The sequence below is a fragment of the Blautia sp. HCP28S3_G10 genome (assembly GCF_052065235.1).
Taxonomy (GTDB): Bacteria; Bacillota; Clostridia; order Lachnospirales; family Lachnospiraceae; genus Blautia_A.
In genome coordinates this window covers 1-57671 of the sequence record NZ_JBQHUL010000006.1, presented here as the reverse complement: position 1 = coordinate 57671, position 57671 = coordinate 1, and the positions used below count along the sequence as shown (strand labels likewise).

At 41.0% G+C, this 57671-nt stretch carries 56 protein-coding genes (1 of these 56 running past the window's edge); 50 read left to right on the top strand and 6 right to left on the bottom strand.

Annotated elements, in window-relative coordinates:
* From ACTNB8_RS04495 to ACTNB8_RS04470, 6 genes are all read left to right on the top strand, one after another.
* Nucleotides 1-858, top strand: partial view of a Gfo/Idh/MocA family protein gene (locus ACTNB8_RS04495; RefSeq protein WP_441052657.1) — the 3' portion only. The gene continues 192 nt to the left of window position 1, outside the view; 858 of the gene's 1050 nt are visible here — the last part of the coding sequence; its start codon lies off the left edge, out of view; its stop codon occupies nucleotides 856-858.
* Nucleotides 855-1769, top strand: coding sequence for a sugar phosphate isomerase/epimerase family protein (locus tag ACTNB8_RS04490; protein WP_441052655.1), 915 nt, complete (start codon nucleotides 855-857; stop codon nucleotides 1767-1769). The genes ACTNB8_RS04495 and ACTNB8_RS04490 overlap by 4 nt, the downstream gene beginning before the upstream one ends.
* An 82-nt stretch (nucleotides 1770-1851) precedes the next feature.
* Complete coding sequence (locus tag ACTNB8_RS04485; RefSeq protein ID WP_441052653.1) at nucleotides 1852-2910, top strand: substrate-binding domain-containing protein; 1059 nt, start codon at nucleotides 1852-1854, stop codon at nucleotides 2908-2910.
* Between the two features lie 128 nt (nucleotides 2911-3038).
* Nucleotides 3039-4547: a sugar ABC transporter ATP-binding protein gene (locus tag ACTNB8_RS04480; RefSeq protein ID WP_441052652.1), complete on the top strand. Its 1509-nt coding sequence runs from the start codon at nucleotides 3039-3041 to the stop codon at nucleotides 4545-4547.
* Nucleotides 4540-5565 carry an ABC transporter permease gene (locus ACTNB8_RS04475; RefSeq protein ID WP_441052650.1) on the top strand — a complete coding sequence of 342 codons (1026 nt, stop codon included), beginning with the start codon at nucleotides 4540-4542 and terminating at the stop codon, nucleotides 5563-5565. Before ACTNB8_RS04480 ends, ACTNB8_RS04475 begins: the two co-directional genes overlap by 8 nt.
* A gap of 66 nt (nucleotides 5566-5631) precedes the next feature.
* Nucleotides 5632-6621 carry a LacI family DNA-binding transcriptional regulator gene (locus ACTNB8_RS04470; protein ID WP_441052648.1) on the top strand — a complete coding sequence of 330 codons (990 nt, stop codon included), beginning with the start codon at nucleotides 5632-5634 and terminating at the stop codon, nucleotides 6619-6621.
* A 74-nt stretch (nucleotides 6622-6695) separates the two neighbouring features.
* Here the strand turns inward: ACTNB8_RS04470 and ACTNB8_RS04465 are convergent, their stop codons facing one another.
* Complete coding sequence (locus ACTNB8_RS04465) at nucleotides 6696-8663, bottom strand: oleate hydratase (protein WP_441052646.1); 1968 nt, start codon at nucleotides 8661-8663, stop codon at nucleotides 6696-6698.
* 266 nt (nucleotides 8664-8929) lie between these two features.
* Here ACTNB8_RS04465 and ACTNB8_RS04460 point away from each other — a divergent pair, with 266 nt between their 5' ends.
* The 7 genes from ACTNB8_RS04460 (at nucleotide 8930) to ACTNB8_RS04430 (ending at nucleotide 15589) form a co-directional block, all read left to right on the top strand.
* Nucleotides 8930-9862, top strand: coding sequence for a DMT family transporter (locus ACTNB8_RS04460; protein WP_441052645.1), 933 nt, complete (start codon nucleotides 8930-8932; stop codon nucleotides 9860-9862).
* Between the two features lie 235 nt (nucleotides 9863-10097).
* Nucleotides 10098-10526 carry a 50S ribosomal protein L13 gene (gene rplM, locus ACTNB8_RS04455; protein WP_441052643.1) on the top strand — a complete coding sequence of 143 codons (429 nt, stop codon included), beginning with the start codon at nucleotides 10098-10100 and terminating at the stop codon, nucleotides 10524-10526.
* A 15-nt stretch (nucleotides 10527-10541) separates the two neighbouring features.
* Nucleotides 10542-10934 (top strand): 30S ribosomal protein S9, encoded by a 393-nt coding sequence (gene rpsI, locus ACTNB8_RS04450; protein ID WP_441052642.1) that lies wholly within the window; start codon nucleotides 10542-10544, stop codon nucleotides 10932-10934.
* Nucleotides 10935-11233: 299 nt separating this feature from the next.
* Nucleotides 11234-12226, top strand: coding sequence for an N-acetylmuramoyl-L-alanine amidase (locus tag ACTNB8_RS04445; RefSeq protein ID WP_441052640.1), 993 nt, complete (start codon nucleotides 11234-11236; stop codon nucleotides 12224-12226).
* A 103-nt stretch (nucleotides 12227-12329) separates the two neighbouring features.
* On the top strand, nucleotides 12330-13454 hold the full coding sequence (locus ACTNB8_RS04440; RefSeq protein WP_441052638.1) for an aldo/keto reductase: 1125 nt from the start codon (nucleotides 12330-12332) through the stop codon (nucleotides 13452-13454).
* A gap of 17 nt (nucleotides 13455-13471) precedes the next feature.
* Entirely contained in the window at nucleotides 13472-15028 is a 1557-nt protein-coding gene (locus tag ACTNB8_RS04435) for an ABC-F family ATP-binding cassette domain-containing protein (RefSeq protein ID WP_441052636.1), read from the top strand.
* 114 nt (nucleotides 15029-15142) lie between these two features.
* Nucleotides 15143-15589 carry a transporter gene (locus ACTNB8_RS04430; protein WP_441052634.1) on the top strand — a complete coding sequence of 149 codons (447 nt, stop codon included), beginning with the start codon at nucleotides 15143-15145 and terminating at the stop codon, nucleotides 15587-15589.
* On the opposite strand, the gene ACTNB8_RS04425 is transcribed toward ACTNB8_RS04430, so the two are convergent.
* Nucleotides 15586-16047: a CYTH domain-containing protein gene (locus ACTNB8_RS04425; RefSeq protein ID WP_441052632.1), complete on the bottom strand. Its 462-nt coding sequence runs from the start codon at nucleotides 16045-16047 to the stop codon at nucleotides 15586-15588. The two genes, ACTNB8_RS04430 and ACTNB8_RS04425, sit on opposite strands and share 4 nt — an antisense overlap.
* Before the next feature lie 113 nt (nucleotides 16048-16160).
* Here ACTNB8_RS04425 and ACTNB8_RS04420 point away from each other — a divergent pair, with 113 nt between their 5' ends.
* The 13 genes from ACTNB8_RS04420 to ACTNB8_RS04360 all read left to right on the top strand — a co-directional run bounded on the left by ACTNB8_RS04420 (nucleotide 16161) and on the right by ACTNB8_RS04360 (nucleotide 29702).
* Nucleotides 16161-16718 (top strand): DJ-1 family glyoxalase III, encoded by a 558-nt coding sequence (locus ACTNB8_RS04420; protein WP_441052630.1) that lies wholly within the window; start codon nucleotides 16161-16163, stop codon nucleotides 16716-16718.
* 214 nt (nucleotides 16719-16932) lie between these two features.
* On the top strand, nucleotides 16933-18219 hold the full coding sequence (gene tig, locus ACTNB8_RS04415; protein WP_441052628.1) for a trigger factor: 1287 nt from the start codon (nucleotides 16933-16935) through the stop codon (nucleotides 18217-18219).
* Nucleotides 18220-18264: 45 nt separating this feature from the next.
* Nucleotides 18265-18846, top strand: a complete 582-nt coding sequence (clpP, locus tag ACTNB8_RS04410; RefSeq protein ID WP_296157661.1) for an ATP-dependent Clp endopeptidase proteolytic subunit ClpP — start codon at nucleotides 18265-18267, stop codon at nucleotides 18844-18846.
* A 73-nt stretch (nucleotides 18847-18919) separates the two neighbouring features.
* A complete protein-coding gene (gene clpX, locus ACTNB8_RS04405; RefSeq protein WP_441052626.1) occupies nucleotides 18920-20233 on the top strand; it encodes an ATP-dependent Clp protease ATP-binding subunit ClpX in 1314 nt (437 codons plus the stop codon).
* An 18-nt stretch (nucleotides 20234-20251) separates the two neighbouring features.
* A complete protein-coding gene (gene lon, locus ACTNB8_RS04400; protein WP_441052624.1) occupies nucleotides 20252-22567 on the top strand; it encodes an endopeptidase La in 2316 nt (771 codons plus the stop codon).
* A 10-nt stretch (nucleotides 22568-22577) separates the two neighbouring features.
* On the top strand, nucleotides 22578-23183 hold the full coding sequence (gene yihA, locus ACTNB8_RS04395; protein WP_441052622.1) for a ribosome biogenesis GTP-binding protein YihA/YsxC: 606 nt from the start codon (nucleotides 22578-22580) through the stop codon (nucleotides 23181-23183).
* A gap of 175 nt (nucleotides 23184-23358) precedes the next feature.
* Nucleotides 23359-24204, top strand: coding sequence for an energy-coupling factor transporter ATPase (locus tag ACTNB8_RS04390; RefSeq protein ID WP_441052620.1), 846 nt, complete (start codon nucleotides 23359-23361; stop codon nucleotides 24202-24204).
* A complete protein-coding gene (locus ACTNB8_RS04385) occupies nucleotides 24195-25079 on the top strand; it encodes an energy-coupling factor transporter ATPase (RefSeq protein WP_441052619.1) in 885 nt (294 codons plus the stop codon). Before ACTNB8_RS04390 ends, ACTNB8_RS04385 begins: the two co-directional genes overlap by 10 nt.
* Nucleotides 25076-25879 carry an energy-coupling factor transporter transmembrane component T family protein gene (locus ACTNB8_RS04380; protein WP_441052617.1) on the top strand — a complete coding sequence of 268 codons (804 nt, stop codon included), beginning with the start codon at nucleotides 25076-25078 and terminating at the stop codon, nucleotides 25877-25879. Before ACTNB8_RS04385 ends, ACTNB8_RS04380 begins: the two co-directional genes overlap by 4 nt.
* The gene (truA, locus tag ACTNB8_RS04375; RefSeq protein ID WP_441052615.1) at nucleotides 25876-26613 is read left to right on the top strand and encodes a tRNA pseudouridine(38-40) synthase TruA; all 738 of its coding nucleotides are present in this window, start codon (nucleotides 25876-25878) and stop codon (nucleotides 26611-26613) included. The genes ACTNB8_RS04380 and truA overlap by 4 nt, the downstream gene beginning before the upstream one ends.
* A gap of 146 nt (nucleotides 26614-26759) precedes the next feature.
* Nucleotides 26760-28394, top strand: coding sequence for a hydroxylamine reductase (gene hcp / locus ACTNB8_RS04370; RefSeq protein ID WP_441052613.1), 1635 nt, complete (start codon nucleotides 26760-26762; stop codon nucleotides 28392-28394).
* A 100-nt stretch (nucleotides 28395-28494) separates the two neighbouring features.
* A complete protein-coding gene (locus ACTNB8_RS04365; RefSeq protein ID WP_441052611.1) occupies nucleotides 28495-29259 on the top strand; it encodes a threonine/serine exporter family protein in 765 nt (254 codons plus the stop codon).
* Entirely contained in the window at nucleotides 29256-29702 is a 447-nt protein-coding gene (locus ACTNB8_RS04360) for a threonine/serine exporter family protein (RefSeq protein ID WP_441052609.1), read from the top strand. The genes ACTNB8_RS04365 and ACTNB8_RS04360 overlap by 4 nt, the downstream gene beginning before the upstream one ends.
* Nucleotides 29703-29725: 23 nt before the next feature.
* On the opposite strand, the gene ACTNB8_RS04355 is transcribed toward ACTNB8_RS04360, so the two are convergent.
* Nucleotides 29726-30502 carry an NYN domain-containing protein gene (locus ACTNB8_RS04355; RefSeq protein ID WP_296157676.1) on the bottom strand — a complete coding sequence of 259 codons (777 nt, stop codon included), beginning with the start codon at nucleotides 30500-30502 and terminating at the stop codon, nucleotides 29726-29728.
* A gap of 164 nt (nucleotides 30503-30666) precedes the next feature.
* On the opposite strand from ACTNB8_RS04355, the gene ACTNB8_RS04350 reads away from it, so the two are divergent.
* Both ACTNB8_RS04350 and ACTNB8_RS04345 read left to right on the top strand, forming a co-directional pair.
* Nucleotides 30667-31836, top strand: a complete 1170-nt coding sequence (locus tag ACTNB8_RS04350) for a cation diffusion facilitator family transporter (protein WP_441052607.1) — start codon at nucleotides 30667-30669, stop codon at nucleotides 31834-31836.
* Between the two features lie 670 nt (nucleotides 31837-32506).
* Nucleotides 32507-33499: a Fic family protein gene (locus ACTNB8_RS04345; RefSeq protein ID WP_441052605.1), complete on the top strand. Its 993-nt coding sequence runs from the start codon at nucleotides 32507-32509 to the stop codon at nucleotides 33497-33499.
* 781 nt (nucleotides 33500-34280) lie between these two features.
* Here the strand turns inward: ACTNB8_RS04345 and ACTNB8_RS04340 are convergent.
* Nucleotides 34281-35597, bottom strand: coding sequence for an MATE family efflux transporter (locus ACTNB8_RS04340; protein WP_441052603.1), 1317 nt, complete (start codon nucleotides 35595-35597; stop codon nucleotides 34281-34283).
* Nucleotides 35598-35752: 155 nt separating this feature from the next.
* On the opposite strand from ACTNB8_RS04340, the gene ACTNB8_RS04335 reads away from it, so the two are divergent.
* The 9 genes from ACTNB8_RS04335 (at nucleotide 35753) to ACTNB8_RS04295 (ending at nucleotide 42054) form a co-directional block, all read left to right on the top strand.
* Nucleotides 35753-36211, top strand: a complete 459-nt coding sequence (locus ACTNB8_RS04335) for an Lrp/AsnC family transcriptional regulator (protein ID WP_441052601.1) — start codon at nucleotides 35753-35755, stop codon at nucleotides 36209-36211.
* 216 nt (nucleotides 36212-36427) lie between these two features.
* Nucleotides 36428-37024, top strand: a complete 597-nt coding sequence (locus tag ACTNB8_RS04330) for a 50S ribosomal protein L25 (RefSeq protein ID WP_441052599.1) — start codon at nucleotides 36428-36430, stop codon at nucleotides 37022-37024.
* Between the two features lie 301 nt (nucleotides 37025-37325).
* On the top strand, nucleotides 37326-37850 hold the full coding sequence (locus ACTNB8_RS04325; RefSeq protein ID WP_441052597.1) for an RNA polymerase sigma factor: 525 nt from the start codon (nucleotides 37326-37328) through the stop codon (nucleotides 37848-37850).
* Entirely contained in the window at nucleotides 37847-39148 is a 1302-nt protein-coding gene (locus ACTNB8_RS04320; RefSeq protein ID WP_441052595.1) for an anti-sigma factor C-terminal domain-containing protein, read from the top strand. Before ACTNB8_RS04325 ends, ACTNB8_RS04320 begins: the two co-directional genes overlap by 4 nt.
* 64 nt (nucleotides 39149-39212) lie before the next feature.
* Complete coding sequence (locus ACTNB8_RS04315; RefSeq protein ID WP_441052593.1) at nucleotides 39213-39494, top strand: hypothetical protein; 282 nt, start codon at nucleotides 39213-39215, stop codon at nucleotides 39492-39494.
* Nucleotides 39495-39557: 63 nt separating this feature from the next.
* Complete coding sequence (locus tag ACTNB8_RS04310) at nucleotides 39558-40103, top strand: TIGR00730 family Rossman fold protein (RefSeq protein ID WP_441052592.1); 546 nt, start codon at nucleotides 39558-39560, stop codon at nucleotides 40101-40103.
* A 21-nt stretch (nucleotides 40104-40124) separates the two neighbouring features.
* Nucleotides 40125-40601 carry a PTS sugar transporter subunit IIA gene (locus tag ACTNB8_RS04305; RefSeq protein ID WP_441052590.1) on the top strand — a complete coding sequence of 159 codons (477 nt, stop codon included), beginning with the start codon at nucleotides 40125-40127 and terminating at the stop codon, nucleotides 40599-40601.
* Nucleotides 40602-40622: 21 nt separating this feature from the next.
* Nucleotides 40623-41417, top strand: coding sequence for a Cof-type HAD-IIB family hydrolase (locus ACTNB8_RS04300; RefSeq protein ID WP_441052589.1), 795 nt, complete (start codon nucleotides 40623-40625; stop codon nucleotides 41415-41417).
* A 13-nt stretch (nucleotides 41418-41430) separates the two neighbouring features.
* Nucleotides 41431-42054, top strand: a complete 624-nt coding sequence (locus ACTNB8_RS04295) for a peptidase C39 (protein WP_441052587.1) — start codon at nucleotides 41431-41433, stop codon at nucleotides 42052-42054.
* A gap of 118 nt (nucleotides 42055-42172) precedes the next feature.
* On the opposite strand, the gene ACTNB8_RS04290 is transcribed toward ACTNB8_RS04295, so the two are convergent.
* Both ACTNB8_RS04290 and ACTNB8_RS04285 read right to left on the bottom strand, forming a co-directional pair.
* Complete coding sequence (locus ACTNB8_RS04290) at nucleotides 42173-43306, bottom strand: pyridoxal-phosphate-dependent aminotransferase family protein (RefSeq protein ID WP_441052585.1); 1134 nt, start codon at nucleotides 43304-43306, stop codon at nucleotides 42173-42175.
* A gap of 19 nt (nucleotides 43307-43325) precedes the next feature.
* Nucleotides 43326-43886 (bottom strand): ECF transporter S component, encoded by a 561-nt coding sequence (locus ACTNB8_RS04285; protein ID WP_296157700.1) that lies wholly within the window; start codon nucleotides 43884-43886, stop codon nucleotides 43326-43328.
* Between the two features lie 376 nt (nucleotides 43887-44262).
* Here ACTNB8_RS04285 and rsmH point away from each other — a divergent pair, with 376 nt between their 5' ends.
* From rsmH to ACTNB8_RS04220, 13 genes are all read left to right on the top strand, one after another.
* Nucleotides 44263-45327, top strand: a complete 1065-nt coding sequence (gene rsmH, locus ACTNB8_RS04280; protein ID WP_441052583.1) for a 16S rRNA (cytosine(1402)-N(4))-methyltransferase RsmH — start codon at nucleotides 44263-44265, stop codon at nucleotides 45325-45327.
* A gap of 84 nt (nucleotides 45328-45411) precedes the next feature.
* Nucleotides 45412-47817, top strand: coding sequence for a response regulator (locus ACTNB8_RS04275; RefSeq protein ID WP_441052581.1), 2406 nt, complete (start codon nucleotides 45412-45414; stop codon nucleotides 47815-47817).
* Nucleotides 47818-47832: 15 nt separating this feature from the next.
* Nucleotides 47833-49851 (top strand): ATP-binding protein, encoded by a 2019-nt coding sequence (locus tag ACTNB8_RS04270; protein ID WP_441052580.1) that lies wholly within the window; start codon nucleotides 47833-47835, stop codon nucleotides 49849-49851.
* A gap of 65 nt (nucleotides 49852-49916) precedes the next feature.
* Nucleotides 49917-50186 (top strand): RDAC family protein, encoded by a 270-nt coding sequence (locus ACTNB8_RS04265; protein ID WP_441052579.1) that lies wholly within the window; start codon nucleotides 49917-49919, stop codon nucleotides 50184-50186.
* Nucleotides 50173-50739 carry a class IV adenylate cyclase gene (gene cyaB, locus ACTNB8_RS04260; protein ID WP_441052578.1) on the top strand — a complete coding sequence of 189 codons (567 nt, stop codon included), beginning with the start codon at nucleotides 50173-50175 and terminating at the stop codon, nucleotides 50737-50739. Before ACTNB8_RS04265 ends, cyaB begins: the two co-directional genes overlap by 14 nt.
* Nucleotides 50740-50822: 83 nt before the next feature.
* The gene (locus tag ACTNB8_RS04255) at nucleotides 50823-51458 is read left to right on the top strand and encodes a YczE/YyaS/YitT family protein (protein WP_441052576.1); all 636 of its coding nucleotides are present in this window, start codon (nucleotides 50823-50825) and stop codon (nucleotides 51456-51458) included.
* 7 nt (nucleotides 51459-51465) lie between these two features.
* Nucleotides 51466-51726: an ATP-binding cassette domain-containing protein gene (locus ACTNB8_RS04250; protein WP_441052731.1), complete on the top strand. Its 261-nt coding sequence runs from the start codon at nucleotides 51466-51468 to the stop codon at nucleotides 51724-51726.
* Between the two features lie 161 nt (nucleotides 51727-51887).
* The gene (locus ACTNB8_RS04245; RefSeq protein WP_441052574.1) at nucleotides 51888-52253 is read left to right on the top strand and encodes a hypothetical protein; all 366 of its coding nucleotides are present in this window, start codon (nucleotides 51888-51890) and stop codon (nucleotides 52251-52253) included.
* Nucleotides 52250-52885 (top strand): hypothetical protein, encoded by a 636-nt coding sequence (locus ACTNB8_RS04240; protein ID WP_441052573.1) that lies wholly within the window; start codon nucleotides 52250-52252, stop codon nucleotides 52883-52885. Before ACTNB8_RS04245 ends, ACTNB8_RS04240 begins: the two co-directional genes overlap by 4 nt.
* A gap of 146 nt (nucleotides 52886-53031) precedes the next feature.
* Nucleotides 53032-53331, top strand: coding sequence for a LacI family DNA-binding transcriptional regulator (locus tag ACTNB8_RS04235; RefSeq protein WP_441052571.1), 300 nt, complete (start codon nucleotides 53032-53034; stop codon nucleotides 53329-53331).
* A 234-nt stretch (nucleotides 53332-53565) separates the two neighbouring features.
* The gene (locus tag ACTNB8_RS04230; RefSeq protein WP_441052569.1) at nucleotides 53566-55236 is read left to right on the top strand and encodes a glycoside hydrolase family 13 protein; all 1671 of its coding nucleotides are present in this window, start codon (nucleotides 53566-53568) and stop codon (nucleotides 55234-55236) included.
* 14 nt (nucleotides 55237-55250) lie between these two features.
* Entirely contained in the window at nucleotides 55251-57242 is a 1992-nt protein-coding gene (locus ACTNB8_RS04225; RefSeq protein WP_441052567.1) for a glycoside hydrolase family 31 protein, read from the top strand.
* Nucleotides 57243-57426: 184 nt separating this feature from the next.
* Nucleotides 57427-57603, top strand: coding sequence for a hypothetical protein (locus ACTNB8_RS04220; RefSeq protein ID WP_441052565.1), 177 nt, complete (start codon nucleotides 57427-57429; stop codon nucleotides 57601-57603).
* Nucleotides 57604-57671 lie beyond the last annotated feature (68 nt).

Here is a 57671-nt window from a genome sequence, read left to right as displayed (position 1 = left end):
GATGCAGTCAGTGTATGTGCAGCCAACCATGTTCATGCGGAAATTACAGTTGCAGCATTAAAAGCAGGAAAACATGTGCTCTGTGAAAAACCGATGGCAACTTCTCTTAAGGACTGTCAGCTTATGGTGGATACAGCAGAAAAAATGGGAAAAATTCTGATGATAGGTCAGAACCAGAGATTTGCGAAGGCTCATATGGAAGCACGCAAACTGATAGAACGAGGCGACATAGGTAAAGTCCTCACATTCAAAACAACATTCGGACATGGCGGTCCAGAGACATGGAGTGTGGATGCCGGTCCTCAGAACTGGTTCTTTGATAAGAAGAGAGCTGCAATGGGTGCAATGGCAGACCTTGGAGTACATAAAACTGACCTGATCCAGTATCTCCTGGAAGATACGGTAGAAGCAACAACAGCAACAGTTACAACACTGGATAAGAGAGACAGTAACGGTGATCTGATCGGAGTTGATGATAATGCGATCTGCATCTACAAGATGAAAAGTGGTGTGATCGGAACCATGACAGCAAGCTGGACATATTATGGAGAAGAAGATAATTCCACGATCATATATGGTACAGAAGGTATACTGAAAATATATGATGATCCGAAATACTGCCTGGAACTGATTCGCAGAGATGGAGGAAAAGTCTTCTACGACATTGACCAGATTCAGACAAATGATAACCAGACAAAATCAGGGATCATTGATGGATTTGTAGAGGCAGTAAAAAACGGAACAGAACCTGCTGTTCCGGGAAAGAGTGTCTTAAGTGCAATGAAAGCCATCTTTGGAAGCCTGAAATCAAGTGAACTGGGAAGAACCGTTCGTGTAGATGAGGAGGAATTGGAGTGAAGATTGGTTTAGTCAGTGCAATCCTGGAAGATTGTAACTTTAAGGAAATGATCGATACCATATCAGAAATCGGTTATGAATGTGTGGAAGTAGCCTGCTGGCCGAAAGCAAAAGCAGAGCGCAGATATGCAGGAGTCAGCCACATTGATGTAAATGACCTGGACGATCAGAAAGCAGAAGAGATACTTTCTTACTGCAAAGAAAAAAATGTTGAGATTTCAGCACTTGCGTTTTATCCGAATACAATGGATGGAAATCTGGAAAAAAGAGCCGCAAACATTGAACATCTTTACAAAGTGATTGATGCAAGCCACAAACTGGGAATCAACCTTGTTACTTCTTTTATTGGAAGAGATCAGACAAAAACAGTTGAAGAAAACCTTGAACTTGTAAAAGAAATCTGGATTCCAATTGTAAAATACGCTGAAGAAAAAGGTGTACGTATTGCAATAGAGAACTGCCCGATGCTTTTTGACGGAGATCAGTGGCCGGGCGGACAGAACCTGATGACAACTCCGGTGATCTGGAGAAAGGTTTTCGACATCCTTGACAGCGATTATATTGGAATCAATTATGATCCTTCTCATTTCGTATGGCAGATGATCGATTATATCCAGCCGATTTACGAATTTAAGGACAAGATTTTCCATGTACATTATAAGGATATCAAACTGTTAAAAGAAAAACTGAAAGAATATGGAACAATGGCATATCCACTTCAGTATATGAAACCGAAGCTTCCAGGACTTGGAGATGTGGACTGGGGCAAATACGTATCTGCTCTGACAGATATTGATTATGATGGCTATACATGTATTGAGATTGAGGACAAGAATTTTGAGGGCTCAAAAGAAAAGGTTCTTGACAGCCTGAAACTTTCACTCAGATACATGAGACAGTTTGTGATCTGAGATATCACATAGAAAGAAAATAATGCGGATAAGAAAGCCGCTTATTAAAAATCAATCAAATTCCAAAAGGAGGAAATGAATTATGAGAAAAGCTTTAGTGTGCACACTGATCGCAGCTATGACAGTAGGAAGTATGGTTACACCTGTATTTGCAGACGGTGACGGAGATGCAACACATATTTATGTACTGACAGCACCGGAAGATCATGGCTGGACAGGTTCTGTTGCAACATTTGCAAAAGAAAAAATCGAAGAAGTAAACGGTGATGGAACATACAGTGCTGAACTGATCACATCTGCAGATGCAGCAGAACAGATCGTAAATATCGAAGATATCATCGCAGCAGGCGAAGACAATATCGCAGTTGTTATCCAGCCTATCGATGATACTGTACAGTCTGCTATCCAGCAGTTGGTTGATGCTGAGATCCCATACGTTGCATTTGACCGTATTATCGATGGTGTTGCTGACAGCGCAGTATCCAATGTAAAAGGTGACAATGAAGGTATCGGAGCAGCATGTGCAGCTTACTATACAGAGCAGGGTATGAAACCTGGTGATGCAGTTTATGTATACGAAGGAGATACTTCTTCTGTAACAACTCTCCGTGATGAAGGATTCACAAAGTACCTTACCGGAGAACTGGAATATGACGGAAAAACAATCGCAGACGATGCAAAATGGTCTGAAGATGATCTGAAATCTATCACATATTCAGGTGCCATGAACTGGAGCCGTTCCGATACAAAGACTTCTTTTGAATCTCTTCTCGGCGATGCTTCCAATGCAGATATCAAATGGTTCTATGCAGAAGATGATGAACTTGCAATGGGTATCCTTGAAGCTCTTCAGGGCGGTGGAATCGATGATGCAACAAAAGAAAAATTCCTTGGAAATACACCTTATCTGACAGGTTGTGGCGGTCTTGATGAACTTTATGCAGTACTTCGTGGTGAATCTTTCACAGATATTGCAGATCAGTTTGGTGGTATTGTATCTGTAACATACAGCCCGGCAATGATCCAGACAGCAATCCAGGATATGGTTGATTATCTGGATGGAAAAGATGTTGAACAGGATCACGTTATCGCATGTGAGATCGTTAACAAGGACAATGTAAAAGATTATCCTTCTTTCTAAAAACAAAAATGTAAAATAAAACCAGTGCAGAAGGGGACTTTTATAGTTCCCTTCTCTCTGATAGAAGTGAAGTTGCTTTTCAGGTGACATAACAGAAAGCCCGGTAACTCGGGCGGGGAGGCGAAATTATGAGTTTATTGCAGATGAAAAACATCTGTAAGTCCTTCAGTGGAGTTCCGGTACTGAAAAATGTACAGCTTACAGTAGAAAAAGGGGAAGTGCATGCTCTTCTCGGTGAAAACGGAGCAGGTAAATCAACACTTATGAATGTGTTGACAGGTGTGCTTCCGTGCGACAAAGGTGAAATAGAATTTGAAGGTAAAAAGCTGAAAAATATCACGATAAAACAGTCTGAAAGTCTTGGAATTGCATTTGTACATCAGGAACTGAATCTTTTTAATGATCTGAAGGTGTATGAAAATATTTTCCTTCAGAAAGAATATACAACGAAATTCGGCAGACTGGATAAGAAAAAAATGATTCGGGAAGCTGAAAAACTGTTTCATGAACTAGGTGTGGATATTGATGCAACACAGCAGGTTTCAAAATTAAAAACCAGTCAGAAACAGCTGCTTGAAATCTCAAAAGCTTTGTTTTTCAAGGCAAAACTTCTGATTCTGGATGAGCCGACAACATCTCTGAATAATGAGGAAGTTGCTCATCTTTTTGAAATCGTTAATAATCTGAAGAAAAAAGGAACATCTTTTATCTTCATTTCTCATAAAATGCCGGAGATTTTCCGGTTATCAGACAGGTATACGGTATTCCGTAACGGAGAATTTATAGGAACCGGCAGGATTGAAAATACGACTCCTGAGAACGTGACCAGAATGATGGTCGGCGAGAAATATTCCGATCAGGACGTTTATGAAGAAAGAAAACCGGGAGATACGATTCTTGAACTGAAAGATTTCAGCGGTGAGGGATTCCATAATATCAATCTCAATGTGAAGAAGGGAAGTATTGTAGGGCTGACCGGACTTCAGGGAGCAGGAAGCAGCGAACTGATGCAGTGTATGTTCGGTGTGACGAGAGCCTATGGCGGTGAGATGCGTGTGATGGGAAATGTTATGCACGATCACAGCATACATACTGCAATGAAAGACAAGATCGCGATGCTCGCTTCCAACAGAAAAGAAAACTCTGTTATTCCTGATATGAACATTCTTGAAAATATGTATCTTTCTGAACATACGCTTTCTGCATGGAAACCTTCCATATCGCGAAAAAAAGAAGAAGAGCGGTATGAAAAGTATAAAAAAATGCTGAATATCAAAGCAAATTCATGTAATGACCTGATCACCTCCTTAAGTGGTGGAAACCAGCAGAAAGTTTTTCTTGCAAGATGGCTGAATACAGATGCGGAAATTCTGCTTCTGGACAATCCCACCCAGGGTATTGATGTAGGTGCAAAAGCAGAAATTTACAAACTGATCCTGGAACTTGCGAAACAGGGCAAAACAATCCTGATCAACACACTGGAGATACCGGAGATTCAGAAAGTAGCAGATTACTGTGCGGTATTTTATAACGGGGAGATCATAAAGATTCTGAAACATCAGGAAATCGATGAAATGACAGTTATGATGTATTCAACAAATGCGGCACAGGCAGAGGAGGGAACAGAGAATGAATAAAAAAAGTACAACGATTCCTGGACGTATTACAGGTTTCCTTGGTGAAAACAGTTATATAGTTGTTTTTGTTGCAATCTTTATCGTATATGCGCTGACAACAAACGGTCTTACATGGAGTGGAATGATGAATGTATTCCGTCATTCAGCTGTCATTGGAATTATTGGCCTTGGAATGGGACTGATCTGTATTACAGGCGAGATTGACCTGTCGGTAGGTTCCATGCTTGCACTGGACGGTGGATTTTCCGTTATCATTTTTAACATGACAAACAGTATTCTTCTGACTTTCTTGTTTGCAGTACTGTTTGGCGCATTCTGCGGACTGCTCAACGGAGTAATGGTCGGCTGGATCCAGATGCCTGCATTTATCGTTACACTGGCAACCATGCTTATCTATCGTTCTTTTGCACAGTATTTCTGCCAGCATGTGGACAAGCAGCTCATTGGCGGAGGAAGTTCTGTGTATAAGATGGCAAACAGTCAGTCCTCCTATCAGACACTTTATAATTTTGGAAACGGAAAAGTTTCCACTATTCCGATCGTTGGTCTGATCCTTATTATCATGACGCTTATTTTTGTGTATATCACAACAAGCACAAAATATGGCAAAAAAGTATATGCAGTGGGCAGTAATATGAAAGGAGCCCAGATGGCAGGTATCAATACTGCTGTTGTAAAAATCTCAGTTTTTGTTATCGCGGGTGCACTTGTCGGAATCGGTGCTTTTCTGTGGATCGCCATGAATGCATCTGCTGACCCGGCAACTACAGGTAACAGTTATGAAATGTATGCGATCGCCGCAGCGGTTCTGGGCGGTATCAGCATGTCAGGCGGAAAAGGAAAATGCCTTGGAATTCTGTTTGGTGCAATGTCCTATACAATCATTGATAAAATTATTGTGTCCCTTAAAATGGATTCACTTATCAATAACGCGATCAAAGGAATTATTCTCCTGGTAGTTATCATGGTGCAGATTATCGGACCGCAGATAAAACAAAAATTTCATAAAGGTGAATAATTATCTCTGTTAAACAGGAAGAAAATACTTTATAATATTAATAAAAACCTGAAAAAGAGAAAACCTATGAAGAAGATAACAGTTTCATTAATTGCCGAAAAAGCAGATGTGTCACCGGCAACAGTATCAAGAGTGCTGAATCACAGAAATCTGGTCAAGGAACCGACGATACGCAGGGTAGAAGAAGCCATGCGGTCGCTGGGATATCAGATCGAAAATACAGTTACAGTTTCAAAAGAAACGCAGCCACTGATTGTTCTGAACATACCAGGCATTGAAAATGTATTTTATCAGGAGATTATCAGAGGAGCCAGAGTGTCTGCAAAGGCGCATGGCTGCCATCTGCTGATTCATGAATCACATCTGAATAAAGGAACCATGGTCGATTTCTGCAATCTTCTGAGACGTGTGGAAGCAGCTGGGGTAATCCTTCTGAACCGGGTTTCGGAAGAATCCCTGAATCAGATAAGAGCTGTTGCGCCCCTTGTGCAGTGCTGCGAATATAACGAAAATGCTGACTATCCGTATGTGAGTATTGACGATGAAAGGGCGGCGGAAACTGCAACAGAATATCTGCTTTCCAATGGGGGAAGCAGGATTGCTCTGATCAACGGGCCCGGAAATTTTAAATACGCCAGAAGACGTCAGGAGGGATTTCTACATGCGCTTGAAAAAGCAGAGATACGCATACCGAAGCAGTGGATTGTCCAGCTTCCTGAAGTAAGCTATGAAATGGCCTATGCTGCTGTATGCAGGCTTTTAAATTCTGATACAAGACCTAATGCTTTTTTTGCCATATCAGATGTTTTTGCAGCGGCAGTGATTCGTGCAGCGAAGAGATTTCATCTTCATGTTCCGAAGGATATTCTCGTGGTCGGATTTGACAATATTGAGCTTTCATCGATGACAACTCCTTCTATTACAACTGTAAATCAGCCGAAATTTCAGATGGGTTATTCTGCGTGTGAAATGCTTCTTGAGCTGATCGAAAACCCACAGGGAGAAATGAAGTCCCTTTTACTGGATACTGAACTTGTGATCAGGGAATCAACGTAAAATACAATAGAATAAGAAAAGTTCTAAAAAGCCCGGAGTGAATCACAGATTGTACAGTTCACTCCGGACTTTTATTACATATTATCTTTCAGTACATCATAGTCTCTGAGGACTTTTTCAATCGCAGTTCCTTTTACGAAATGGAGCAGAGGTTTCTTGATCAGGTTAAGCGGTCCCGGGAGCTGGATTTCCAGTGGAGATTTACCATCCATAAGTTTTACGCTGCTGCTTAAAAGTTCGCGGATATCGTAAACACTGCCCCATACTTCCGGAACACCACGGTCTACACCAAGAAGCCCGTAAACTGCTTCCATGGCAGTTCTTACAGAGTATTCGGTTGTGAAAACCGTATCGCGTGGTGTATCTGCAAACTGACCAAGAAAAGCGAAGTTTACACAGCCGTCCGGGATAACATCCGGGCGGTCGCCCTTCGTACGTGGCATGAAGAATGCAGTGATGTATGGCATCATGGTCGGTACACATACGGCACTGTTTGCGGCGAGATCTTCAATCTGATCAGTCGGAACACCGAGATGATAGAGCCATTCTTCAGTAATTTCTTTACCTGTACATTCTTTCATCGGCTTTTTGATATAATCGCCCGGAACATCTGTAAACAGCCCATAGACCCAAACACAGACTTTATCCGGATCCTGTTCTTTGAACTGTCCCTGACGGTTGATAGTCCAGCTTAAGAGCCAGCTGGAATCCTGACAGCTTACGATGCCGCCTGTAACGACTTTGCCTGTTTTGGGATCACGTTTGCAGATATCAGTAATATAAGGAATGATTTTATTATCCAATGTAGTGACAGTCGCAGATTCCCAGTTGGTTTTGCTGATATCTGAGCAGAATTTTTCAGGATGACCGAAGGCAGGATCCTGTGCTGCGATATTTTTCCAGAGAGACCAGCAGCCGCTTGTACGGACTTCTGCATTGCTATTCGGAGCATGATCCTGATCACCGTAAATGGTTCCTTCTGTACAGCTTCCGTTTGTAACAAAGACGAGATCATTTTCGGTAAGAAGAATTGTTCTTTCTTCTCCTTTTACACGACATTCTATAGAAGAAGCAATTTTTTTGTTATCTCTGAATTCAAAGTGAACGTTGGTGACTTCTGTGTTGAACTGGAAATCAACACCTGCGTCCTCCAGATATTTCTGCATTGGAAGAATCAGAGATTCGTACTGATTATATCTTGTAAATTTCAGGGCGCTGAAATCCGGAAGACCTGCAATGTGGTGGATAAAGCGCTGGAAATAAAGTTTCATTTCAAGAGCACTGTGCCAGTTTTCAAATGCAAACATGGTTCTCCAGTACATCCAGAATGTGGAATCAAATACTTCCTCATCAAATACATCTTCAATGGTTTTGTCGTAGAGATCTTCATCTTTTGTCATGAAAAGTTTCATGATTTCCATGCAGCCTTTCTGGCTGAGATTGAATTTGCCGTCTGTGTGAGCGTCTTTTCCGCGGTTGATAGTTGCACGACACAGAGAGTAGTTGGGATCGTGTTTGTTCAGCCAGTAGAATTCGTCCAGAACAGAAGCACCTGGTGTTTCAAGTGAAGGAATGCTGCGGAATAGATCCCAGAGGCATTCAAAATGATTTTCCATTTCACGTCCGCCTCTCATGATATAGCCACGTGTCGGATCAAAGATGCCATCACAGGCACCGCCGGCAATATCCATAGCCTCAAGAATGTGAATATGAGAGCCCTTCATCTGTCCGTCACGTACCAGGAAGCAGGCGGCAGCCAGTGAAGCGAGACCGCTGCCAACGAGATAGGCATGTTTGTCATCAACGTCTTCCGGTTTTTCCGGGCGGGCAAAAGCTTCATAGTTACCGTTGGTATAGTAGATACCTTTGCTGTTTTTTTCATGTTTTCCGAGTTCTGTATTTCGATAGTCTGAATGCGATACACCGGATTTTACGGCTGAATCTGATGTGGTATGTTTTTCCTGGGAAGTTTTTTTCAGGAGGGCAGCAGCTCCGGCACCGGCAGCCAGTGCCACACCGAGTTTTAATCCTTTTTTAGACATATTAAAACCACCTTTCATGTTTGATAGAATGCTGTAAATGTTGTTGTGTGCAGTTATAGTATTACCATTTTGACACAGATTCAACTGACAAACGGAAGAGAATGGGAAAAAAATACTCATTTATGTCAGAGTGGGCAAAAAATATCCATTTACATTCAGGTGGGTAATTGATTGAATAATAAGACGTTGTGTGGCATAATAAAAGCATTGAGCCACGGCAGCAGAATCGTTTGTGGTTTATGAGAATATTGTTACTGGAGGAAAAAATGAAAGGTATTAATATAAAAGAAGAATTTATGCAGAAGACAATGGTTGTATGGCTTGGCGCATTGCTGTGTTGTCTTCTCTGGGGAAGCGCATTTCCCTGCATAAAAATAGGATACAGATTATTTGAGATAAATTCAGCCGATACTGCCACGCAGATTCTTTTTGCAGGCTGCAGATTTGCACTTGCAGGAGTTCTGGCTGTTATAATAGGAAGTTTTATGGAAGGAAGAATCCTTCTGCCTGAAAAAAAGGCAACAGGCAAGATACTGTGGTTGAGTATGCTTCAGACGATTATTCAGTATTTCTTTTTTTATATGGGACTGGCACATACCAGTGGAGTAAAAGCTTCTATTATAGAGGCGGTAAATGTGTTTGTTGCGATCCTTGTGGCAAGTTTTCTGTTTCATCAGGAAAAGATCACTTCCAGGAAGATCATCGGCTGTGTACTGGGATTTGCAGGAGTGGTACTTATCAATCTGAACGGAATGAATCTTCAGTTCAGTCTGGCTGGAGAAGGAGCGATCTTTCTTTCGACAGTTGCATATGCTTTTTCTTCTGTTTATGTAAAAAAATTCTCGAAAGAATTCAACCCGGTAATGTTAAGTGGCTATCAGTTTATTGTGGGTGGACTTGTTCTGATGGCAGCAGGCGGGGCCATGGGCGGCAGGATCAGCAGGGTATCACCTTCTGGTGCGGCGCTTCTTGTATATCTTGCACTGGTATCAGCAGTTGCATATTCTCTCTGGGGAATTCTTCTGAAATATAATCCGGTGTCAAGGGTTGCAGTGTTTGGATTTATGAATCCTGTATTTGGTGTATTTCTGTCAGCAATCCTTCTGGGAGAGGCAGATCAGGCATCAGGAATTTTCAGTGTAATATCACTGATTCTTGTATGCATTGGTATTTATATTGTAAACAGTTCAAAAAAGTAAAAAAACCGTAAAAAATCTGGAAAAAACTGTTGACATACGGAATGCCCTATAGTAGAATTACTCAATGTGACGTAGTGCGATGACTCCTGAGCCAAAGCCCCGGCAAAGGTGTTTTATCAGCGGTTTCGGACATTTCCGCAGTATATATTTGCACTGATCACCAGGAATTATATATGATATCACGCAGAGTCGTGATTAAACAAACTATCGTTGATAAATAACAGGAGGTAAAACCATGCAGACTTATATGGCTAATCCAGATAAAATCGAAAGAAAATGGTATGTAGTTGACGCTGAAGGCTGTACACTGGGCCGTCTGGCATCTGGTGTTGCTAGCGTATTAAGAGGAAAAAACAAACCTCAGTTCACACCACACGTAGACACAGGTGATTATGTAATCATTATTAATGCTGACAAGGTCAAAGTAACTGGTAAGAAAATGGATCAGAAAGTTTACTATCATCATTCAGACTATGTTGGTGGAATGAAAGAAACCACATTAAAAGAAATGATGGCTAAAAAACCGGAAAAGGTTGTTGAGCTGGCAGTTAAAGGTATGCTTCCAAAAGGACCTCTGGGAAGAACCATGTACAAGAAACTTTTCGTTTATGCCGGACCAGAGCACAAACATGAAGCTCAGAAACCGGAAACCTTAACATTTTAATAGGAGGTAGGAACATTGGCTAGCGCAAAATTCTACGGAACAGGAAGAAGAAAAAAATCAATCGCAAGAGTTTACCTTACACCTGGTACAGGCAAAATCACAATCAATAAAAGAGATATCGACGAATACTTCGGATTAGAGACTCTGAAAGTTATCGTTCGTCAGCCACTCGTTGCTACAGAGACAGAAGGCAAATTTGACGTACTTGTTAACGTTAAAGGTGGCGGATATACAGGACAGGCCGGTGCAATCAGACATGGCGTTTCAAGAGCACTTCTTGAAGCAGATGCAGAATACAGACCGGTTCTTAAAGCAGCTGGATTCCTTACACGTGATCCACGTATGAAAGAACGTAAGAAATACGGTCTCAAAGCAGCTCGTAGAGCACCACAGTTCTCCAAACGATAATTTCAATCGAATACAGAAAACTATTAAAACCTCGGAAAGTCTTGATTTTCCGGGGTTTTTCTTATGTCTGGAATTCTGAAAATTTTCTGAAAAAGTGGTGGATTTTGAAGCGTAGCACACACGTAGCACACAAATTCGCTTGACAGATTTGGAAAATCCTGCTAAAGTACGTGCAATCTCATATCAGCAGAAATACACTGAAAAAATATATTGAGTATATTTTTATTATAGTGGATAAATATAAATTTTAAATAAGTAACTGGCAGTCTGTCGATGTCAGAAGGGGAAGGAGCAAGGCTATGAAAAATATTCGAAAATGGAGCTGCATTATGTTATGTCTGATCATGCTGATCGGTTTTACAGGGGAGACAGAGAGAAGAGTCAGAGCAGATTCAGGGTCAGAGATAACAACACAGGTTCAGTCAGGTTATACAGGCTGGAAAACTATCAAAGGAAAGAAAAAATATTATCTTAACGGCAGGAAACTTAAAGGTTTCCGAAGAATAGGTGAATCGTACTATTATCTGGATTCCAGAGGAAACATGAAAACAGGCTGGCAGTTCGTGAAAAATCATTACAGGTATTTTGACAAAAAGACGGGTAAAATGAAAACAAACATAACAGTTCAGGGACGGAAGATTAACAGCAGCGGCATCTGGACTCCGGTTGTGGTGCTGGATCCGGGACATTCCGGAGTGGTAGCTTCCGGTTACGAACCTTTATGGCCGGGAGCTTCAGAACGAAAAGCAAGCGATAATTCAGGAACAGAAGGTGTTGCAACCAGAGTTCCGGAATACAGATTAACACTCACAATAGCTAAGAAACTGCGTACTGAATTAAAAAAACAGGGCTGCCAAGTGATACTGACCCGTAAAGATAACAAAACGCCAAAGAGCTGTGTCCAGAGGGCCAAAACTGCAAACCGTGCAAAAGCGGATGCATATCTCAGAATCCATGCAAATGGCGCTGATTCATCTTCAGCAACAGGCGCCATGACAATCTGTGTCACGAGGAAAAATCCGGCAGTTTCTGCAAAAATGTACAAAAAAAGTTATGCACTTTCAAAGGCTGTTCTGAATTCCTATGTAAAGGCAACAGGCTGCCGCAGAGAATATATCTGGGAAACTGATTCTATGAGCGGAAATAACTGGAGCAAAGTTCCGACTACACTGATTGAAATGGGATATATGTCAAATCCGTCAGAAGACCGGCGGATGCAGAAAACCTCATATCAGAAAAAGATGGTAAAAGGTATGGCTGACGGCCTTAGAATATATTTTCTGAGACAATGAGTCAAAAATGTGTTAAAATAATAGTAATACGCTGCTGACCGGTCAGGTGGCTATATTCTGTGAGAGTGCAGAAATATATACAAAATACAGGAGGTAGATGGATTTGTCATATTTGGGAGAAAACATCAGAAAACTTGGATTTGGTCTTATGCGCCTGCCACAGCTGGAAGACAAAACAATTGATATTGAACAGACAAAAGAAATGGTAGATCTTTTTATGGAGGCAGGATTTACCTATTTTGACACTGCCTGGGCTTATGCAGGAAGTGAAGATGCAATCCGTCAGGCACTGGTAGAAAGATATCCAAGAGAAAAATTTCAGCTTGCAACCAAAAATGCGGCATGGATCAACTGTAAAACAAGAGAAGATGCAACAGCACAGTTTGAAGCATCTCTGAAACAGACAGGAGCAGGATATTTCGATTTTTATCTGTTACATAACCTTGGAGAGATGCGTACAAAATATTTCAACGAATTCGGTCTATGGGAATGGGTTCAGGAGAAAAAAGCACAGGGACTCATTAAACATGCTGGATTTTCTTTTCATTCAACACCGGAAGAACTGGAAGCAATCCTGACTGAACATCCTGAAATGGAATTTGTTCAGCTGCAGATCAACTACGCAGACTGGGAAAACCCTGCAATCCAGTCAAGAGCATGCTACGAAGTAGCACGTAAACACGGCAAACCGGTTATTGTCATGGAACCAGTAAAAGGCGGAATGCTGGCTACACCACCTGCAAGTGTGGAAAAAATCCTCAAAAATGCAGAACCGGAATCTTCATCAGCTTCCTGGGCAGTTCGATTTGCGGCAAGTCTGGAAGGAATTATCACAGTTCTGTCAGGAATGAGCAATGCGGCTCAGATGGAAGACAACCTCTCTTATATGAAGACATTTGAGGGACTTTCAGAGAAAGAAAAAGAAACCCTCAAAAAAGCACAGGAAGAACTGAAAAAAATCCCGTTGATTCCATGTACAACATGTAATTACTGTGCAAAAGTCTGTCCGAAAGAAATCGGAATTTCAGGATCATTTACAGCAATGAATTATCTGACACTGTACGGAAGCAAAGAGCAGGCTCTTCATCAGGAAAACTGGCTTGTAGGCAGCCACGGAAGAAAATCTGCCACAGAGTGTATAAAATGTGGAAAATGCGAAGAAGTATGTCCACAGCATATTAAGATCAGAGATGAACTTGAAAAAGTTACAGAAAATCTTCTGAAATAATTTAACTGGAGAATTTTATGAGTATATTAAACGTTGAACATCTCACGCATGGATTTGGAGACAGAGCTATCTTTTCGGATGTTTCCTTTCGACTTCTCAAAGGAGAACACATCGGCCTTGTAGGCGCTAACGGTGAAGGAAAATCTACTTTTATGAGCATTGTGACCGGGAAGCTGATGCCCGATGAAGGTAAAGTGGAATGGGCAAAAAATGTCCATGCCGGTTATCTTGATCAGCATGCAGTTCTGGAAAAGGGAATGACCATACAGGAAGTCCTGAAGTCTGCTTTTGATCCACTGCTTCAGAAAGAACAGAGAATGAATGAAATCTGTGACCTTCTGGGAACGTCCGGTGAAGATGAGATGGAAGCACTTATGGAAGAGCTGGGAACTATTCAGGACGAACTGACACTGCATGATTTCTATGTGATCGACGCAAAAGTAGAAGAAGTGGCAAGGGCACTCGGACTTCTTGATCTGGGACTCGACCGTGACGTGACAGATTTAAGCGGCGGTCAGAGAACGAAGGTTCTCCTTGGCAAACTTCTTCTTGAAAAACCGGATATCCTCCTTCTGGATGAACCAACCAACTATCTGGATGAAGAACATATTGCCTGGCTGAAACGTTATCTTCTGGATTATGAAAATGCATTTATATTGATCTCGCATGACATACCATTCCTTAATGATGTGGTAAATATTATTTATCATATGGAAAACCAGGAGCTGAACCGTTATGTGGGAGATTATGATCATTTTCAGGAGGTTTATGCAGTAAAGAAAGCGCAGCTTGAGGCAGCATATCGCCGTCAGCAGCAGGAAATCAGCGAACTGAAGGATTTTGTTGCAAGAAACAAGGCCCGTGTTTCAACCAGAAACATGGCAATGTCCCGTCAGAAGAAACTTGACAAAATGGATGTGATCGAACTGGCGGCAGAAAAACCGAAGCCGGAGTTTCATTTTCGTTATGGGCGTACTCCTGGAAAAATGTTGTTTGAAACACATGACCTTGTGATTGGTTATGATGAACCACTTTCAAAACCTCTTAATTTCACGATGGAACGCGGTCAGAAGATTGCACTGGTTGGAACCAATGGAATCGGAAAGACCACTTTGCTGAAGAGTATTCTTGGTCTGATTCCTGCACTTAAAGGAAACTGCGAGAGAGGTGAAAATCTGGCCATTGGATATTTTGAACAGGAAGTAAAAGGTGACAACAAAACTACCTGTATTGAAGAACTGTGGCAGGAATTTCCATCTTATACACAGTATGAGGTTCGTTCTGCACTTGCAAAATGCGGACTGACAACAAAGCATATTGAAAGCCAGGTAAGGGTGCTGAGTGGCGGTGAGCAGGCAAAAGTTCGCCTGTGCAAACTTGTAAACAGGGATACAAATGTCCTTCTTCTGGACGAGCCTACGAACCATCTGGATGTAGATGCGAAAGAAGCACTGAAAACAGCGTTGAAAGAATACAGAGGAAGCATTTTGCTGATCTGTCATGAACCTGAATTTTATCAGGAAGTGGTAAATGAAGTCTGGGATATGAGCAGATGGACAACAAAGGTTTTCTGAGATTGTTTTGTATGCTGAAAAGTACATCATAACAGCATTGTATACAGGAAAGCACATGACAGCATATGATCTCCCGTGATAAACTTTACTAAAACAAAGATTATGGGAGGTACTATGCGCCGGGAAGTAAACCACAGAATTCGTAAAAAATTTAATGAGTGGATCTATAATATTGCCAGATACACAGAAATTCTTCTGTCAATAGTGATCCTCATAGTGATTGCACTGGCAGGAATACGTCTGATCCATGCGGTGACTGAGATTTCTGTCCTGAATATGGATATGGATTTTTTTTCGGAATTTCTTTCTAATGCACTGTCACTGGTAGTTGGTGTTGAATTTGTAAAAATGCTCTGCCTTCATTCTGCACAGACAGTTGTGGAGGTGCTTCTGTTTGCAACAGCCAGGCAGATGGTAGTGGAGCATCTTCAGACAACCCAGACACTGATCGGAGTTATTGCAATAGCAATACTTTTTGCAATTCGTAAATTTCTTATGACAGGAGAAGATGATATGGCGCATGTTCCGGAAAAACATGCAGAAGAAAAGCAGGAAGATTAATTCCTGCTTTTTCCTTTGCTGAGTGTGCTGTTGTGATAGGCGGATGACCAGGTAACATCCTCTCCGAACCATGCCGGAGGTGTATAGGAATTTGCCTGTTCTTCAGAAATGAACTCTACTTCTGCAAGCAGGAGACCTTCATAGTCATCATGAAAAACATCAAGCTCAATAGTAAGCCTGTCTTTTTCGGGGATCAGATAGCGGGTTTTGGATATGACAAGACCGTCGGCTTTCGGCTTCAGATGAAGATAGGCTTCTTCTGTAAGGGGAAGATTGTACTCTTCTCTTGCCATAAGACCTTTTGATTTGTAAGTGAGATAATATTCCTCATCCTGTCTGCGGATACGCACCACTGGTTCTGTACAGAGATACCCCTGTTCGATCTGATGACAGGGATAAGAATAATAATCAGCAGGAAGCTGCTCTTTTTTTATCAGAAATTTACGTTCAATCTCCATTTTTTCCTCCATTTTTCAAGATCTTTTTTGTGAATTAGTATATCGCTTTTTATGGAAAAATGCTATACTTAATGCCGGTGAGCAGCAATAACATAAAGAACGGAGGAGTTTTTATGAGCAAAAAAGTATATATTTTTCTTGCTGACGGATTTGAAGATATTGAGGGTCTGACTGTTGTGGATCTTATGCGAAGAGCCGGAATCAGCATTGAAACAGTTTCAATAAAAGAAATAAAAACAGTGACTACTTCACATAAGATTGTAATGCAGACGGACAGAATCTTTTCTGAAACAGATTTCTCAGATGCAGATATGCTTGTACTTCCAGGAGGAATGCCTGGTACAAAATATCTGGGAGAATATAAACCGCTTACAGATCTGCTTACAGATTTTTACAACAGTGGTAAAAAAATCGCTGCGATCTGCGCTGCACCGACAGTATTTGCATCACTTGGTTTCCTTGAAAACAGAAAAGCTACGGCATATCCTTCCTGCATGGAGGGTTTGAAAGGAGCAGAACGTTCTGAAGAAAAAGTTGTGATCGACGGAAATGTAACGACAAGCAGAGGCCTTGGAACAGCAGTTGATTTTGCACTGAGCCTTATCGAACAGCTTCTTGGTGCAAAAACAGCAGAGGAAATTGCGGAATCTGTGGTTTATTCCCGTAAATAAAGGAAAAACAAAGGAAAAACAAGGGAAAACAGGGCTTTTCGCTAAAAAAATACTGGCGTTTTTGTGACTGTTGTGCTATACTACGATAATGACTGTAATTGTATTTCTTTATATGGAGATACAGATACCTGCACTACTGAAGAACAGGCGGCAGGGATATAAAAAATAGAAGTAACACAGGTATAAACCTGAAAATTAAGGAGGAACAGGAAACATGAGTTTAAACGTCGAAAAACTGGAAAAAAACATGGCAAAACTTACAATTGAGGTTTCTGCTGAAGATTTAGAGAAAGCAATGCAGAATGCATACCAGAAAGCAAAAGGAAAAATCACTCTTCCGGGATTCCGTAAAGGAAAAGCTCCAAGAAAAATGATCGAGCAGATGTATGGAAAAGGAATTTTCCTTGAAGATGCAGCTAATGCGCTGATTCCGGAACATTACAGCAAAGCACTTGAAGAATGTGATCTGGAGATCGTTTCCCAGCCACAGATTGATGTAACACAGGCTGAACCAGGAAAAGCTTTCATCTTTACAGCTGAAGTTGCAGTTAAACCGGAAGTTACTCTTGGAGAGTACAAAGGAGTAGAAGTTCCGAAGGCAGATACAGAAGTAACTGATGAAGATGTTGAAGCTGAACTGAAGAAAGAACAGGAGAAAAACTCCAGAACAGTTACAGTAGAAGACCGTGGAGCAGAAAACGGCGATATCACAACAATCGATTTCGAAGGATTCATCGATGGAACAGCATTCGATGGCGGCAAAGGAACAGATTATCCGCTGACCCTTGGTTCAGGATCTTTCATTCCTGGATTTGAAGATCAGCTGGTTGGCGCAAAAGCCGGAGACCATGTAGAAGTTAAGGTTTCCTTCCCGGAAGACTACCAGGCAAAAGAACTGGCTGGCAAAGAAGCTGTATTCCAGTGTGACGTTAAGAAAGTAGAAGCAAAAGAACTTCCGGAACTGGATGATGATTTTGCACAGGATGCTTCTGAATTTGATACTCTTGCAGAGTACAAAGAAGATATCAAAAAGAACCTGACAGAAAAGAAAGAAAAAGAAGCACGTGCAGCAAAAGAAAACGCTGCTGTAGACAAAGCAATCGAAAATGCAGAGATGGAAATTCCGGATGCAATGCTGAATACACAGATTCGTCAGATGCTGGATGATTTCTCCAGAAGAATGCAGTCCCAGGGACTTACAATGGAGCAGTATTTCCAGTTCACAGGAATGACAGCAGAAAAGATGCAGGAAGAAATGAAACCTCAGGCTCTTAAGAGAATCCAGACAAGACTGGTTCTTGAGAAGATTGCAGAAGTAGAAAATATTCAGCCTACAGAGGAAGAAGTTGAAGAAGAAATCAAGAAAATGGCTGAAGCATATAAAATGGAAGCAGACAAGATCAAAGAACTGCTTGGTGACCGCGAGTTAGAGCAGATGAAGAAAGATATGGCTGTACAGAAAGCCGTAACTCTGGTTGCAGACGAAGCAAAAGAAGCCTAAGCAGACGTTCTGATCCGCTGCGAAGCGACGAATGGAGGCATTTATATGAGTTTAGTACCTTATGTCATTGAGCAGACCAGCAGAGGAGAAAGAAGCTATGATATATACTCCCGTCTTCTGAAAGACCGTATTATCTTTCTGGGAGAGGAAGTAAATGACGTGAGCGCAAGTATCATTGTAGCGCAGCTTCTTTTCCTGGAAGCAGAAGACCCGAGCAAAGATATTCAGCTGTATATCAACAGTCCGGGTGGTTCTGTAACAGCAGGTATGGCAATTTATGATACCATGAAATATATTAAGTGTGATGTTTCTACAATCTGTCTTGGAATGGCAGCCAGCATGGGCGCATTTCTTCTGGCAGGAGGAACAAAGGGTAAAAGATATGCCCTTCCACACTCTACAATCATGATTCACCAGCCGTCAGGCGGTGCGCAGGGTCAGGCAACAGAAATTCAGATCGTAGCAGATCACATTGCACAGACCAAACGTACATTAAATGAAATGCTTGCAGAAAACACAGGACAGCCTCTTGAGGTTGTAGAAAAAGATACAGACCGCGATAATTATATGACTGCGGAAGAAGCAAAGGCATATGGACTGATCGACGGTGTTGTTGAGCATAAATAATGCATAGAAAAGACTCCTGGATTCAGGAGTCTTATCTTGCTTTTATCAATCAGAAAGGAAACGAGAAATATTTATGGCAGATAAAATTAGAGATGGAAAAGTCAGATGTTCATTTTGCCACAAATCCGAAGATCAGGTTCGCAAACTGATCGCAGGCCCGGATGGGGTTTTTATTTGTGACGAATGTATCGGTATCTGTTCCGAAATTATGGAAGAGGAACTGGCACAGTACGGGCCGGGAGATGCTTACGATACAGACATCAATCTGCTTAAGCCGGAAGAGATTCACAAAATTCTGGATGATTATGTAATCGGTCAGGATGAAGCCAAAAAGGCGTTGTCTGTAGCGGTATATAACCATTATAAGAGAATTACAGCTTCTCATGATCTGGATGTGGAACTTCAGAAAAGTAATATTCTGATGCTTGGACCTACAGGTTCAGGAAAAACTCTTCTTGCCCAGACACTTGCCCGTCTTCTGAATGTACCTTTTGCTATTGCAGATGCTACAACTCTCACAGAAGCAGGTTATGTAGGTGAAGATGTTGAGAATATTCTTCTGAAGATCATTCAGGCAGCAGATTATGACATTGAACGTGCACAGTATGGAATTATTTATATAGATGAGATCGATAAGATCACCAGAAAATCCGAAAATGCATCCATTACACGTGATGTATCCGGTGAAGGTGTACAGCAGGCACTTCTTAAGATCCTTGAGGGAACTGTTGCAAGCGTACCGCCGCAGGGTGGACGCAAACATCCACATCAGGAATTTCTGCAGATTGATACAACCAATATCCTCTTTATCTGCGGAGGTGCTTTTGACGGAATAGAAAAGACTATTGAGGCACGAAAAGAGACAAAGGCAATTGGATTCGGAGCTGATGTATCTGTCAGGGAAGACCGCAAGATCGGAGATGTGCTGAAGGATGTTATGCCGGAAGATTTTATCAAGTACGGTCTGATTCCTGAATTTATCGGGCGAGTTCCTATTGTTGTTACACTGGATGGACTGGATGAAGAAGCTCTGATCCGTATTCTGAAGGAGCCTAAAAACTCACTCACAAAACAGTATCACAAACTTTTTGAACTGGATGGAGTTGACCTCGAGTTTGATAATGAGGCACTGGAACTGGTAGCCAGAAAATCTCTGGAACGTAAGACCGGTGCCAGAGGACTGAGAGCGATTATGGAAAAATCTCTTATGGATCTGATGTACAAAATTCCATCTGACAATACAATCCGAAAATGTGTGATCACAAAAGATGTTGTTGAGGGTACAGGGGTGCCGGAGATTGTTCATGGTGAAGTACCGGCACAGATCCCGGCATCAGGAAGAAGAAGTTCCCGTTCCAGAAAAAATGGAACACCGGAGACGGCATAAAGAAGGGAATGAAGATACATGAAACAGTCAATTAACATTCTTCCGGCAATTGCTTTGCGAGGAACAACAGTATTGCCGGATATGATCGTTCACTTTGATGTCAGCAGAGAAAAATCAATAAAGGCTATTGAGGCAGCTATGCTTCATGACCAGAAAATTTTTCTTGTTACGCAGAAAGATCCGGAGGTTGAAAATCCTGGTCTTACAGATCTGTATAAAATCGGAACAGTAGCGTATATTAAACAGGTAGTAAAACTTCCACATGATCTCCTGAGGGTACTTGTGGAAGGAACCGAACGCGCTGAATTATTGTCCCTTGAACAGGAGAAACCACACCTCTGCGCAGAGATTGCCGGATTTGAAGCTGACGGAGCACATTATGCAAAATCCATGAGAGAGGCCATGTACAGAAGTATACGTGAGCTGTTCCAGCATTATTGCATGGAGAGCGGAAAGATCAGCAAGGATCTTGCTGCGCAGATCATGAATATAGAAAACACAGAAGAACTGATATCTCAGATAGCAGTGAATCTTCCACTGACATGGCAGAACCGTCAGCGTATTCTTGAGGCAGTTACACTGGAAGAGCAGTATGAGGTTGTTGCAGCCATTCTTACGAACGAGATTGAGATACTCCAGATAGGACATGACCTTCAGCGCAAACTGAAAGCACATATTGACAAAAATCAGAGGGAATATATCCTGAAAGAACAGCTGAAGCTGATCCGGGAGGAACTGGGAGAGGAAAATACCCAGGACACTGCAGAAGAATACAGGAAAAAACTGGATGAACTTGAGGCATCAGAAGAAGTAAAAGAAAAAATCTCAAAAGAGATCAGTCGTTTCAAAAGCATGAACAGCAGTGCAGCAGAAAGCAGTGTGCTGAGTTCTTATATAGAAACTGTTCTGAGCCTTCCATGGGATAAAAGATCTGAAGATTCAGATGATCTGAAGGAAGCATGGAAGATCCTGGAAGATGGTCATTATGGAATGAAAGAAGTAAAAGAGAGAATCATGGAGTTTCTTTCTGTAAGAAAACTCACTTCCGGTGGAAAGAGTCCGATTCTCTGTCTGGTAGGCCCTCCGGGAACAGGAAAGACATCAATTGCACATTCAGTGGCAGATGCGCTTCATAAGAAATATGTGAGAATATGTCTGGGTGGTGTCAGAGATGAAGCCGAGATACGTGGACACCGTAAAACTTATGTGGGAGCTATGCCGGGCCGAATCACTGTGGCATTGCAGCAGGCAGGTGTCAGCAACCCACTGATGCTTCTTGACGAAATTGACAAGACAAGCAGCGATTATAAAGGAGATACTTCTGCAGCACTTCTTGAAGTACTGGATCCTGAACAGAACAGTCATTTTAATGATCATTATGTGGAAATCCCACAGGATCTTTCGGAAGTACTGTTTATTGCAACTGCAAATGATATGCAGGAAATCCCGAGACCTCTTCTTGACCGTATGGAAGTAATTGAGATTTCCGGTTATACAGAAAACGAAAAAGAACATATTGCAAAAGAACATCTGGTTCCGAAACAGCTGGATGTCAACGGCATTCCAAAGGGCAGACTTACCATACAGGCAGGAGCTCTCAGAAAAGTCATCAATCTCTACACAAAGGAAGCCGGAGTGAGGGACCTGGAACGTAAGATTGGTCAGATCTGTCGTAAAGCGGCAAGAGAGATCATGGAAGATGATCAGAAGAAGATTACTGTGTCAGGAAAAAACCTGGAAAAATATCTTGGCAAACCGAGGTACAGTTACCTTATGGCAAACAAAAAAGACGAAGTTGGAATTGCCAGAGGACTGGCATGGACACAGGTTGGAGGAGATACACTTCAGATTGAAGTCAACGTTATGCCCGGCAAGGGCGAACTTGTTCTTACTGGTCAGCTTGGCGATGTCATGAAGGAATCTGCACAGGCGGGTATTTCCTATATTCGTTCAGTGGCTGATAACTATGACATAGCACCGGAATTTTTCCAGGAACATGACATTCACGTACATATACCGGAGGGAGCAGTTCCGAAAGATGGCCCTTCAGCAGGCATTACTATGGCGACTGCCATGCTTTCTGCAATTATTGGCAGAGAGGTACGAGCAGATGTCGCCATGACAGGAGAGATTACTCTGCGTGGAAGAGTATTGCCGATAGGTGGTCTGAAAGAAAAACTTCTGGCGGCGAAATATGCAAAGATCAGGAAAGTTCTTGTTCCGAAAGAAAACAAACCGGATATTCAGGAGATGGATGAAGAAATTCTGGATGGACTGAAGATATCTTTTGTTGACAATATGAATGAAGTGCTTCATGAGGCACTCGCAAGATAAGGAAAAATACATGATTATAAAAAATGCAGTTTTAGACATTGTATGCGGGGTTACCAGTAAGCTGCCTGATACCGGTATGCCGGAGGTGGCTTTTGCGGGAAAATCAAACGTAGGGAAATCTTCTCTTATAAATGGACTGATGAACCGCAAATCACTGGCCCGTACCAGTGCCCAGCCCGGCAAAACACAGACCATCAATTTTTATAAGATCAATGATGAAATGTACCTGGTGGATCTTCCGGGATACGGTTATGCAAAGGTGACGCAGACAGAAAAAGAAAAATGGGGAAAGATGATCGAAAGATATCTTCATACTTCGCAGGATCTTAAGGCAGTTTTTCTGCTGGTAGATATCCGTCATGCGCCATCTGCCAATGACCGTCAGATGTATGAGTGGATTCTCCATAACGGATATGATCCCATAATCATCGCCACTAAGCTGGACAAACTGAAACGCAGTCAGGTTCAGAAGAGCCTGAAAGCAATAAAAGAAGGGCTTCAGCTGAAAAAAGATACAATAGTGATACCATATTCAGCTGAGACAAAACAGGGCAGGGATGAGATCTGGAGACTGATCGACTCATTGACCGGACTGGGTACAGTAAAGATTAAGTAACTGCCATATTGACTTGTCTGATTTTTCATATGCTGTGTTGTCGTCAGTCGCCGTAGCCACCGCTACGCCTCATTCCTCCGCCTTGCATATGAGCAAATCATACTGCGTTAATATAGCAGATACTTAATTTTCACTGTACCAGTACCCGAAGAACAACCCTGAAAGGACATAAAAAATGGGAATCATCAAGGCAGTTAAACTTGGATTTGATTATTTGAGATATGATGAGGACGGTAACGTACAGGATACCCAGAGAGCTGTGGATAATGTGGATCTTGATATTCAGGAAGGTGAATTTGTGGCAGTACTGGGGCATAATGGCTCTGGTAAGTCCACTTTTGCCAAACATATAAATGCGTTACTGCTTCCGACAGAAGGAACCATCTGGATTGATGGAATGGACACAGCAAAAGAACCGGAATTATGGAAAATCCGTCAGAAAGCAGGTATGGTATTTCAGAATCCGGATAATCAGATTATTGGCACAGTAGTAGAAGAAGATATAGGGTTTGGTCCTGAAAATATGGGGATTCCTACGGAAGACATATGGAAAAGAGTAGATGAAAGCCTTCAGAAAACGGGAATGAGTGCATACAGACACCATTCACCGAACAAGCTTTCCGGTGGACAGAAACAGCGTGTCGCCATAGCTGGTGTAATGGCGATGAGGCCAAAATGCATTGTATTAGATGAACCTACCGCCATGCTGGACCCCAATGGTCGAAAAGAAGTGCTGGAAGCTGTACATCAGTTGAACAGAGAAGAAAATGTTACGGTTGTCCTGATCACTCATTACATGGAAGAAGTTATTGATGCAGATCGTGTGGTAGTTATGGATGACGGACATGTTGTTATGGAGGGAACGCCCAGAGAGATTTTTTCACAGGTGGAAACACTTAAAAAATATCGTCTGGATGTGCCTCAGGTCACACTTCTTGCCCATGAACTGAAACTGTCCGGAGTCGATATTCCGGATGGAATTCTTACTACGGAAGAGTTGGTAAATGCCTTATGTCAATAGAATTAAAGAATGTAACTTATACTTACAGTCCGGGAACCTCTTATGAGATTCATGCTCTGAAGAACATTAATCTGGAAATTCCGGACGGACAGTTTATCGGTGTGATCGGGCATACAGGGAGTGGTAAATCAACGCTGATCCAGCATCTGAATGCACTGATAAAGCCTTCATCAGGAACTGTATCTTATAACGGGGAAGATGTGTGGGCAGATAATTATAACAGACGGGAGCTACGGAGTCAGGTTGGTCTGGTATTTCAGTATCCGGAACATCAGCTTTTTGAAAGTGATGTGCTTTCTGATGTATGTTTCGGTCCTATGAATCAGGGACTGAGCCGTAAGGAAGCGGAAGAAGAGGCCCGTAAGGCACTTGCGCACGTTGGATTTAAAGAAGAAAATTTCGGAAAATCTCCATTTGAACTTTCCGGAGGACAGAAGAAACGTGTGGCAATTGCCGGAGTACTGGCAATGAACCCGAAGATACTGATTCTTGATGAACCAACGGCAGGTCTTGATCCTAAGGGAAGAGATGAGATTCTGGATCAGATTGCAGAACTTCACAAAGTAAGGGGGATTACAATAATCCTTGTTTCACACAGCATGGAAGATGTTGCAAAATACGTGGAGCGGCTGATCGTGGTAAATCACGGAGAGATTGCTTTCGATGATACACCACGCAAAGTTTTTACCCATTATAAAGAACTGGAAGCCATGGGCCTTGCTGCACCGCAGATTACGTACATTATGCATACACTCCGGGAGAAAGGATTTAATGTAGATCCGGAGGACATTACAGTGGAAGAGGCCAGAAATGATATTCTGAAAGCATTGAAAGAAATGAATTCTCCTTTGTTGAAAGGAGGTTCAGGTAAATGATCAGAGATATTACAATCGGGCAGTATTATCCATCCAGATCTGTGATTCACAGGCTGGATCCAAGAACAAAACTTGCAGGAACACTGATTTTCATTATTTCTGTATTTCTGTTTCATACAGTGCCGGGATATGCGGTGGCAACTGTATTTCTGGCAGGAGTGATCATAAGTTCTACAGTTCCTGTGAAGTTTATTTTCAAAGGCCTGAAGGCAATTTTCATGATCCTTCTGATAACAATGGTGTTTAATATCCTGCTTACACCAGGTGAAGTTATATGGAGTTTCGGTTTCCTCAAAATAACAAAAGAGGGAGTTTCCCTCGCTGTCAGAATGGCAGTAAGGCTGATCTATCTGGTTATAGGATCATCACTCATGACACTCACAACAACACCAAACCAGTTGACAGACGGTCTGGAAAAAAGCCTGCGTCCACTGAACAAAATTCATGTACCTGTTCATGAGATCGCAATGATGATGTCTATTGCGCTTCGTTTTATTCCGATTCTTCTGGAAGAAACAGATAAGATCATGAAGGCACAGATTGCCAGAGGAGCAGATTTCGAGAATGGAAATATGATCCAGAAAGTCAAAAACATGGTGCCACTCCTTGTACCGTTGTTTATATCTGCTTTTCGCCGTGCAAATGATCTTGCAATGGCCATGGAAGCAAGATGTTATCATGGCGGTGACCACAGAACGCAGATGAAGCCTCTACGTTATCAGAAAAGAGATTATATGGCATATTTTGTACTGTTTGCATATCTGGCAGTTGCCATTGTATTCAGGGTGGTGGGATTATGAAGCGAGTTGGACTTGTTGTTGCCTATGACGGAACAAATTACAGTGGCTGGCAGATACAGCCAAACGGAATAACGATTCAGGGTGTACTGAATGATACTCTGACAGAACTTCTTGGAGAAAAAATAGAGATCATAGGTGCCAGCCGTACGGATGCAGGAGTACATGCACTTGGGAATGTTGCAGTGTTTGATACAAATACAAGGATTCCGGGAGAAAAAATTTCCTATGCACTGAATCAGCGTCTTCCGGAGGACATCAGGATACAGTTATCTGAAGAGGTGGAAGCTGATTTTCATCCCAGGTACTGTGACAGTGAAAAAACGTACGAATACAGAATTCTGAACCGTAAATTCCCGGTTCCTACAGAAAGACTGTATTCATATTTTTATCATTATAAACTTGATATCGAAAAGATGAGGGAGGCTACCTCCTATTTGATAGGCCGTCATGATTTTGCAAGTTTCTGCGGAACCGGAGCGCAGGTAAAATCAACGGTGCGTACTCTTACCGGTATTGATATCTGGCGAGATGGAGACATGGTGACCATACGGGTAAAAGGTGAAGGTTTTCTTTACAATATGGTCCGCATTATTGCAGGAACACTGATTCAGGTCGGAAATGGCCAATACCCGCCGGAAAGAGTGAAAAAAATCCTTGAAGCCTGTGACAGGTCTGTATCAGGACCTACTGCGCCGGCACATGGACTGACACTGATGGGAATTGAATTCTTTTAAATAGTTTCTTAAAAAGTCGGAAGAAAAAACTTCTGGCTTTTTTGTTGTTATAACAACATCTTTATGGGGCAGACTATATTATAGTCAATGTATCTAATAGAATGTTGCTGTAAACAGTAACAATAAAATCATAAGGAGAAACGAAAATGGATAAAAAAATGTTTTGTTATCAGTGTCAGGAAACGGCCGGTTGTACAGGCTGTACTGTGTCAGGTGTCTGTGGGAAAAAACCTGAAGTTGCTGCAGTACAGGATCTTCTTATATATGTGACAAAAGGTCTGTCAGCAGTTACAACAGAACTTCGTGCACAGAATAAAAGAATAGAAGAAAAAGTAAACAGACTGATTGTGGATAATCTATTTGCAACAATCACAAACGCAAATTTTGATCAGGAAGCAATTACAGAACGTATCACAGAAACCCTTAAGATAAAAGAAAAACTTCTGAAAGAAACAGATAATACAGAAAAACTTCCGGAAGCTGCAAAATGGAATGGAATAGAGCAGGAATATGCAGAAAAAGCGGCAGAAGTTGGAGTACTTTCAACAGAAAACGAAGATATCCGAAGCCTGAGAGAGCTGACCACGTATGGTCTGAAAGGTATGGCAGCCTATGAAAAACATGCAACAGCACTGGGGTATAAAGAAGAAAGTATAGATGTATTTCTTCAGAAAGCACTGGCTGCAACGCTCGATGATTCTCTCAGTGCAGAGGAACTGATAACACTTGTTCTGGAAACAGGAAAATACGGTGTACAGGTCATGGCGCTTCTGGACAGAGCCAATACAGAGACTTACGGAAATCCTGAGATCACAAAGGTGAATATCGGTGTCAGAAAAAATCCTGGAATCCTGATTTCAGGTCATGATCTCAAAGATATGGAAATGCTTTTGAAACAGACGGAAGGTACAGGTGTAGATGTTTACACACATTCAGAAATGCTTCCTGCAAATTATTATCCTGCGTTCAAAAAATACTCACATTTTGTGGGAAACTATGGAAATGCATGGTGGAAACAGAAAGAGGAATTTGACAGCTTCCATGGACCGATACTGATGACGACCAACTGTATTGTGCCACCAAAAGAAAACTATAAAGACAGGATTTTTACAACCGGAGCTGCCGCATATCCGGGATGTAGACATATTTCTGCTGATGTTGACGGAAGAAAAGATTTTTCAGAGATTATTGAACTGGCAAAGAAATGTGAAGCGCCGGAGGAAATTGAGACAGGTGAGATTACAGGCGGTTTTGCACATAATCAGGTTCTGGCACTTGCAGACCAGATTGTAGATGCTGTGAAATCAGGAGCAATCCGCAAATTTGTAGTTATGGCAGGCTGTGATGGACGTGCAAAATCAAGAAATTACTATACAGATTTTGCGAAGGCACTTCCAAAAGACACAGTTATCCTTACAGCAGGATGTGCGAAATATAAATATAATAAACTGAACCTTGGAGATATCGGAGGTATCCCGAGAGTACTGGACGCAGGTCAGTGCAACGACTCTTATTCTCTGGCTGTGATCGCTCTGAAATTAAAAGAAGTATTTGAACTGAATGACATTAATGATCTGCCGATCGTATATAACATTGCATGGTATGAGCAAAAAGCAGTTATTGTCTTACTTGCGCTTCTTTCGCTTGGTGTAAAAAATATACACCTTGGACCGACACTTCCGGCATTTCTTTCACCAAATGTTGCAAATATCCTTGTGGAAAATTTTGGAATCGGTGGAATCAGCAGTGTTGACGGAGATATAAAAAATCTGATTGGATAAATCGGGTTTGACAACAGAAGAGGAGGAAGTTACAATAAAAAATAACTACTGACATCATTCATATTTACGTGGTCTGAATAATATTACGGAGCGGATAAAAATGCAGATAACAGAATATGACGAAAATAAACTTCTGCATCTGTTGCTGGAAATGGGAGAAAGACTTCTGGATGCAGGAGCAGAAATCAACAGAGTTGAAGATACACTGGAAAGAATCGGACTTGCATATGGAGCCTCCAAAATGAACGTATTTGTGATTACTTCAAGCATCATTATCACAATGGAAACATCGGACGGAAGGCTTCTGACTCATACAAGAAGAGTGAATTTTAACAACAGTACGGATTTTACAGTACTTGAACAGCTGAATGAACTGAGCAGACAGTGCTGTACAAATCCGTTACCGCCTGAAGAATTTGCAGAAAGGATGCGGGTATGTGAAGATCCTGCCAGAAGGAGAACTCTTTATGTGGGAAGTATTATTGCTTCAGGGAGTTTTGCAATGTTTTTTGGAGGAACATGGCAGGATGCTTTTGTAGCAGCTGTTGTGTCGATTCTGATCTGCTTTTTACAGGAAAAAGGTACAAAACTTTTTTCAAACAGTATTATGTTTGACCTTGTCTGTGCATTTCTGTCAGGTACAGTCATCTGTATAATTGTAAAAATCTTACCATTTTTGAATATGGATAAGATCATGATAGGGGATATTATGCTCCTGATACCGGGAATCGCAATCACCAATGCGATCAGGGATATGCTTATGGGAGACACAATATCCGGACTTATGAGACTGATAGAAGGTATTTTGTGGGCAGGAGCGCTTGCAGCCGGATTTATGGCAGCAATCTGGATGGTGGAAATATGAAAGAGATCATTTTGCAGTTAGTAATGGCTTTTGTTGGTTCGCTGGGATTTTCTATGTTATTTCATCTGAGAAAATCATTGTGGATAACAGCATCTCTGGGTGGTTTGTTCTGCTGGGGTTGTTATCTTCTGGGAATGTATTTTACAGAGAGGATATTTGCGGCAGGTTTTCTTGCAGCGGCATTTGCAGCAATATATTCAGAAATTCTTGCTTTCAAAAAGAAAGCACCGACAACCTTGTTTGTTATTCCGGCTGTAGTGCCCCTGATACCAGGAAGTACTCTTTATTATACGATGAGTGCAGTTGTAAGTGGAAAGACCGCAGATATTTCACATTATGGAAATATTACAGTCCAGTATGCACTTTCTATTGCAGCAGGTATAAGTGTAGTCTGGACTGTGTGGTCTATTTTCAGAAAAATACAGATTTTTAACAATAAATAAATCGCCTGAAGGCCGAATTATAATCAGATACATTTATATGCAATGATCGTTACAGTTCCCTTGCCGGGATAGCGTTTCATTGCATATTTTTTGGGAAAAGCTTCGATCAGGTCAGGAAGTTTTACGTATCCGTACGTACGTGCGTCGAAATCTGGTTTTGCACGTTTGATATATTGTCCGGCTGAGCTGACATTTACATATCGGTCATCATCCTGGTATTTGTCCCATGCAATGCGGAGAAGTTTATGAATTTCACGCATATCATCATTTCTGTGACGGTCATCATTTACTTCGGCGTTATCGAGATCTTTACGGTTCCCGTTTGCAGAGCGACATCCTGAACGGGAGGCAGGCGGATCGTTTTCTTTGTTCAGATTTTCAAGATACACAAATTCATCGCAGGCATTACGAAAAGCCTCCGGCGTTTTCTTTTCGCCTACGCCCATTACATAAACACCAGATTCGTGAAGTTTAATGGCAAGTGGTGTATAATCACTGTCACTGGCAACAATAACAAAGGCATCGTAGATTCCACTGTGAAGAAGATCAAGAGTATCGATGACAAGTGCCATGTCTGTAGCATTTTTGCCGGAAACATAATCAAACTGCTGCTGAGGTTTGATAGCCAGACGTTTCAGTTCGTTTTCCCAGTTTTTGAGGGAATCTTTTCTCCAGTTACCGTAAGCCCTTTTGACAACAATACGTCCGTTGGCTGAGATTTCCTGGATAACAGCCTCCAGTTTGGAAAGCTGAGTATTGTCAGCATCTATGAGCATGGCGATTTTTTTCAGATTTTTCATAGATAAAATAGCTCCTGATTGTATATTAGATGTAACATAATTGGTTTGTATTTAATATATCTTATCATTTCTGAGGAAAATTTTCCAGATTGATCGAAAATTATTCTGGTAATAAAGAAAAGTATGTGTTATTATCGAGGGAATAGTTTAAGGGGGATTGAAGTATGATTCATATTTTAGCATCACTTTTTATTAAAGACAGTCGAAATTATATGGCTCCGAAGGTTCGTCAGGCATATGGCGTTTTGTGCGGAACTGTAGGGATTGGTTTAAATATTCTTTTATTTCTGGGAAAGTGGCTGGCAGGTACTCTGAGTGGATCTATTGCGATCACGGCAGATGCATTTAATAACCTGTCAGATGCAGGATCCTCAATTATTACGTTGATTGGGTTCAGGCTTTCCGGTCAGGAACCGGATCCTGAACACCCGTTTGGACATGGACGGATGGAATATATTTCAGGACTTCTGGTATCAGTTGCAATTCTTGTTATGGGATTTGAACTGATCTGGTCTTCTATTGGGAAATTGAGAAGGCCGGAACCAATCGACAGTAATCCGCTTGTTTTAGGAATTCTGATCGCATCAATTCTGGTTAAACTATATATGTTTTATTATAATCGTGCTCTGAGCCGCAAAATGGAAAGTGCGGCCATGAAGGCTACTTCTATGGACAGCCTGAGTGATACAGTGTCCACGATGCTTGTTCTGATTGCAACTCTGATCAGCAGGTACACAGGACTGCTTCTTGATGGATGGTTTGGTATTATTGTAGGACTGTTTATTCTGTACACAGGAGGTTCTACACTGAAAGAAACAATAGATCTTCTTCTGGGACAGCCGCCAAAACAGGAATTCATAGAAGAAATAAAGGCTATTGTGCTTTCACATTCGCTGGTTCATGGTGTCCATGATCTGATTGTTCATGATTATGGCCCAGGGCGTGTTATGATTTCACTTCATGCAGAAGTAGCAGTAGATGGAGATATGCAGGAAATCCATGAGCAGATCGATCATATAGAGCATGAGCTTCAGGAAAAACTGCACTGTTCAGCTACGATCCACATGGATCCGATCGTCACAAATGATGAGGAAGTACTTGCGATGAAGGCAAGGGTGGAAGAGATGGTGCATTTCCTTAATGAAGATTTCAGTATGCATGATTTCCGTATGGTAAAAGGACCGACAAGGACGAATCTGATTTTTGACGTGGAAGTTCCGAGGAAGACATCTTATACAGATAATGAGATTGTTAACTGGCTGAAGGAGAGGATACATGAACTGTCAGGGAGTAAGTACTTTGCAGTGATACAGATTGATCATGAGTATTATTAAAAATTGGTAATTATTCAGAAGGTAGTATCCCGCGAGGTGTTTTGGCATGTTTTTTGCCAAAATCCCGAGACATACAAGGCAAAATGCTATCACCGAAGGTGATCTGAAATGCATTTTGACTTGTAACTGTGAGGGTACTGAACAGTTACAAAAATTGTTGATAGGTTAGAAGCAGAGCCAGCCTGTTATAATGAAGACATATTCCCGTCCCTGGTTCTTTATATCAGATGTGAGATGACTCCCACCTCTGTAGGTGGCGAGCAACAAATCAGTATCAGTGGTGGGAGTCAATCCCCCATCTGATATAGCCTCCGGCAGGATTGCAGAGATGCGCAGAAGAAGTATGTCATGCATTGCATGACGCGCATCTCGCAGCAAGAATGCAGAGGCATTCTTGAAAATGCTGCAGGAGTCAGTTATCGACATTATACAGGCAGATTCAGTCATTGTTTCCAGTAGCTCACAAAAACAGGCGTGGTGAGCGCTGGAAAAATGCTAGAATTGCCGTGAATAACAGTATTATAAACTTCATATACACAATTTCTGTGAATTCTTCCATAGATATAAATTGTAAGATTTATTTGCTCTATAAATTGAATTTTTTCATAAAATCCGTATAATAGAGGAAGATAATACGTAAGATAATACGTAAGATAACGGAGGTACTTATATGGGAGAATACAAACCACCTTTTACAATAACAAACAAAATATTATCGTATGTGTCATCAATTTCCGAAAAAATAGGGCGAATAACTGCAACCAGTAATATGGAAACCAAACCACATTTGAGAAGAAATAACAGAATCAAGTCGATACATTCCTCTTTGAAGATTGAAGCGAACTCTTTGACACTGGGACAGGTTCGTGATGTCATCAACGGTAAAATCGTACTGGGGGAAAAAAAAGAAATTCAGGAAGTAAAGAATGCTTATGCTGCGTATGAGCATCTTTCAGAGATCAATCCATGCAATGTTCAACATCTAAAAAAATTCCACGGAATTATGACAAAGTATCTTGTGAAAGAATCAGGGGAATTTCGTTCCGGTGAGGAAGGCGTTTTTAATGGAGAGCAGTGTATCTTTATGGCCCCGCCTGCAAGATTTGTACCACAGCTCATGGAGGAGTTATTTGCCTGGATGCAAGAAGCACAGGAGGATATTCACCCATTAATCCTAAGTAGCGTGTTTCATTACGAATTTGTATTTATTCATCCTTTTTCTGATGGCAATGGAAGAATGGCAAGATTATGGCATACAGCGATTCTGGCTAAATGGAAACCAGTGTTTGAATATATTCCTGTAGAAAGTCAGATTGAGAAATTTCAGGATGAATATTACGAGGCAATTTCTCAGTGTCATGTTGCAGGAGAGTCTACTATTTTTATCGAATTTATGCTGTCACAGATTGATAAAATACTAACTGATATTTCTACTCAGATTGGTGAGCAAAATAAATATCTTCCAGAGCCTGTCCAGAAACTGCTTGAAGTTATGGAATATGATGTTCCTTACACAAGTAATGCTTTGATGGAGCAGCTGGGACTAAAAGCGAGAGAAGGGTTCCGAAGAAATTACCTTCACCCGGCAATAGAGCTGAATTTGATTCAGATGACAATACCTGATAAGCCGAATAGCAGAAACCAGAGATATGTGAAGGTGTGATATGAAATTGTACTGAGTGTTACAATATAATTTGTAGTCTATATATAATGCTGCAGGAGTAAACTATTTATTAGCAGATGATATTTGAAACAGAGAAAGAATTGAAAGTGCAGGCATTGTCATATACAGGCAGATTCAGTCATTATTTCCAGAACTGCCGTGAATAGCGAATATCGATCCTGGAATAAATTTCTATAACAGATGAAGATAATATGCAAGATGACAATAGCTGATAGGATTAATCATAAAACCTGCAGCCTGCCTGTTATAATAAAGAACCCGATCCGGAAATCGGGGCTGCGTATCCGGATTCTCCCATTCATTTATTAATCACTGCTTAAGCAAGAACTCGTACCTGCGGTACTCAGACAATGCAGCGCAGTGATAATTAGAATGGTTCGAATCACGGAAGCCTCGCCATATTCCCGTCCCTGGTTCTTTATATCAGACGTGAGATGACTCCCACCTCTGTAGGTGGCGAGCAACAAATCAGTATCAGTGGTGGGAGTCAATCCCCCATCTGATATAGCCTCCGGCAGGATTGCAGAGATGCGCAGAAGAAGTATGTCATGCATTGCATGACGCGCATCTCGCAGCAAGAATGCAGAGGCATTCTTGAAAATGCTGCAGGAGTCAGTTATCGACATTATACAGGCAGATTCAGTCATTATTTCCAGTAGCTCACAAAAACAGGCGTGGTGAGCGCTGGAAAAATGCCAGAATTGCCGTGAATAACAGTATAGATTTCATTATAAGAAAGCCCAGTCGCAAACATAGTCTTTTAAATCTTACAAAATTTCATATACACAAGTCCCGTTATATCCGCCAGCACCCAGCCAATCGGGATAGCCATCCAGATACCTGTCTCCCCGATAAATACAGAAAGAACATAAGCAAGTGTAACACGGGTACCTAGAGAAATAATCGTCAGCACAACAGACATACCCGGTTTCTTGACCGCCCTGTAATATCCGTATAACAGGAAAAGACAGCCAATACCACAGTAAAAAGCACCCTCAATACGAAGATAATGTACTCCGGAAGCAATAACAGCAGTTTCCTTTGCACTGACGAAAATCGTCATCAGAGGAGTCGCAAAAATACATACAAGAGCAGAAATAAAAATGCAGAAAACAAAACCGATCAGGAATGATTCTTTCGTTCCTTTACGCATACGTTCTTTCTGACCTGCACCGTAATTCTGTGCAATAAAAGTCGAATATGCATTACCGAAATCCTGCACAGGAAGATAGGCAAAAGTATCAATCTTCACAGCGGCTGCAAAAGCAGCCATAACAACAGGGCCGAAACTGTTTACCAGTCCCTGAACCATAAGAATACCAAAATTCATAACAGACTGCTGAACACAGGTCATGGAAGACAGATTTCCAATCTCACCGAGAATCTTCCGGTTAAATCTAAGTTCCCGACGTCCGGGAAGAATATCCCTGCAGCTGATAAGAACATAAAACAGAATACCAATCCCGGAAACATATTGAGCAATAACTGTGGCAAAAGCAGCACCACGGATTCCCCATGAGAAGACGGCAACAAACAGAAGATCCAGTCCGATATTCAGGACAGTAGAAACAGCCAGAAAAATCAGAGGAATACTAGAATTACCAAGTGCTCTCAGAAGACAGGAAAAATAATTATAAAGAGAAGTAGCAATGATTCCTGCAAAAATGACCAGAAGATAGGATTTCATTCCATCCCATACTTCCGAAGGAACACGGAGAAAACCTAAAATCGGATCAATGAACAGATACACAAGAAGATTAAGAACGAGTGTAACCGTCATGATAAGAACAAAAGCATGTGCAACAGAACTCCGAAGAGAAGCCTGGTCATTTTTTCCCTTATAAATAGAAAAGAGTGCACCAGATCCCATACTCAGCCCAAGAAAAATTGAAGTAAGAAAAGTCATCAGAGTATAGGCGGAACCCACGGCAGCCAGTGCAGTACTGCCAAGGACATGTCCGACGATCAAAGTATCAGCGATATTATAAAACTGCTGGAGAAGATTACCAGCCATCATAGGAAGGGCAAAAAGGAGCAGAGAGCGGGAGATTTTTCCCTGGGTGAGGTCATGGTACATAAAAAATTACTCCTTTCGTAAAAATAAAATTTCTATCTGATAATAATTTAGCATATAAAATTACGTTGTGCAATATATAAATTACAAATTGATAATATGACAAAAATATGATATGCTGAAACAAATAATAAAGACGGACAGGAGGTATGACTGAAATGTATTTAAGTGGATTAGACGAAACAGATCAGAAAATTCTGGAACTGCTTACACAGAATGCAAGACAGACATATTCTGAAATTGGGGAGAAACTGGGAATCTCACGCGTTGCAGTCAAAAATCATATAGATGCAATGGAGCAGAATGGAATTATTGAAGAATATACAGTGATCATCAATCCCCAGAAACTTGGCGGCGCGGTATCCTGTTATTTTGAAATAGAAACAGAACCTCAGACGTTTCAGGAGGTAATAAAGATTTTATCGGACTGTCCGACCATAACTCAGATATACAGAACAACAGGCGCCTGCAGACTTCATGTCCATGCTGTGGCGGCAGACCAGTCAGAAATGGAAAAATTCATGCAGGAATACATTGACAGTCTTCCGGGGATTGTCCATATCAGTACGAATGTAATACTCTCAAGGATAAAAGATGTAAAGGGACTGAGACTATAAAGAAAAAAGAAATAATGTCGAAAAACACAGGATTATGTATACAATTTTGAAAAATTGACAAAATTAAAAGTAAAATAAATTATTATTTGGTTAATCTGTTTTGGACTTAAGTGCTATACTTCTTACCGTAAAAAATAAAACGTACTTAACAAAACCTCCTTTCACAAAACAAAGTCGAAGGCTGCTAAGCATCAGAATTTTTGGAGGAAAAGTCAAATGAATACTTTAAAAGCTGAAAAAAGAAGCAAGGATGTTAAGGCAAAAAGATTAAGAAGAGAAGGTTATGTGACCGGTAATGTTTTTGGTCGTGAGATTGAAGGTTCCATTCCGGTAAAAATGGTAAAATCAGATGTTGAAAAACTTCTGAAGACTGACCACAAAGGAAGCCAGATTATGCTGGAGGTAGAAGGTCAGACTTATGATGTACTGATCAAAGAAGTAGATTTTAACCCGCTGGCAGGAAGAGTTGATGAAGTTGATTTCCAGGCACTGGTAAGCAATGAAAAAGTTCATTCTGTTGCAGAGGTTGTTATTGTAAATCATGACAAAGTTGCAGATGGTGTTCTCCAGGAGAACCTGGAAGAAGTTTCTTATAAAGCTTATCCGTCAGCACTGGTAGATAAAGTAGAAGTAGATGTTGAAGGAATGAAAGTCGGCGATACTATCCGTGTCAAAGATCTTGCAATTTACAAAGACGCAGACATTGATATCAAGACAGATCCTGAGGCAGTTGTTGTAACAGTAGTAGCTGTTCATAACGGAGTAGTTCCGGAAACAGAAACACCTGAGGAAACAGAAGAAGAAGCTAAATAATCACTCACACCTGATTTAATAAGATAAAAGATCCCTCCTGTAGAGTATAGTTCACAGGAGGGATTTTTTTGTAACATTTTGTGTCTGAAACTGTTATATTAGATGAGAGATGACTCCCACCTCTGTAGGTGGCGAGCAACAAATCAGTATCAGTGGTGGGAGTCAATCCCTCATCTGATATAGCCTCCGGCAGGATTGCAGAGATGCGCAGAAGAAGTATGTCATGCGTTGCATGACGCGCATCTCGCAGCAAGAATGCAGAGGCATTCTTGAATAGTGAAAAGGGAAGGGGGGAGTACATATGGATAATGAAATCTTGCTGAGACTTTACAGCATCTATCAGAAAGAACTGTATTTATATCTGTATTCCCTCTGTGGCGAAAGGCAGCAGGCGGAAGACCTGCTTCATGAAACATTCCTGAAAGCACTTCTGGCACTGCCAGGCGGTCATACGAATATGCGGGCATGGCTTTATATGGTAGCACGGAATCTGTTCTATAATCAGAGAAAAAAGAAATCCAGGGAGATTCTGATGGGAGAACAGGAATATCTTTCAGAAAAACAAACAGATAAAGATCTTCTGGAAAAAATACTGGAGGAAGAAAAACGAAGGGAGCTTTACAGAGCAATCCGAAAACTGGAACAGAAGAAACAGGAAATTATTCTGATGCAGTATTTCAGTGGAATGTCTCAGAAAGAAATTGCGGCAGTCCTGCATATCACACCTGAGAATGTAAGGGTACTTGCATACAGAGCGAAAAAAGAACTGAAAAAAAACATGGAAGAGTTTCAGAAAAAATCAGCCGGAAGGGAGGATACAAAATGACTTACAGAGAAATCCTGAAATTATACAAACAGGGGAAACTTGAAGAATCAAAGAAAAAACAGGTCGAAGCAGATATAGAAAAACAGGATGCAATCAGTGAATATCTTTATGAGGAAGGGCCGGTTCCGGAACTGGAAGATCTGGGTGATGGGGCAGAAGCAGATATGGATAACATGTCAGAGAGAGAAGAAAAGCCGCAGAAAACGCATACTGAAAATGAAAAAAAAGCTCAGGAAGATTTTAACAGCAGGTTTATAAAAGAAATCAACCGTTCTATCCGCAGAGCTTTTATTAAAATGGGAATGGCAGTTGGTGTCACAATTCTTGTAATCGTACTTTGTGCAGTATTTGTTCTTCCAAAAGCAGTATCGAAATTATATTACGATCCGAATGAGGTCGTGGGAAAAGACAAAGATATGACTACCACAAGAATGAGTCTTGATATGGCTGTTTACTCAGAACTTTTTCTTCCGGGAAATTACAGGGAACAGGTAAATGCTGTTTCCAGAGGATATGGAGAATACGATATTCTGATTCCTCAGTCTTTTACTGTAACCGGGAAGTTTACATCTGTAAGCGGACGTCTTGTAAGAGGAAAATTGACCTTATATGATAACAATGTACTGAGCCGTCCTTCTTTTCAGTTTTATCTTCCAGGTGATGAACAGGCATGGGAAGCCTGGGAGGTAGATGAGAATGGAGATGAGAAAAAAATAGATACGGAAGCACGGAAGCTGGAATCAATTAAGTATTCGAAAGAAGAGATAGAAAAATATAACGACAATGACTGGTATACAGCATATGTTTCAATAAATAGAATCATGGATTACAAAGACTTTATTCAGTGGTTTGATGATCTTTCGGAGAAAAAAGAGCTGGAATGGGGATCTTTCTGGTGTGCAGTTCACACAGAAGAGGAAGGTGGTTACTGTACAGAACCAAATATCGGATTTTCACCGTACCCCTCCGGATCATCTATGAGCTGGGACAGGGAAAAATATCCTTATCTTTCCCTTCTTGACAGTAAGGATATCTGGAAAGACACAGCTGAGAATGATGAGAAAACCATGCAGAAACATTTTGTTAGTATGCTGTCCTATATCCGGGATAATGACGAAATTCTTTCCCTGATGAATCAGGATTCGGATTTTCCGGAAAAATACCAGAAAATGATCGATTATGTAGAAAAAAAAGGTCTGAAGATTCACGGTTTTGCAATCAGTGCAAAAAAGGATACTCTTCTTGAACTTTATAAGGAAGATGTGGTATCCTATATTCAGACAACACCACAAAGTTAAAAAAGATGTGCAGACATATACATTGGTGTATGTCTGCGTTTTTGTAATAGATGGAGGAGATATCGTGGGAATTGCGGAAATGTTAGATGAACTGAAACAAAAAGCACGCCGTGATCCGGCACTTCGGGCAGAACTTCTTAAGACAAGAAAAGATCCACAGCCACTCAATGCATTCTGCCGGAAATGCAGGGAACTGGGATATGACATCTATGATATGGATCTGATCACCGCAGGTGAAGAATTTTATGCTACCATGAGAAGAAGCACAAATGGCGGCGGCGAAAACTCGCCTATGCTGGAAGGTGAAGATGATTTTTATGAATTATTTTTTGCAGGACTCGAATAGTTGATGAAAAGAATATCGGGTCACAGTTAAAATACAGACAGCAAAAGAATGGGGAAGATTATTATGAACATATGCATTTACGGAGCTTCCAGTGCAGAACTGGAACAGATTTATTATGATAAGACAGAAGAACTTGGGAAACTGATGGCAAAAAGAGGACATGGCCTTGTATTCGGGGGTGGAGCAACAGGTATGATGGGAGCTGCCGCAAGAGGTGTGGACTCGGAAAAAGGATATATACTTGGTATAGCACCACGATTTTTTGACAAACCGGGAGTTCTTTATCAGAACTGCACGGAATTTATTTTTACGGAAACTATGCGTGAGCGTAAAAAACTCCTGGAGGAACGTTCAGAGGCAACGATCGTAACACCCGGTGGAATCGGAACTTATGAGGAATTTTTTGAAATCCTTACCCTGAAAAGCCTCCACAGACTGGACAGGCCAATTGTTCTCTATAATATTAACGGCTATTATGATGGTATGGAGGTTTTGCTTCGACATACTGCAGATGAAAAATTTATGGCTGAATCAAATCTGAAATTATGTGAATTTATGGACGATCCGGAAAAAATACTTGAATACATAGAAGAATATGAAATTGTTTAATTATAGGAAAGGTGATAATATATGATCTGGGAAGATATGAAAGAAAGTCTTATTTTTCGGGCTCTGCAGGTTTCCGACAATAAAGAAGCTCTTGAAATCATGGGAAATGTCATGCTTCAGGAAGGATATGTGTTGGAAGATTTTCCTGTCGCAGTATGGGAAAGAGAAAAAGATTTTCCGACAGGACTTGATGTTGATGGAATCGGTGTTGCAATTCCCCATACGGAAGCACACCATGTGAAAAAAGAAGGTGTTGCACTGGCAATTCTTAAAGAGCCTGTTGAATTTGGTGCAATGGGGGAAGAAAGCTGCCGGATCCCGGTTAAGATCATCATAATGTTTACTGTAGCGGGAAAAGAGAAACATCTTGATCGGCTCATGCAGATTGTACGTCTGCTGCAGGACAGAAAGTTCCTGACAGGAATTCTGGCAGCGGAAGATAAAAAACAGATTATAGAGATTGTGCGTCAGAGAGAAAAAAACATATCAGATGAATAAGCAGCAAATGAGGAGAAAGTTATGAAAAAAATTGTTTTCAGTGATGTGGACGGAACTCTTTTAAATTCCGAACATAAACTTACAGCTTTGAACAGAGAGGCAATAAGGAGGCTGGAGGAGCAGGACATACCGTTTGTGATCGTATCAGCGAGAAGTCCTTCGGGAATTTATTCAATCCTTAAGGAATATGATTTCAGATGTCCAATCGTTTCATATAGTGGCGCATTGATCATGGATACAGATGGTAAAGTACTTTATCATGAAGGAATGCCTGTTTCTGAAGCTGTGAAGATCGTTCGTTACATTGAAAACAGTCGGCTTCCGGTGACCTGGAATGTTTTTTCCTATGATCAGTGGATCACTCCTGATAGAGCACATCAGGATGTAGTTACAGAAGAAGGCATAGTAAAAACGCAGGCACAGGAAGGAAGCATTGAGGATATTGAAGGTGATGAAGTGCACAAGATTTTCTGTATGTGTAAGCCAGGTACAATATGGGCTGTGGAGGAACAGCTGAAAAAAATTTTTCCACAATATTCCATAATGAAGTCTTCCAGTACACTTCTGGAGATCATGAAAGCAGGTGTGGCAAAGTCAGATGCAGTAAAAGTGCTGTGCAATCTCTGGGATGTTCCAGTTGAGAATACGGCAGCTTTTGGCGATAATTATAATGATGTGGAAATGCTGGAAGCAGCAGGTCATGGATTTATCATGGCAAACGCACCAGAGGAATTGCTGAAAAAATTTCCGGAACATGCTCGAAGCAATGATGAGGACGGAATCTATCATGCCCTCCGGGAACTGAAATATATCTGAGAGGGGCAGAGGAATGAAAAATCCATTACATTATCAGCTATCCGAATATGACTGTGGTCCGACCTCCATGCTGAATGCACTTGCCTGTCTTTTTGAGCGGGAGGAGATTCCGCCGGAAGCAATCCGAAATATCATGCTGTATTGTCTGGATTGCCACAGTAAAGACGGAATACCAGGTAAACGGGGAACATCCAGGGCCGCCATGATGTTTCTATGTAACTGGCTGAATGAATACGGTGAACTTGGTATTATGCCTGTAAGCAGTGAATATCTGTCCGGAAGCAGTGTATATATAAGTGAGGAAAGCCGTATCAACCATGCACTGAATCATGGTGGAGTTGCTGTTGTCCGTCTTTATCTGGAGGAAGAACATTATGTACTTATTACGGGGATTAGAGATGGAAAAGTATTGATGTTTGATCCATATTACTGGGACAAACCATTTGAGCAGAAAGACATTATTTTGACAGAAGATCATCCCAAGGAATATAACCGTATTGTTCCTTTTCAGTATTTTAACCAGGAAGATGAAAAAGGGGTCTATGCACTTGGACCAACAGATGAAAGGGAAGCAGTTCTTGTGTTTAATGATAAGACGAAGACAGTTCCTGAAGAAGTAATCGAATATTTTATCTGATACAGAGAACTTGGCATCGGCAATTTCTCTTGTATACTAAGGCATTAAAAAGAACCGTTGCCATTGTCAGAAACGACAGGCAGCGGTTCTTTTGGGAATAAAATATGAGAGAACAGGATTATCTGTTCATTTCAGAACAGAAGATTTCTTCCATGCTGGCTTTAAGCGAAATATGAAGTTTTTTCATGGTTCCGTCAAGGGCAGCAAATACTTCGCGGACATTATGGAATTCTGCATTGTTACCCATATGACCGATGCGGATCACTTTGCCCGCAAGAATATCAAAGGAACCTGCCAGCAGGATATTGTAGTCTTTCTTAACAGTGTCCAGGATTGCCTTAGCAGTAGTTCCTTCGGGCACTTCAAATACAGTTACAGTGCTGGAAAACCCGCTTTTCAGATACAGGTTAAGACCTGCGCCTGTGACTGCCTTACGTGAGGCTTCGGCGATTTTCTCATGTCTGTCCAGAATGTCCGGATCAGCTGCAATATTGTCAATGGCAGCTCTCAGTCCGTAAATATCACTGATCGGCATTGTATACGGGAACCATTTTTCTTCATAATAATGAGAAAAAGTGGTCAGGTTTGCATAGAAAGAAGCAATCGGGGTTTTACGGTCTGCCATGGATTTTTTTGCATCATCGCTGATGACTACAAAGGTCAGTCCTGGAGGTGCGGAAACAACTTTCTGGGAACCGCCGCACATGATGTCAATCTGCCAGTCGTCAATTCGCATAGGTTCTCCGAAAGATGCGGATACAGAATCTACGACAGTCATGATTCCATATTTTTTAAGGAGCGGGCAGATTCGGGATACATCATTCAGCATGCCGCTTGGAGTATCACCGTGAACAACAGTTGCATATTTGTAATCATGATGTTCTTTCAGAAATTCTTCCAGTTCATCAACATTCAGTGTCTCACGGTAATCTTTTGAATAAAGTTCCGGACATCCACCGTACATGGAAACAAAATCTGCGAATCCTTTTCCGTAAATTCCGTTATCCAGAACAAGGACTCTGTCACCTGATTCTGTCATGGAAGCACATGCTGCTTCAAGACCGAGAATACCTTCGCCCCCAAGAATCAGTGTTTCATTTGTGGTATGAAGGAGACTGCTGATTTTTTCACATGTTTCTTTATAAAATTCTACAAAATCTACATCAAGATCAGGGTTTGTACATTCCATGCTGCGTGCCAGACGCACATTTTCAGCTACCTGTGTAGGCCCTGGTGTCATAATCTTATACATATAATCAGATCCTTTTTATTTATCTTTTTAATCCTGTTTTCTTAGCTGCGATATTTAATGGAGCAATGACGATGAGAACGATCACTGCTGCAACACCAATCTGTACCAGGTTTCCAGGAATAGAAGCAGCCGGTGAGAAAAAGTTTCCATAAATAACAATCTCAGCAATGTAATAACCAACAACTTTGATCACGCATGCAGCTGCAATAGCAATTACATACCATTTGAAATTCTGATGTTTTTCATCTTCTGTAAGTTTTCCTACAACAAATCCCATGATGCCAACAATTACAAAAGTAAATGGCGCCCATAAAGTCCAGCCGGAGAGAAGGTCAAAAAGCCCCATTCCTACACCGCCTGCAATGGCTCCGGTTTTCTTTCCAAAAAGAATAGCGCCGATAAAGAGCGGTACATTTCCGAGGTGGATCAGTCCGCCGTTTGCCGCAATTGGAAGACGTACATTAATAAATGCTGTAAAAATATAGGTAAGTGCTACAAAAATAGCTGTTACAGTAAGAAACTGAACAGAGGAAGAAGCCTCGTTGTTAGCTGGTGCTGTCTGTACATTTGTGTTTGCCATGATAATAGTTCCTTTCCTGGGAGGTTTATTACGAAACCTCTCTAATTGATATTGTGTAACTACTCAGGGTACTGAATAGTTACGATATGATTTGGATTGGGTATACTTTACAACAGAACTGTACATTGATAAAGATACAATTTATGGAAAAATTAAGGGGACAGTTGCGAAAAATATTGGTTATCAAATAAGAAGTGAAAATACCGGATCTTATATTAGACGTCAAAGTTCACAAGAATTCTGGTTGAGATAAAGAAAATGGCATGTTATTATAATCAGTAAAGAATTATGAGTTGCAGTGAACGGAGTAAACAGCAACAATTATGGAAAGATTTGGAAAAAATAATATAAATAATATGGAGACAGGGAGAGTAACATGGATCAGGAAAATCAGACACCACACAAACGACGTGTAAGATATAAAGGAAAATATCCGCGTAAATTTGAAGAAAAATATAAAGAGCTGAATCCGGAAAAGTATCAGGATACGATTGAACATGTAATAAGTAAAGGAAATACACCTGCAGGAATGCACATTTCCATTATGGTAAAGGAAATCCTTGATTTTCTGAAAATTCAGCCGGGTGAAACAGGTTTTGATGCAACCCTTGGATACGGCGGACATACAAAAGCTATGATGGAATGTCTTCATGGTGAAGGTCACATGTATGCTACAGATGTTGACCCGGAGGAGTCGGCAAAAACCCGTAAACGATTGGCAGATCAGGGATTTGGCGAGGAGATACTTACAATAAAACTTCAGAATTTCTGTACCATTGATGAAGTCGCAAAAGAGGCCGGAGGATTTGACTTTATCCTGGCTGACCTTGGCGTTTCTTCCATGCAGATCGATAATCCGAAACGTGGATTTTCTTTCCGTGCGGACGGACCGCTGGATTTAAGACTGAATCAGGAAAAAGGTATCAGCGCGGCAGAAAGACTGGACAAGATATCAAGAAACGAGCTTGCCGGAATGCTTTATGAAAATTCAGATGAGCCTTACTGTGAAGAAATTGCAAAGGCAATTACAGACGAGATCCGTAAAGGAAACCGTGTGGATACCACAACAAAATTACGTGAGATCATTGAGAAAACACTGGATTTTTTACCTGAAAAAGAGAAGAAAGATACAGTCAGAAAAACATGTCAGAGAGTTTTTCAGGCACTCCGTATTGATGTGAACCGGGAGTTTGAAGTCCTTTATGAATTCATGGAAAAACTGCCGGGTGCACTGAAACCGGGCGGACGTGTAGCTATCCTTACGTTTCATTCAGGTGAAGATAAACTGGTAAAAAAAGCTCTGAAAGCAGGATACAAAGCAGGGATTTATTCCGATTATTCAAGAGATGTGATCCGTCCTTCTGCACAGGAGTGTGCACAGAACGGAAGAGCCAGATCTACAAAAATGCGCTGGGCGATAAAAGCTGACAAAGAAGAATAGTACTAATAGTACTCGCATTATGGAGATAGATTTAAGATATATGTATTTGTGTATCTAAAGATATTATGCAAGAAGGACAGGTTTATGAAAAAGTTAAACGATGAGGATATACAGGCATATTTCCAGGCAGGAAAATCCGGATTTTGGAAAGTAGAGTCTGAAAAAGGAAAAAAGACAAGACTGTATACGGATGAAAACACAAATAAACTGTTTGGAATTACAGAAGATATGTCTCCGGAAAAATGTATGGAGTATGTGGCAGAACATATTTATCCGCAGGAGAGGGAGTGCTTCCGGGATTACATAGAAGAGCTGAAAAGTCATGAATCAGAAGCGATTTACCGTTATATGCATCCTTTAAAAGGAGTCATTTATATACGCTGTACAGGCAGGAGAGTTCCATCTCCAGATAACATGATCAGGCTTGTAGGCTATCATCAGGAAGCAGAAGATATTGTTCATTTTGGAAAAGAAAAACTTCTGGAGAACCGCTTGCTGAAACAGAACCAGCAATTAAAGGATGAAAACAAAAATCAGATTTTTTATTATAAAGAACTTCTGGATACGATAAGTGTTGGAGTACTATCCTATACCTTGCCAGGGCATGAGATTGTCCATATGAATGCAGAAGCTATGCGTATCTATGGGGTGGAGACATTTGAAGAAGCACAGGAAAATCTGGGCAGACTCATAGGGGCTGTGTCCTATGTGAATCAGAATGTAATTGAGAAACTGATGGATATGCGAGAACATGATGGAGCCGTTTCTTATGAATGCATAATCCCTGACAGAAAGGGAAATCTGACACCGTCGATTGCAAAGACGGAAATCTTTTATACATCAGACGGAAAAAAAACAATATTAACCACATTTCTTGATGTTTCTGAAAATGTTACTCTGAAAAAATCACTGAAAGATGCACAGGCAAGCAATGCGGTTATATCCGCAATTTCAAAGATTTACTGGACGATTTATTCTATGGATCTACGAACAGACAGTTTTGAAGAAGTTGTCGGGGGCGAGGTGATGCATCAATTAACAGGTAGTCATGGATGTGCTTCAGAAGCATTTCGTACCGCACGGAAAAGTGTTGTTTCCAGAGAAAATCAGAAATCCATGCGGGAGTTTTTGGATGTTACAACTCTGTCAGACAGGCTGCAGCAGGAAGATACGATTGCGAGAGAATATCTTGCCGCAGACGGGCACTGGCATATGGGACGATTCATTGTTAAGCAGCGTGATGCAAACGGAACTGTCACGGAGGTGCTTTATGTAGCACGTGACATTACTGCGGAAAAAAAGCAGGAGTTCGAATATCAGGAAGAGTTGAAAAGAACTGCCCAGGAAGCGAAAAAAGCGAATGTTTCAAAAACTGATTTTCTCAGACGCATGAGTCATGATATCCGAACGCCAATCAATGGAATCCGTGGAATTACGCAGATTGCAAACCATTTTCCAGGAGATCTGCAAAAACAGCAGGAGTGCAGAGATAAGGTATTGACAGCATCTGGATTTCTTCTGAATCTTGTGAATGATATCCTTGATATGAATAAAATGGAATCCGGAACATTGCAGCTGGAAGAAAAAACTTTCGATTTACGCAAGGTGCTGAGGGAATCAAAAGGTATTGTTGAGATGCAGGGACGTGAAAAGGGAATTTTACTGAACCTGGGAACTGTCAATATCATACATGATCAACTGGTCGGAAGTCCTCTTCATCTTCAGCAGATTCTGCAGAATATAGGAAGTAATGCAGTAAATTATAATCATGTGGGCGGTAAGATTATTGTTGGCTGCCAGGAAATCAGTTCAGATGACCGGACCGCAGTATTTGAATTTACCTGTACAGATAATGGAATTGGGATGAGCGAAGAGTTTCAGAAGCATCTGTTTGAACCTTTTACACAGGAGAACAGACTGGAACAGAAAGCCAGTATGGGAACTGGCCTGGGAATGACTATTGTCAGCCAGTTAGTAACGATGATGGGAGGAAAGATTTGTTTTACCAGTAAAGTTGATGAAGGAACTTCATTTGTGATCACATTGCCGTTTCACATTGCTGCAGATATGGAATTAAAAATGTCAGAATTATCCGATGAGAATGTTTCGCTGAAAGGGAAAAGAGTACTTCTTGTTGAAGATAATGAATTGAACATGGAAATTACACAATTTATATTGGAAAATGAGAATATGCAGGTTAGCTGTGCATGGAATGGAAAAGAGGCAGTGGATATTTTTGCCCGGTCAAAGCCGGGAGAATATGAGTTGATATTAATGGATATCATGATGCCGGTTATGGATGGCCTGGAAGCAACAAGACAGATTCGAGCAATGGATCGTTATGATGCCAAACTTATCCCTATTGTAGCCATGTCTGCAAATGCTTTTCAGGATGATGTGGAGCGCAGCAAAAAAGCAGGAATGAATAAACATATTTCAAAACCATTGACGGGGGAAAGTGTGATCAATGAGATTAAAAGTATGCTGTAGAAGGGGGGAAAGCATATGGATGATTTCAAAAAACTTACAGAGCAGCTTTTTAAAATATATATTAATGCTGAATCAGTAAATGATTTTGGTATAGAGAATTATTTTGATGAAAATATTAGTCTGATTGGAACTGGGAAACATGAGTTATTCACGAATCTACATGAGTTTTTAGAATCATTTAAATTTGATGTAGAACGAAGAGATAAAATCAGGATTAAAGTACAAAATTTACATCAGGAAGAAGAAAGACTTGATGGTGACCATGTTCTTGCACATGGTACAGCAGATTTTGTTGGGCTGTTTAAAGATGGTTCAATCTGTTTTAAAATGGAGACAAGATTTACGATTATCTATAGGTGGACGAATGGGAAATGGCTGGTTCAGCATCTGCATCAGTCAACACCAGATTTGGAGCAGATGGACGGTGAAGAGTTTCCTGTTACATTGGGAAAACAGGTCAAAAAAACTCGGCAGGCCCTTTATGCATTAGGCACTGCCTATTATCACATCTCAAGGCTGAACTTAAAAACAAAGAAGATCGAACTTATCAAAAAATCTCGAAAAATGGTTATGGATATTAAAGACAATACTGCAGATTGGGATCCTCAGTTTGAGATTATCGAAGGTATTATAGCGGAACCGTTTGTACAGAAATATAAAGATTTTTTTGATATACAAACCATGGCAGCACGTCTTCATAATAAAGAATCTATGTCTTCTGAATTCAAAAAGAAGAATGGATCATGGTTTCTTTCCATGATTGTTCCTCAGAGTTATGATAAAAATGGAAATGTTACTTCAGTATTGATTGCAAATCGGGATGTGACAGATGAAAAATTGCGGGAATTAAAACAAGAGGAAGAATTGCGGGAAGCTAAATTAAAAGCAGAATGTGCAAATAAGGCAAAATCATCATTTCTGTTCAATATGTCTCATGATATCAGAACTCCTATGAATGCAGTCATTGGTTATGCAGAACTGGCGTCCAGACATTTGCAGGAAACAGATAAACTTGGCAGATATCTTGAGAAAATTCAAATATGCGGAAAAGAACTTTTGTCGATGCTCGGTAATGTTCTGAATCTTGCAAGAATTGAGAATAATAAGGTCGAAATAGAATACACTGTTTCGAATGTCCATGAAAGCTTTGAAAATTGTATCATTATGTTCCAGCAACAGGCAGAAAGTAAAAATCAGATACTCTCTCTGACAGAACAGATTATGTATCCGTATGTATATATGGATGCACCGCACCTGTCAGAAGTCTGTCTTAATATTATAAGCAATGCAATAAAGTATACAAATACAGGAGGCAGGATATCGTGTAATGTTGTACAGAAATCCTGTGAAAAAGAAGACTGGTGCAATATGATCATTACCATTACCGATAATGGAATTGGTATGTCTGAAGAATTCCAAAAGCGTGTTTTTGATACTTTTGAAAGAGAACGTAACACTACATTAAGTCATATTGATGGCAGTGGTATTGGAATGGGCATTACAAAAAAGCTTGTAGAGCTTATGGATGGCACAATAGAAGTGAAAAGCAAGCAGGGTGAGGGTTCCACATTTACAGTAACTGTTCCTTGCAGAAAAGCGTCAGAAAATGATTCTCTGGTGAAGAAAAATACTAATCTGTGCAACAAAAACTGCCTGAACGGTGTTCGGATTTTATTGGTCGAAGATAATGAGATCAACACTGAAATTGCAACGGAACTATTGACAGAAGAAGGATGTATTGTTGAGACTGCGAATGACGGTGTTGTATGCATTGATATGATTGAAAAAGCCGATGCTGATTATTACAAGCTGATCCTTATGGATATCCAGATGCCGGTTATGAATGGATATGACGCTACATTGTCTATCCGGAAGATGAAGGATAGGAAAAAAGCCAGGATCCCAATTATTGCGATGACTGCCAATGCTTTCGCAGAAGATACACAAAAGGTTCTTTCTGTTGGAATGAATGCGCATGTTGCAAAGCCTGTTGATATGAACATTCTTGTTCCAACAATGATGAAATATTTATAATAGTAAGAAATAGTTACCTGGTACAGACAATAGTCTGTATGAGAATATAAACGGAGGCTGATTTTATGGATGAAATTTCTTTTAATGATATTATAGAAATAAACGGAATACTGGAGGATAAAAGTCTGAATTTTAAAGTTCATCTGAGGGATGGCTGCGGTGGAAGTGGTCAGACACTCTGGATCGAGCCACTTGGCAACTGTGCCTGTGAAGGCCATTATGAGGAGATGTATCAGGTGCTGGAAGAATTCTGGGGAGCAAAAGGAAAAGTTATAAAGTACTGGGACAATAAGATGCAGTTTGCGCTGGAGAGAAAGAAAAATGGGACAGTTTGAGATAGAGATCAAACTTCCGGTGAAAAACAGGCAGGAAGTATCAGATATACTTAAAGATCTGGGATTTACATTTCAAAAAGAATTACAGGAAGAGGATATTTATTTTAACAGTGAATTCCGTGATATTAAAGAGCGTGATGAGGCATTAAGGATACGCAGAAGTTTGGACCGCACATCAGGTGAGAAAAAGGCGCAGATTAATTTCAAAGGACCGAAGATGGATTCTGTTTCCATGTCGAGAATGGAGCTGGAAACAGAAGTGGAAGATGGAGAAATCCTGAAAAATATTCTGTGCAGTCTGGGATTTTATTCGGTGGCAGCAGTGAGCAAAACAAGGAAATATCTTGCACTGGGAAATATAACCGCCTGCCTGGATCAGGTCGCAGGTCTCGGCGATTTTCTTGAACTGGAAATACTCACAGAAGATGAAGAACAACGGGAGCAGTGTCTGGAACAGATCAGTGATATTCTGGAAACACTGGGCTGCAGTATGAAAGATACGGTCAGAACATCGTATCTGGGAATGCTTATGGAAAGGAAACAGAAAAATTAAAGGAAGCAGAACAATGGAGTGGATGCAAGACAGACGGTTATGGTAGAATAGAAACCAAATAAACATTACGGGGGTTTTAGATAGTGACGCAATATTTAAAAAACATTAACTGGAAATATGTACTGGTCATGTGTATCGGGAATATTCTTGCAGGTATGGGAGTGGCTGTCTTCAAGCTATCTGGACTTGGAAACGATCCGTTCAGTGGGATGAACATGGCGGTAGCTGCGAAGATCGGCATTGCATATGGAAACTTTCAGGTACTTCTGAATCTTGTATTTCTGATCATCGAAATAGCATTTGGAAGACATTTCATCGGACTTGGTACTGTTGTTAACGCAGTATTCTTAGGTTATATATGTACATTTTTCTATAATATATTTACAGATACACTTTCACTGGAACCGACAACCATGGTACAGAGACTGATCGTTCTGTGCATAGGCGTAGTGATCTGCTGCCTGGGATTATCTATGTACCAGATGCCGGACGAAGGCGTTGCGCCATATGACAGCCTGTCACTGATCATGTCAGAAAAATGGCCGAAAATTCCATATTTCTGGCATAGAATTTCCAATGATGCATTCTGTGCACTGGTATGCTATCTGGCAGGCGGAATCATCGGAATCGGAACATTGGTGACAGCTTTCGGACTGGGACCTGTAATCCATTTCTTTAATAAACACTTTACAGGTCCGCTGCTTGAGAAGATAAAATAATGAAGCAATAGAAAGCCTTGAAAATGGTTATGACACTTATTGCACACCTGAAATTTTTTCACAGGGACAATGGCAGCTTCTTTCTATTGCAAGAGCGGCAGTGACAGAACCGCAGATGCTTCTTTTCGACGAGATAACAGTGAATCTGGATGCAGAAACAGAAAAAGAAGTTCTTCAGGCTCTGAAAAGAGTGGCAAAAGACCGTACAGTCATTTCTGTTTCACACAGAACTTCAGCGGAACCTGGTCGTATCATCACAATTGCCTGAAATTATAATTAAAGCAGAAAAAATTCAGACTGAGTGTAAAATTGCCATATCTGTCATTGACAGGTGTGGCAATTTTGTGCGTCTGCAGGCATAATCATTTATACTGAAATAAAATGATGTTGGGGTCCAAAATCCTCAACTGTGATATGGGAGGAAAGCATATGAACGCATGGAAAAGAATAATGGCTGCAGCAGGTATGGGAATCATGCTGATGGCATCGTCTGTTTACGGAGCAGCAGATGGCAGTGAATATATGGAGTTTACAGATAACGAGCTGGTTGATGGTTCATTGATCTATTATTTTAAAGAGATGGAAATTACACTGCCGGCCGACTGGAAGGGAAAATTTGATATTGAGATTAATGGCAATAATGCTACCTTTTATCATAAGGCAAGCAGAGAAAAATGGATGGCATCAAATGGCACAGATGGAGGAAAGTTATTTACCCTGTCCTGTTCTGTAAATGATGATTTTGCAGAACTGCCGGATTTTCCTATATTGGTTTCAGCGATGAATCAGCAATGAATTATTTTATGATCTTTCCAACAGATGTGCAGGCATATATGGATGACAGCACCATAGCAGAAGAGTTTCAGCAGATGAATTCTGAGATTGATTTTGTAAAAGAAAATGCCAGAATGCTTGGAACAGGTGAGAAGGCTGACCGCGCATGGGAGAGTTATCAGTTTGACGAAAGTCAGGCAGGTTATGAGGGAACATGGGTGGATATGAAAGGGGGATTCAGGGCATATCTTCCTTCCGACTGGAATGTGATGGAACTTGATGAAGAGGACAGGGCAAATGGGACAGATTATGTGGCTTCCGCAGAAGATTCCAGTCTGATCTACATTGTAGTTTCCAAAGATCTTTCAGAAGAAATGACAGAGGAAGAAATAAAGGCTGATCTGGAAGAAAAAAATATGACAATGAGAGATGTTCTGGTGGATCAGCTGGAAAAACATGGATACACCTACGAAAAAGAAGCAGATATTAATCAGATCCAGACTATATTTTATACGAAAGATGAGGACACTTACGGTACCGTATTTATGGGGCAGGATGGAATGACTTTGGAAATGGCATTCCTCATGGGCGAAAATCTGAAAGACAATCCTACAGCAGAGACAATCCTGCATTCTGCAAAATGGTCGGAATAGAATATAAAGAGAGTCTATGCAGAAGTAACCATAGAAAACAGGAATGGAAGTCCAGAATCTTCTTGTCAGAATTCCATCAGGATCTTATACTGATATCGTAGTATCTCTGAGAAAATACATAAGATATAAAAGGAGCTGGATAACAGATGATTCGTCTTCAGGATATTGCCGAAATGGCTGGTGTCAGCCGTACCACCGTATCAAATGTCATAAATGGAAATACCAATATGCGGACCTGGAATGACTTTACCATGCCATTGGTATTATTAAGTGATGAGAGTCAGCAGACTTTACAGCTTGCACAGTATGTATTCAAAAAACAGTTCTTTGTAGATTATAACCTGGCATTTGCTTCTTATCTGCTGGTACTTATTCCTGTACTGCTTGTATATCTTTTCTGCCAGAAATGGATCATGAATGGTGTTGTTGCCGGAGCAGTCAAGTAAGAATGTAGATTACGGGAGCAGTGCAGCAGCGGAGTAATTCACAGGTATCGATAGATAATAATAAAAAACAGGGTAACTATTCAGAAGGTAGTATCCCGCGAGGTGTTTTGGCATGTTTTTTGCCAAAATCCCGAGACATACAAGGCAAAATGCCATCACCGAAGGTGATTAGGAATGCGTTTTGACTCGTAACTGTGAGGGTACTGAACAGTTACAAAACAGGAGATTAATAACATGGAAAAAAAATGGTGGAAAGAAAGTGTGGTATATCAGATATATCCTAAAAGCTTTAAAGACAGTAACGGAGATGGCATTGGGGATATCAGAGGAATCATACAGAAACTCGATTATCTCAAAGAGCTTGGCGTAAATGTGTTATGGATATCTCCGATACTGGAATCTCCTCAGGATGATAATGGTTATGATATTTCTGATTACCGCAGAATTTATAAAGAATATGGAACTATGGAGGACTACGAAGAACTTTTGTCAGAAGCTCATAAAAGAGATATCAGAATTCTGATGGATCTCGTAGTCAACCATACATCTGATGAACATAACTGGTTTGTTGAAAGCCGAAAATCAAAAGATAATCCATATCGAGATTATTATATCTGGAAAGATCCGGTAAACGGAAAAGAACCAAATAACTGGGGTGGAGCGTTCGGCGGTTCTGCGTGGGAATATGATCCTCAGACCCAGATGTATTACCTGCATCTGTTCTCAAAGAAACAGCTGGATCTTAACTGGGAAAACGAGAAAGTACGCCAGGAAGTTTATGATATGATGACATTCTGGTGTGAAAAAGGAATCGACGGTTTCCGTATGGATGTTATCAGTATGATCTCCAAAGACCAGTCATTCCCGGACGGAGAAATGAACAACGGCCTTTATGGTGACTTTGGACCATATTGCGTACATGGCCCAAGGATTCATGAATTTCTTCAGGAAATGAACAGAGAAGTTCTTTCAAAATATGACATTATGACTGTTGGTGAAACCTCAGGAGTTACAATTGAAGAGGCACAGAAATATGCAGGTGAATCCAGAAATGAACTGAATATGGTATTCCAGTTTGAACATGTTGAGAATGGAAGCGGCGATTATGGAAAGTGGACAACTGAAAAATATGATTTCAAAGAGTTCAAACTTACTATGATCAAATGGCAGGAAGAACTTCAGGGTAAAGCATGGAACAGCCTGTTTCTTGGAAATCATGACCAGCCGAGAAGTGTCAGCCGATTTGGAAATGACAATCCGGCATACAGGGAAACCTCTGCAAAAATGCTTGCAACCTGTCTTCATATGATGCAGGGAACACCATATGTATATCAGGGCGAAGAACTTGGCATGACAAATGTCTACTTCGACAAACTGGAAGACTATCGTGATATTGAGAGTATCAATTTCTTTACAGAGCTTACGGAATCAGGACTTATGACTCCGGAATACATGATGAAATGTCTGATGCTGAGAAGCCGTGACAATGCGAGAACCCCGATGCAGTGGGATGATTCAGAACAGGCCGGATTTACAGATGGCGAGTCCTGGATCAAAGTAAACCCGAACTATAAAGAGATCAATGCGGCGCAGCAGCTCAAAGATCCGAACTCTATTTTCCATTACTATCAGAAACTGATCAGCCTGCGTAAAGAAAAAGACATCATCGTTTATGGTGAGTTTGAACCGCTCTACCGTGACGACGAGCAGATTTTTGTTTACACAAGAAAACTGGATCAGGAAAAACTTCTGACAGTCTGCAATTTCAGTGACAAAAATGCAGAGTTGGAAATTCCGGGAGAATTCAAAGAATCAGAATGTCTGATCACAAATCTTGACAGAACTGTATTTGAAGGTAAAATTGTTTTGAAACCATATGAAGCATTTGTACTTTATAAAAAATAAGAGGTAACACAAAGATGATTAGAAAATACAGATATGGAGCGCCGTTTGATACGGAGGCACTGACCGAAAAAATCGAAACAACTGAGGGCGCTTTTCCATATGGAGAGATCAGCCAGAATGAGGGATTTGCATTTACCTATATCATGGGCGAAGATGACATTGTCTATGGCCTGGGCGAATCCAATCGTGGAATCAATAAGAGAGGTTACTGCTATATCAGCAATTGTGCAGATGATGCAATTCATACAGAGGACAAGCGTTCTCTGTATGGAGCTCACAATTTTATTATAGTGAGCGGCAAGACTACTTTTGGACTGTTTTTTGACTATCCGTCAAAACTGACCTTTGATATTGGTTATACCAGAATGGATACTCTTAAAGTATCCTGCGAAAATGCTGATCTGGATATCTATGTGATCGAAGGAGAAAATGCTTATGATATCGTAAAGCAGTTCCGCCATGTGATTGGCCGCAGCTACATTCCGCCAAAGTTTGCCTTTGGTTTTGGACAGAGCCGCTGGGGTTATACAACAAAGGAAGACTTCCGTACGGTGGCAAAAGGTTATCGCAAGAATCATATCCCGATCGACATGATCTACATGGATATTGATTATATGCAGGATTTTAAAGACTTCACAGTCAATAAGAAAAATTTTTCTGATTTCCCTGAATTTGTAAAGGAAATGAAAGACCAGGAACTTCGCCTGATCCCAATCATTGATGCCGGAGTCAAGGTGGAAAAAGGCTACGAGATCTATGAGGAAGGTGTAAAAAACAATTACTTCTGTAAAAGAGAAGATGGCAGCAATTTCGTTGCGGCTGTATGGCCGGGAGATACCCATTTTCCGGATATGCTGAATCCGGAAGCCCGTAAATGGTTTGGGGAGAAATATCGTTTTCTGATCGATCAGGGAATAGAAGGATTCTGGAATGACATGAACGAGCCTGCAATCTTTTATTCTTCAGAAGGACTTGCAGAGGCAAAAGAACTTGCCGGAGAATTTGCAAAAGATACCGAAGGTAAGATCCCTCCGTGGGCTGTGCAGGAAAAGATGATAAACATTGCTAACAATCCGGAGGATTACAGAAGATTTTATCACAATGTTGATGGCAAAAAAATCCGTCACGACAAAGTGCATAACCTTTTTGGATATAACATGACAAGAGCAGCAGGGGAAGCCTTTGAGCGAATTGATCCGGAAAAACGTTTTCTGATGTTCTCCAGATCTTCCTACATCGGAATGCATCGTTACGGCGGAATCTGGACAGGTGACAATAAATCCTGGTGGTCACACATTCTTTTAAATCTGAAAATGCTCCCATCTCTGAATATGTGCGGTTTTATGTATATAGGTGCAGACCTTGGCGGATTTGGTGATGACACGACCAGAGATCTGCTGCTTCGTTTCCTTGCACTCGGTGTGTTTACACCTCTGATGCGCGATCATGCAGCAGAAGGAACAAGAGAACAGGAATGCTATCAGTTCGAAAACATCGAAGATTTTCGCAGTGTCATTAACACCAGATATCGCCTTGTACCGTATCTCTACAGTGAATATATGAAAGCTGCACTGAATGACGATATGTACTTTAAGCCGCTTGGATTTGTTTATCCGGATGATAAGATGGCAATCCGTGTTGAAGACCAATTGATGCTTGGCAACGAGATCATGATCGCACCGGTTTATGAGCAGAACGCAAGAGGCCGTTACGTTTACATGCCGGAAGAAATGAAATTCATCAAGTTTATGCCGGATGGAACCATTTTCGAAGAAGTCCTTGCAAAAGGAGTTCATTATGTGGATGTTGCCCTCAATGAAGTACCACTTTTCATTCGAAGCGGTAAATGTATTCCGGTTGCAGAAGCAGCTGAGTGCGTAAAGGATATTGATACAGAGAAGCTTAAGATGCTTGGATATGAAGGCAGCAGCTATACTCTGTACGAAGATGACGGAATCCATAAAGATTATGATAAGAAAGAAAATTATAGGGTTCTGACAAAATAAGGTAATAATGAATTTGAATATGTGTAAACGAAAGCCGGGCTGTCAGTCTGTTAGGGATTGTCAGCTCTGTTTTTTATATTTTGAAGATTTTTCATTGGGGAGGGCGATTTTTTGACTGGCAAAACCGAGAACGTATTCGGCAGAAACGTGATAATACAGACATAGTGGCGTCTGTTATAGCGAAGTGGTTGAAAAAGCTGGCAGGGTATGCAAAGAAGGAGAAGATCAGTGTGCAGTATTTGATGTGGAGACAGCAGTGCAGAAACTGGCAGAGATGTATGTGACGGGGTATAAGGCGAAGCTGAAAAAGGATACCAGGTTACTGTTCACAGGCAATGTCCCGCGAGGTGTTTTGCCATGAATATGGCAAAATCCCGAGACATACGGGGCAAAATCCCATCACCGAAGGTGATTTGGAATGGATTTTGA

Coding starts and splice junctions, on each gene's coding strand:
- ACTNB8_RS04485 (WP_441052653.1), top strand. CDS start 1,852: ATGAGAAAAGCTTTAGTGTGCACACTGATCGCAGCTATGACAGTAGGA.
- ACTNB8_RS04480 (WP_441052652.1), top strand. CDS start 3,039: ATGAGTTTATTGCAGATGAAAAACATCTGTAAGTCCTTCAGTGGAGTT.
- ACTNB8_RS04475 (WP_441052650.1), top strand. CDS start 4,540: ATGAATAAAAAAAGTACAACGATTCCTGGACGTATTACAGGTTTCCTT.
- ACTNB8_RS04470 (WP_441052648.1), top strand. CDS start 5,632: ATGAAGAAGATAACAGTTTCATTAATTGCCGAAAAAGCAGATGTGTCA.
- ACTNB8_RS04465 (WP_441052646.1), bottom strand. CDS start 8,663: ATGTCTAAAAAAGGATTAAAACTCGGTGTGGCACTGGCTGCCGGTGCC.
- ACTNB8_RS04460 (WP_441052645.1), top strand. CDS start 8,930: ATGAAAGGTATTAATATAAAAGAAGAATTTATGCAGAAGACAATGGTT.
- rplM (WP_441052643.1), top strand. CDS start 10,098: ATGCAGACTTATATGGCTAATCCAGATAAAATCGAAAGAAAATGGTAT.
- ACTNB8_RS04445 (WP_441052640.1), top strand. CDS start 11,234: ATGAAAAATATTCGAAAATGGAGCTGCATTATGTTATGTCTGATCATG.
- ACTNB8_RS04435 (WP_441052636.1), top strand. CDS start 13,472: ATGAGTATATTAAACGTTGAACATCTCACGCATGGATTTGGAGACAGA.
- ACTNB8_RS04430 (WP_441052634.1), top strand. CDS start 15,143: ATGCGCCGGGAAGTAAACCACAGAATTCGTAAAAAATTTAATGAGTGG.
- ACTNB8_RS04425 (WP_441052632.1), bottom strand. CDS start 16,047: ATGGAGATTGAACGTAAATTTCTGATAAAAAAAGAGCAGCTTCCTGCT.
- ACTNB8_RS04420 (WP_441052630.1), top strand. CDS start 16,161: ATGAGCAAAAAAGTATATATTTTTCTTGCTGACGGATTTGAAGATATT.
- tig (WP_441052628.1), top strand. CDS start 16,933: ATGAGTTTAAACGTCGAAAAACTGGAAAAAAACATGGCAAAACTTACA.
- clpP (WP_296157661.1), top strand. CDS start 18,265: ATGAGTTTAGTACCTTATGTCATTGAGCAGACCAGCAGAGGAGAAAGA.
- clpX (WP_441052626.1), top strand. CDS start 18,920: ATGGCAGATAAAATTAGAGATGGAAAAGTCAGATGTTCATTTTGCCAC.
- lon (WP_441052624.1), top strand. CDS start 20,252: ATGAAACAGTCAATTAACATTCTTCCGGCAATTGCTTTGCGAGGAACA.
- yihA (WP_441052622.1), top strand. CDS start 22,578: ATGATTATAAAAAATGCAGTTTTAGACATTGTATGCGGGGTTACCAGT.
- ACTNB8_RS04390 (WP_441052620.1), top strand. CDS start 23,359: ATGGGAATCATCAAGGCAGTTAAACTTGGATTTGATTATTTGAGATAT.
- ACTNB8_RS04385 (WP_441052619.1), top strand. CDS start 24,195: ATGTCAATAGAATTAAAGAATGTAACTTATACTTACAGTCCGGGAACC.
- ACTNB8_RS04380 (WP_441052617.1), top strand. CDS start 25,076: ATGATCAGAGATATTACAATCGGGCAGTATTATCCATCCAGATCTGTG.
- truA (WP_441052615.1), top strand. CDS start 25,876: ATGAAGCGAGTTGGACTTGTTGTTGCCTATGACGGAACAAATTACAGT.
- hcp (WP_441052613.1), top strand. CDS start 26,760: ATGGATAAAAAAATGTTTTGTTATCAGTGTCAGGAAACGGCCGGTTGT.
- ACTNB8_RS04365 (WP_441052611.1), top strand. CDS start 28,495: ATGCAGATAACAGAATATGACGAAAATAAACTTCTGCATCTGTTGCTG.
- ACTNB8_RS04360 (WP_441052609.1), top strand. CDS start 29,256: ATGAAAGAGATCATTTTGCAGTTAGTAATGGCTTTTGTTGGTTCGCTG.
- ACTNB8_RS04355 (WP_296157676.1), bottom strand. CDS start 30,502: ATGAAAAATCTGAAAAAAATCGCCATGCTCATAGATGCTGACAATACT.
- ACTNB8_RS04350 (WP_441052607.1), top strand. CDS start 30,667: ATGATTCATATTTTAGCATCACTTTTTATTAAAGACAGTCGAAATTAT.
- ACTNB8_RS04345 (WP_441052605.1), top strand. CDS start 32,507: ATGGGAGAATACAAACCACCTTTTACAATAACAAACAAAATATTATCG.
- ACTNB8_RS04340 (WP_441052603.1), bottom strand. CDS start 35,597: ATGTACCATGACCTCACCCAGGGAAAAATCTCCCGCTCTCTGCTCCTT.
- ACTNB8_RS04335 (WP_441052601.1), top strand. CDS start 35,753: ATGTATTTAAGTGGATTAGACGAAACAGATCAGAAAATTCTGGAACTG.
- ACTNB8_RS04330 (WP_441052599.1), top strand. CDS start 36,428: ATGAATACTTTAAAAGCTGAAAAAAGAAGCAAGGATGTTAAGGCAAAA.
- ACTNB8_RS04325 (WP_441052597.1), top strand. CDS start 37,326: ATGGATAATGAAATCTTGCTGAGACTTTACAGCATCTATCAGAAAGAA.
- ACTNB8_RS04320 (WP_441052595.1), top strand. CDS start 37,847: ATGACTTACAGAGAAATCCTGAAATTATACAAACAGGGGAAACTTGAA.
- ACTNB8_RS04310 (WP_441052592.1), top strand. CDS start 39,558: ATGAACATATGCATTTACGGAGCTTCCAGTGCAGAACTGGAACAGATT.
- ACTNB8_RS04305 (WP_441052590.1), top strand. CDS start 40,125: ATGATCTGGGAAGATATGAAAGAAAGTCTTATTTTTCGGGCTCTGCAG.
- ACTNB8_RS04300 (WP_441052589.1), top strand. CDS start 40,623: ATGAAAAAAATTGTTTTCAGTGATGTGGACGGAACTCTTTTAAATTCC.
- ACTNB8_RS04295 (WP_441052587.1), top strand. CDS start 41,431: ATGAAAAATCCATTACATTATCAGCTATCCGAATATGACTGTGGTCCG.
- ACTNB8_RS04290 (WP_441052585.1), bottom strand. CDS start 43,306: ATGTATAAGATTATGACACCAGGGCCTACACAGGTAGCTGAAAATGTG.
- ACTNB8_RS04285 (WP_296157700.1), bottom strand. CDS start 43,886: ATGGCAAACACAAATGTACAGACAGCACCAGCTAACAACGAGGCTTCT.
- rsmH (WP_441052583.1), top strand. CDS start 44,263: ATGGATCAGGAAAATCAGACACCACACAAACGACGTGTAAGATATAAA.
- ACTNB8_RS04275 (WP_441052581.1), top strand. CDS start 45,412: ATGAAAAAGTTAAACGATGAGGATATACAGGCATATTTCCAGGCAGGA.
- ACTNB8_RS04270 (WP_441052580.1), top strand. CDS start 47,833: ATGGATGATTTCAAAAAACTTACAGAGCAGCTTTTTAAAATATATATT.
- ACTNB8_RS04265 (WP_441052579.1), top strand. CDS start 49,917: ATGGATGAAATTTCTTTTAATGATATTATAGAAATAAACGGAATACTG.
- cyaB (WP_441052578.1), top strand. CDS start 50,173: ATGGGACAGTTTGAGATAGAGATCAAACTTCCGGTGAAAAACAGGCAG.
- ACTNB8_RS04245 (WP_441052574.1), top strand. CDS start 51,888: ATGAACGCATGGAAAAGAATAATGGCTGCAGCAGGTATGGGAATCATG.
- ACTNB8_RS04240 (WP_441052573.1), top strand. CDS start 52,250: ATGAATTATTTTATGATCTTTCCAACAGATGTGCAGGCATATATGGAT.
- ACTNB8_RS04235 (WP_441052571.1), top strand. CDS start 53,032: ATGATTCGTCTTCAGGATATTGCCGAAATGGCTGGTGTCAGCCGTACC.
- ACTNB8_RS04230 (WP_441052569.1), top strand. CDS start 53,566: ATGGAAAAAAAATGGTGGAAAGAAAGTGTGGTATATCAGATATATCCT.
- ACTNB8_RS04225 (WP_441052567.1), top strand. CDS start 55,251: ATGATTAGAAAATACAGATATGGAGCGCCGTTTGATACGGAGGCACTG.